Origin of the sequence: Flagellimonas chongwuensis, from assembly GCF_013376415.1 — a bacterium.
Lineage (GTDB): Bacteria > Bacteroidota > Bacteroidia > Flavobacteriales > Flavobacteriaceae > Flagellimonas > Flagellimonas chongwuensis.
Genome location: NZ_WYET01000013.1, coordinates 1 through 57,671, shown reverse-complemented (window position 1 = coordinate 57,671; position 57,671 = coordinate 1). Strand labels below are relative to the sequence as shown.

The following is a 57,671-nucleotide window of genomic DNA, read 5'->3' as shown; positions in this document are numbered from 1 at the left end:
TGCCAAAATCCGTGATGGCGGATACCATGCTGGCGCTATTGTCAAAATCTACATTGATTTCCTCCAAGCGTTCCCGTACGCGGTCTTCATCATTCCCATTGGTTTTAATGTGTACCTCAATCATCACTTTGTTTTGGTTCCAGGAGGTGATGTTCAGGTTTCCATAGCTATTGCTGACCTTCAAAAGGGCATCCGAATTAACGTTAAACTCCTTCTTAATGGTTTTTTCCTTGGTGTACTTTCCGTTCAATTTGTCGTTGTCCATATTGGCACTAACGAATAGGGGAACAAAAGCCAAGGCGAAAAAGATGGATTTAAATTGTAAAGCTTTCATCATTTTGTGTTTTTAAATTCTTAATATTTTCTATTTGGCTCAAAACTTCTTTTAAAAGGTCGATGCGTGTTTGGAAATTGGTGATCATTGCGCTCAAGATGATCTTGCTGTCACCACCATCGACCAAATCCTGCTCAAGGCTTTGGTAGTCTTTGTCCAGCTTGGCCAATTGTGCCAAGGTGTCATCCACCAATTGAGCTGTTTCCGGTGTTTTCTCCTCCTTCATTTCCTCTACCTGTTCCTCTATCAAATTCGCAAAATAGAACTCGGTTTGGGATACCTCCGGTGCTATTTCCACTACCTGTTGTTTAATGCTTGGCTGAGGCCCAAAGGCTTGGTAACCAATTAGTGCGACCAAGGCAATGGAAGCTGCAATGGACAACGGTTTCCACCACGATGTTTTCTTTTTATGTAGGGCAATGGTGCCTTGGCCCTGGTTCAATTTTTCCAAAAACCGCTCTTGGTGCCCGCCTTGGGGCTCCTCTACATCAAACTCGCCGTGGAGTCTCTCGAACAGATGATCTAAATTATCCTTCTTCATAACTAAACATTTACGGTCAACTTTTTTCTAAGGCTATCTTTGGCCCTCGAAATCATGGTTCTACAATTAGCGTAGCTTATATTCATTATTTCGCTTATTTCTTCGTAATCGTACCCTTCAATTAAATGTAAGGTCAAAGAAACTCTGTAATTGTCTTTCAAACTTTTCATGGTTTCCATCACTTTTTGAGCCTTCAGTTCTGTGTAACCATTTTGATCCGAAGCAACTCCATCATTATCTTCGACCTTGTACATTACATCATCCAAATCGTCAGCACGTTTTTTCTGCTGCTTTTTGTAATGATAGATGCTGTTATTGATCACGATCCGCTTTAACCAAGCTCCAAAGGCGACGTCTCCTTTAAAGGTATGTAGTTTGGTGAATGCACTCAGGAACGATTCCTGCATTACATCCTCGGCCTCCGCAGTATGCTTTACAATCCTAAAAGCGGTGTTGTACATCGCCTTGTAGTACCGATTGTAAATTTCTAGCTGCGCGCTTTGTTTGCCCTGCATGCACAACTGGAGCAGTGTGTCAATATGTTCATTTTGTTGGCTCAAAAAATGATTGGTTTGTCTTATAGATGAGCCAATTTACCATTTGTTACACTTTTTTCTTAAAATTTGATTTTTAATGGCACAGGAATTGCCAATTAATGGGTGATAAGAAGCTCAAGGGTCGCTATGAACATTGATTTTTAGGGGTTTGCGAAAGCTTCAATGTAGAATAAAAATGTGGGTTGATTGTTTTTTATGACAAAATGACCGAAAAGTTGATATGGGAGAGATGAAAATAACCAAATTTGACAATATAGATCTGCAAGGGCTTGATGAAGATGCGGAATTGATACCGTTGTTGACGCCCGAAGATGAAGAGCAGATGAACAAAGAGAGCTTACCGGAAACCTTACCGGTATTGCCTCTTAGGAATACAGTGTTGTTCCCTGGTGTAGTAATCCCGATTACGGCGGGCAGGGATAAGTCCATCAATTTGATCAAGGACGCCAATAATGGTTCCAAGACCATCGGAGTCGTGTCCCAAAAAGATGAATCTGTAGAGAATCCCGGACCGGAGGATATCAATACCGTGGGTACCGTAGCGCGTATTTTACGGGTACTCCAAATGCCGGACGGCAACACTACGGTGATCATTCAAGGTAAAAAGAGGTTCAAGATCGATGCGGTACTTACCGAGAAGCCGTATTTAACGGCCCAAGTGAGCGAAGCAGCTGAAGAGCGTCCCGATGAAAAAGGAAGTGAGTTTGAGGCCATAATCGATTCGATAAAAGAATTGGCCTTCAAGATCATCAAGGACAATCCAAATATTCCCAGTGAGGCCACTTTTGCCATCAAGAATATTCAGAGCAATTCGTTCTTGATCAATTTTGTCTCTTCCAATCTTAATCTGGATGTGAAGGACAAGCAGCAGCTTTTGGAAATTGCCAATCTACAGGAAAGAGCATTGGCTACATTGAAATATATGAACATGGAGCTTCAAAAATTGGAGCTTCGCAACGATATCCAGAGCAAGGTCCGCAGCGATATGGACCAACAGCAGCGCGAATATTTCCTTCACCAACAAATGAAGACCATCCAAGAGGAACTTGGTGGATTGTCGTACGAGGAAGAGGTGGATGAAATGGCGGAAAAGGCCAAAAAGAAAAAATGGAGCAAAAAAGTAAAGGAGCATTTTGAGAAAGAACTCTCCAAAATGCAACGCATGAATCCTCAAGTGGCCGAGTATTCCATTCAGCGTAACTATCTGGACCTTTTATTGGATTTGCCATGGAACGAATTCTCTAAGGACAAGTTCGACCTGAAAAGAGCCCAAAAGATTTTGGACAGAGACCATTACGGACTGGAAGATGTAAAGCGCCGGATTATTGAATATTTAGCAGTGTTGAAATTGCGTAACGATATGAAATCGCCTATACTTTGCTTGTACGGACCTCCAGGGGTGGGTAAAACCTCTTTGGGTAAATCCGTAGCTGAAGCACTTGGAAGGGAATACGTGCGTATGTCGTTGGGAGGGCTTCGTGACGAGGCTGAAATCCGTGGTCACCGAAAAACCTATATCGGTGCCATGCCGGGCAGGATTATACAGAGCTTGAAGAAAGCGGGAACATCCAACCCTGTATTTATTCTGGACGAAATTGATAAATTGTCAAACAGCCATCAAGGAGACCCGTCTTCTGCGATGTTGGAGGTATTGGACCCCGAGCAGAACAGCGAGTTCCATGATAATTTCTTGGAAATGGGCTACGACCTGTCAAAAGTCATGTTCATTGCCACAGCGAACAACCTATCAACCATTCAACCTGCATTGCGCGACCGTATGGAAATCATCAACGTAACAGGCTACACCATCGAGGAGAAGGTGGAGATTGCCAAGCGTCACCTATTGCCCAAACAATTGGAGGAGCATGGATTGTCCAAAAAAGATTTAAAAATCGGCAAGCGCCAATTGGAGAAAATCGTTGAGGGCTATACCCGTGAATCTGGAGTGCGTAGCTTGGAAAAACAGATCGCCAAAGTGGTGCGTTATGCAGCCAAATCCATTGCGATGGAGGAGGAATACAACGTTACGTTGACGAACGAGAATATTGAGGACATCTTGGGTCCTGCCCGTTTGGAGCGCGACAAGTACGAGAACAATGATGTTGCCGGTGTTGTAACGGGATTGGCCTGGACCAGTGTTGGCGGTGATATCCTGTTCATAGAATCCATTCTTTCCAAAGGAAAGGGAGCCATGAACATTACGGGTAACTTGGGTAAAGTGATGAAAGAGTCTGCCACCATTGCCATGGAATACATCAAATCCAATGCTGATGCGTATGGTATCGATTCGGGTGTTTTTGATAAGTACAATGTACATATCCACGTTCCCGAAGGCGCTACGCCAAAAGATGGCCCAAGTGCTGGTATTACCATGTTGACCTCTTTAATTTCACTCTTTACGCAACGCAAGGTGAAGAAGAGCTTGGCCATGACCGGCGAGATTACCCTTCGTGGCAAGGTGTTGCCCGTAGGCGGTATCAAAGAGAAAATCTTGGCGGCAAAAAGGGCAAAAATCAAAGAGATTATTTTGTGTGCCGATAATAAAAGGGATATCGAGGAAATTAAAGATGAGTACCTAAAGGGGCTGACGTTTCATTACGTGACCGATATGAGCGAAGTGATAGATATCGCCATTACCAAACAAAAAGTCAAGAACGCCAAGGAACTTTAGATGATACTTGTCATATAATCATCATGATATTTCTGCCTATTTTTGGCGTATGGGAAAAATTACGATAGCAATTGATGGCTATTCTTCTACTGGAAAGAGTACCATCGCCAAACGATTGGCCGCTGCCTTGGGCTATATTTATGTGGATACAGGTGCCATGTACCGTGCCGTTACTCTTTTTGCATTGAACCATGGGTTCGTGAACGAGAAGGGTGAACTCGATTCCGCTGCTTTGATAGATAAACTTCCTGAGGTCAATCTTAAATTTGTGCCCAATACCGAAACCGGTCGTTCCGATATGTTTTTGAATGATGAGAATGTGGAGCAGGAAATCCGTTCCATGCGAGTGTCCGGTTTTGTAAGCCCGGTGGCTGCCATTAAGGAAGTCCGGGAAAAATTGGTGAAGATTCAACAGGAGATGGGCAAGGATAAGGGCATTGTCATGGATGGCCGTGATATTGGTACCGTAGTCTTCCCCGATGCCGAATTAAAACTGTTTATGACAGCTTCACCCGAAACTCGCGCCGCCCGACGCTACAAAGAACTATTGGAAAAAGGGGAGGAGGTTACCTATGCCGAAGTATTGAAAAATGTTGAGGAGCGCGACCGAATCGATTCTACCCGAACTATTTCACCGCTCACCAAGTCCAAGGATGCCATTGAGTTTGATAATAGCGATATGGGACTGGAAGAACAGTTTGAGCGTATCCATGAGTTTGCCAAACGGGTGATTGCGAAGCATGCTTGAGAATTGGGAGTAATTTTAGAGTTGTACTTATCCTGTTGAGTAGTTGGCTTGTAATAATCTTATAATCAATATATCTTATCTCACTACAATACGATTTTAATTACCCCTATATTCCCTTAGAATTTTTTCTTTTAATTGAACAACGTCTTCCCTTAACTCGTTTTCTAACCATTTGAAATCTTCATCACTTAATTTGATCCCTTTATAATTATGAATGTAGCTCGGTATATTATTTCGAAATTGGAAATTCACTATGAACATCCTTTCCTTGTAACTTTTGTTAGTTGCGCCCAATATATTTTTCCAAGAATTATCTTTTAGCTTTAAAAAGGTTTCAGAAAAAGTATTAAAATAATTTTCGGGAGTCGAATGAATTATGGTCTGAAAAAGTTCTTCTTTTTCTTGATGACTCATTTTTTTTAAAATTGGAGCTTTCAAATAAAAATCTAATAGTTTAGCTAAAACAATAGGACTTTCTTCAAGATTAAATCGATTGGTTGCATCAAAAACAGTAGGTTTATACGTTTTGAAGTAATCTAATATATATGGAAGTATGTTATTTTTAAACTGACCTAAGCTCCATTTGTGCCATGGACTAAATTGGGTTCGATTACTTTGACAGTTGAGAAAAAAACGAATGGGGTAAACTTGGTGTATTTTTTCTAAAGTTTCATCTAATTCGTGGTTGAACGCTAAAAGCCTCTTCTTTATATCTGATAAACCTTCCTTTTCAATATCATAAAACTTGTATAGATCATCAGGAAGAATATCAGGAAACTCCTTTTCATCAAATTCAGGATTGTACCGTATGAATTTTTTAAAATCAATACTACCTAAAAAAAACATAAGATGTGGGCCATGCCAGTCCTTGTGCGGATGAAACAAATAGTACAAAGTACTATCTTTTATAAACTCCCTAAAATTTTCTTTTTCGGATGTGTCAAATATTTTTTCAAACCAGATATAAGCATAAAAATTTCCGGTGGGTGAGCCTAAACCATGGCCGAAGTAAGAAAAGGGATAATCCATAATGTGTTTTGTATTTATTATTGTAATGGTTTTTTAAACGTATAGATTTGCAATATTCAAAAATTAAGATGTGCTTCGTTTTAATACTTCCGCTACGCTCATACGTAGTGACTTATATCGACCTGTAAGTGAATATAGAATTTACATGTAAAAAATTCATCCAAAATTGACGAATCCACCTTCTGGGTTTATGGATGCCTGTTTTCAATTGATATGGATACCCCTTCAAACAAAAAAACGCCCAAAGGCGTTCTTTAATGTCAAGAGAAATAAAAATAGGATTGACCCATACGGTCGGGAAAGTGGTTATGGCACTTCCAAAGTAATATGGGTTGGATTAGAGGACGGCTTCCAATTGCTGTAGCGCAGCGGTAAAACCTTCTTTGAAACCCATTTCAATCATTTGTTCCATACGTTCCAACGAATCGTTCACGATAACAATATTCACGGTTGTTTTGCCATTCTGTTCGCTAAAGCTCAAATCCCAATCTGAGCCGGGCAGGTCAGGATTTGCGTCTTTATCTGCAAAAGCGTTCAGATAGGTGAAATTGGATTTAGGGGTTATGGATTTGTACTTTTGAATGGCCCAATGTTCTTGACCTTCGGGTCCCACCATGGCATAGAACCGCATACCGCCTTCGCGAAAATCCATCTGTTTAGTTTTAGACTTGAATGGTTTTGGGGCCCACCATTGGTCAAGTAGTTCTTTTTTGGTAAAAGCATCCCAGACCAACGATAGGTCTGCTGCAAATTCTTTGTCCACAAATACTGTTTTGGTTTTCTTGTCTACCTTAAAATCAAAGAGCAAATTATTTTTCATTTTTTATCCTTTTTTAGATTTGATAATACATTGTCAAGTTGATCGAATCGGGATTCCCATATTTGTCGATATTGTTCAATCCATGCATCTACCTCCTTCAGTTTCTCTATTTTGAGCGAATAATGAATCTCCCTTCCTTGCTGTTCTTGTTTTACCAGGTCGCATTCTGATAGTATTTTCAAATGCTTGGAAATAGATTGGCGTGAGGTATTGAAATTTTCCGCAATGGCATTGGGTGTCATGGCCTGTACCGCAATAAGTGCGATAATTGCTCTTCGTTTGGGGTCTGCAATGGCCTGAAATACATCTCTTCTCATAATCTTAAAACGAAACTGATTGGTTGCAAATATATGCAACTATTTGGTTTCGTAAAATTATTATACAACTTATTCTTTATAAAAGTGAATTTTTGGTTTGTTCTTGAGGTAATGTATTAGTGTGCGGCCCCTTACTGATGGTGTTGTCCAAAAGTCAACAAATTGTTGTCCGGATCCGAAAGTGAAAACTCTTTCTGCCCCCACGGTTTTACTTCTAATTTTCCGTTCGGGTGTATTTTGGTATTGTTTGCCAGCAAGGATTGATAAAGCTCATCAATATTGTTTGTACGTATATAAACTTGGCCGTAGTTTTCCTTCGGGTCAAGGTCCCGAAATTCAAAAAAATGGATTTGGACCTGATCTTTCTCCAACATTAGATAACCATCATAATCGGCGTTTCCAAATATGTTGAAGCCTAGTTGACCGCAATAGAAATCACGTGTCTTTTTTTTATTGCGCATGGGAAGTTTTGGATTAATGTGGGTGAGCATGGGCTATTGTTTTGTGATGGACAACTAAGAAAAGATCGTGCTTTTTAGCCGTTAATCCAACAAAAAGATATTTCCATGAAATCTTTTTCATTCACGCATCCACATGGCGGGCCAATTATATTCCTTGGAAATGGTTCGTACTATTTCATGGACCAAAGGGAAAGCATTGTCTGAGTTTGTCATAATTACCAAACCACGACCCTTATTGGCGAAGGATACTGCATAGCAAACAAATCCTGCATTTCCACCTGTGTGTCTAAAACGAAAAGCTTCCCCTTCACCATCTATTCCTATTCCAATACCACCTGCACCGGGTACCCTGGTCATCATTGTCCTTGCTGATTCTTGACTTAATAAACTATTGTCTTCTCCACGATATGATTTTCCTAGTGCTATCATAAACAGGGCTAAATCGGTTGGATTGGTCCAAAGACCAGCTGCTGCTTTTTCGGGATAGATATGATAACCACCCTCCACGACTTTTCCATTTTCATCGTAACCATTTGCGGTTAAACTATCCAACCTTTCAGGAAGTGGATAAGCAAAGGAACTGTTCTCCATTCCAGTTGGATCAAGAATCAAAGTGTTTAGCAGTTGGGGAAATGCTTCTCCGGTTACATCCTCCATCAACATTTGCAATACTTCCATTCCACCGCCCGAATATAATTCGGACTCCCCGGGTTTTTGGACAACACGCACGGGTTCTGAATTGGTTATGTCACTTCCTTGTACTATTTCCAATAGTGTAGGAATCGAATCTTTTTTGTTGTAGCCTTGAAACCCGGATGTGCTTAAACCAGAAGTATGGCTCATAATTCTACGGGGTGTCACTTTTTCTATTCTAGTAAATTGATTGTCGGGTACTTGCCACCTATCTAATTTTGAGTTTACATTTTCATTGAGGGAAAACCTGTTTTTTTCGATCAATTTAAATGCTGCAACACTGGCAACTGGTTTAGAAATCGAAGCTGCTTGAAAGAGCGTGCTTTTGTTTACATTTTCCCCTGTTTCCTTATTTTTTTTACCATAGCCTTTTGACCAAAGGATTTCATTGTTGTCAAAAACTGTAATACTGACCCCAGGTACATTTAAGGCTTCCATTCTTGATTCAAGGGTAGTGGCTATGGAATCATTTTTGCCATTTTCGTCTATTTTGTAAATGTTGTTTTCAATCCTTGATTGTATCGAGAGTTCTTTCCCTATTGTGGAATCGACAATTTTATTTTTCTTATTGGAATTGCACGCTAATGTCAAAAGGGAAATTACAATGAAGCCAAAATTAATTCTACGCATTATCTGAAGGTTTTAAGAGATTGATTGATTGATTCAAAGACGGCATTTTTTCTTGAGTGTTGCAAACTCTAATGGAAACCGATAGATAAAGCGATATCCAACAATTTAAAAACGATTAGGCAGAGGTAAGGAACTTTGCTCGTTCAAAAAAGCTAGCAGCGTGTGTTCATCTAGATAGTGGGATAGTTTTAGGTGCTTATTGCATGCAAAGACTCGATCCCAATACCAGGGTAAATCCAAATCCATTTTGCTAAAATCCAAGTCGTTTCTACTTGATAGCAAATTCCAGGAAACATATTTAGGGAATTTTTGTAACAATTCAATACTTATCTCTTTGGATTGAGTCAAAACAGTCCAATCGATTGAATCTGCAAATGCTTCGAGAATGTCAAACTCTAAATCTGTCCGGCGGGAGAATGACCACCAGTCAATATCATCTTTATATTTTTTCAAAAACGCTATGGATACAGTAAAAGCTACGTTGCCTGCCAACCTGGAAATTTCGTATTTGGAGCAATAAGGAAGAAACAGACCCTTGTATTTATCCCATGGAAAGTTCATGTTTTCTACAAGGCTTCCTAGGTTATTTTTTAGTTTTTCCTGATGTTTTTCTATGAAATCGTCTGTCCAAAGGTTTTTCGAATACTCACAAATAAGGTTCCAGTCAATGGTCGCAATGTTGTCCTCTTTTTCTTTCTGAAGCAGTAAAGAAAAAAAGTCCACAGACCAATTGTTGCCTTTTGCAAAATAGGTCCAGTAGACCCGTTCGCCTTCCTCACCCACCAAATCAATGGTGTCGTATTCCAGATCTCGATTCCATTCTTCTTCCATTTTTAAAAAGAATGCTTCTACTGACAATTTCATTTTTTGATAAAATTCAGGGGTCCAGAGCAATTGTTCACTATTGATTGCCCCACTAAAAGTACCCTCCCAACTACCAAAATCTATGTTTGGATATGCCCATTGAACCTTATCAGGATATTTTGTTGCCAGTTCAGGTAAAAAATCAATTTTGTCTTCATTTGAAATGGAGTTCCAGTTAATGTGATCTTTAAAGGCATCAATTATTTCAATCGTCCAAGGAATATCATAGCTCATCCAGTTCCAATCCCATTTGTCTTTAAACTGTTTTATGAATTCCAAATTCCAGGGCAAACCTCCATTCCAACTAAGTCGCTTCCAGTCTAACCTATTTTTATGTTTTTCAATAAATTCAACGGTCCAAGGAAACCCTTCCACTCCACTAAAGAGGTCCCAATGCATGTTTTCGATTTTCTCAATAGTTTCAGGGGCCCAGGTTTCGGCATCATCAGCCCATTTAACGTGTTCAAAATATTTGTACATTCCTAAATCTGTATCTGGACTTAGACTTGTTTTCAAATATTGTCTGGCATTCTTATTCCATTCAGGTAAACACAGCGCTAGTAATTCGGGTTCCTGAAAGATTTGTTCCTGACCAATAAAATCATCCCAAGTCCATTTTTTACTGTGTATAAATTTCCGGATTAATTCGGGAGACCATGGCAGTGAAGTATTAAAATTCAAGAACCGCCCCTCTTTCCATAACAATCGGTTTTGATACTTTTCAAGTAAGGTGATGTTCCAGTCTATCAAGTGGTTGTCACTGATTCCTTCCCAATCCCATATCGATTGGTATTTTTTCAATAACTCTTCTGATAACGGATAACATTGAGAGATGGCCTTTATGGCGTTCTCTTTTTTGTTTAGTAACTGATTTGTGGTTAGATGTTTCATTGATTTCAATAGAGAAGGAACCCAGATTTATAATTTATAACTAGCAGGATATGGTTAATTTTAAATATGAAGAAAGCAGATTATTAATAATAATCTAGGGGTAATTGATGGATCTAGGTTTTGGGTTGACAGAACGCCTTTCCCAATTGACCTGTTAAATACCTAAAACCAAAAAGGCGCCCAAAAGGACGCCTTGTGTATTGTCAGTTCGAGCGCAGTCGAGAACCTAATTACATCTCGACTGCGCTCGATGTGACAGTTACTTACAAATTCGGAATCTTCAGCACTTGGTCCGGATGTATAACATCAGGATTCTTTAATTGATCGGTGTTCGATTCGAATATTTTATTGTATTTCATCGGGTCTCCGTAGTAATGTTTGGAAATCTTGCTCAAAGATTCACCACTTTTAACCGTGTGGTAAGCATATACGGATTCATCCTCTACCGTAATGTTTGCCTTAATATCCGATGGACTTTCTCCACCAATTTCTTTGATTTTGTCCCACAGCAAGTTTTTCTCATACTGAGTCTTGGTCATTCCCTTTATTTTTAAAACGTTGCCTTCAACATTTACATCACCGTTTTTCACTTCCAATTTCTCACCTAGGTCCAATACAGGCTGGTACTTTGCTTTTACACTCATAAGGGTACTTTTTTACAGTTAATAATTAGAACTTTCAAGATAGTCAATCTGTCTTTATTTTGCCATTAAATAATTGTAATACTTTTTTTGCGGAAACCTTGCTAGTATGCTTTGTATATCAAGAATTTAATTGTATTTTTGCACCCCTTTTGGCAAGGAGGCAAGAGAAAAAAGGGAATCTAGAAAATCATTTTAAAACCACTTCCGCGGTAATTGTTCAACTCTTGTAAAACGTGGAATACAAATTTTAATCAGCAAAGCATGGCTGAAGAAAAACAAAACGTTGAGGTAGAAGAAACTGCCGCAGCACCAGTAAAAGAAGAAACACAACCCCAACAAGATCCAAAGGAATTTCTTGAAAATTTTGATTGGGACAAGTACGAAGAAGGAATCGAGCGTGTTGACGACAACAAGCTTAAGGAATTTGAAACACTTGTAGAGGAAAACTTTGTGGACACTGCCGATGAGGAAGTAGTGGAAGGAGAAGTTGTTCACATGACAGACCGTGAGGCCATCATTGACATCAATGCCAAGTCCGAAGGTGTAATTTCCTTGAATGAGTTCCGATACAATCCAGACCTAAAAGTTGGAGATAAAGTTGAGGTACTTATCGATATCCGTGAAGACAAGACCGGTCAATTGGTATTGTCCCACAGAAAAGCAAGAACTATTAAAGCCTGGGAGCGTGTCAACAATGCGCACGATAAGGAAGAAATCGTTACAGGTTTCGTTAAATGTCGTACCAAAGGTGGTATGATCGTTGACGTATTCGGTATCGAGGCGTTCTTACCAGGTTCTCAAATCGATGTGAAGCCTATCCGTGATTACGATCAGTACGTAGGTAAGACCATGGAGTTCAAAGTAGTGAAGATCAACCACGAGTTCAAGAACGTAGTGGTATCGCACAAAGCTTTGATCGAAGCGGACATCGAAGAGCAGAAAAAAGAAATCATCGGCCAGTTGGAAAAAGGTCAAGTATTGGAAGGTGTTGTCAAGAACATTACATCTTACGGGGTATTTATCGACCTTGGAGGTGTGGATGGATTGGTACACATTACCGACCTTTCCTGGAGCCGTATCAACCACCCGAACGAGGTTGTGGACCTAGATCAGAAATTGAACGTTGTTATCCTTGATTTCGATGATAACAAGTCAAGAATCCAGTTAGGTCTTAAGCAATTGGAGAAACACCCATGGGATGCCCTAGGTGATGAGATCAAAGTTGGTGACAAAGTAAAAGGTAAGGTAGTTGTAATCGCTGATTACGGTGCGTTTATCGAAGTTGCCGAAGGCGTTGAAGGTTTGATTCACGTTTCAGAAATGTCTTGGAGCACGCACCTTAGATCTGCTCAGGATTTCGTAAACGTTGGTGACGAGGTTGAAGCAGTTGTATTGACCTTGGATAGAGAAGATCGTAAAATGTCACTGGGTATCAAGCAATTGACTCCTGACCCATGGACTGATATTACTTCTAAATATCCTGTTGGATCACGTCACAAAGGAATCGTTAGAAACTTTACCAACTTTGGTGTATTCGTAGAGTTGGAAGAAGGAATCGATGGTTTGATCTATATCTCCGATCTTTCTTGGACCAAGAAAATCAAGCACCCATCCGAGTTTGTTACCGTAGGTGATACTTTGGAAGTAGAGGTATTGGAATTGGATGTGGAAGGACGCAAATTGAGCCTTGGTCACAAGCAGACCACAGAAAATCCATGGGACAAATATTCCGATGAGTTTGCTGAAGGTACAATTCACAAAGCTGCAATCGCAGAGGTTGTTGATAAAGGAGCAACTATCAACTTCAACGAGGACATCGTTGGGTTTGTTCCACAACGTCACATGGAAAAAGAAGACGGCAAGAAACTTCAAAAAGGAGAGGAAGCTGAATTCAAGATCATCGAGTTCAACAAAGATTTCAAGAGAGTTGTGGCCAGCCACACTGCAATCTTTAGAGAGCAAGAGGACAGAAATGTGAAGGCTGCTGCCAAGAAAAGAGCCACGTCTAGCGACGAAGCTGCGCCTACACTTGGAGATGCCAACTCACAGTTGCAAGCATTGAAAGATAAAATGGAAGCTGATTCCAAGAAAAAATAATCAGACTTTTCAATGATACGAAGCCCCGCTGGAAACAGTCGGGGCTTTTTTATGTCCCGAAAATTTTAAAGAATTGCTTACTTTTGTATTCAACCGAGTTGGTCGCACATAGCATATGAGTCAAAAAGTTCTGCTTACTTCAAAGGAAATCAACATCATACTGCACCGGTTGGCCTGTCAGCTTATGGAAAATCATTTGGATTTCAAGGACACCGCTTTGATTGGTATTCAACCTAGAGGTGTTTTTTTGGCAGAAAGATTGGTGAAGATTCTCAAAAAGGAATACAAGATCAAACATATTGATCTTGGTTTCTTGGACATCACATTTTTTAGGGACGATTTTGGAAGGGGGGAAATCCTCAAGGCCAATTCCACACAAATGAACTTTTTGGTGGAAGATAAAAAAGTGGTGTTTATTGATGATGTTCTTTATACAGGAAGAAGTATCAGGTCCGCCCTTACGGCTATCCAATCCTTTGGAAGACCGAGCAACATTGAACTCTTGACATTGATCGATAGACGTTTTAGCAGGCACCTGCCTATACAGCCTACTTATCGTGGTAGGCAAGTTGATGCCATAAACGAAGAAAAAGTAAAGGTGATGTGGGAAGAGAACGACGGTGAAGATAAAGTATATTTAGTAAGCAAATAAAAGGGAATGAGCGAGTTAAGTGTAAACCACTTGTTGGGAATCAAGTATCTGAACAAAAAGGATATATCGCTCATTTTTGAAACGGCAGACCATTTTAAGGAGGTCATCAATCGTTCCATTAAAAAAGTGCCCACCCTTCGGGATATTACCATAGCCAATATCTTTTTTGAGAACAGCACCCGTACCAAGCTCTCTTTTGAACTTGCGGAAAAACGACTTTCTGCGGATGTGGTGAACTTTTCGGCAGGGCAATCCTCTGTAAAAAAAGGGGAGACCCTTATCGATACCGTAAACAATATCCTGTCCATGAAAGTGGACATGGTGGTGATGCGCCACCCCAATCCAGGTGCGGGGATTTTTTTGTCACAGCACGTAAAGGCATCTATTGTAAATGCAGGAGACGGTGCCCACGAGCACCCAACACAGGCATTGCTGGACTCTTTTTCCATTAGGGAGAAGTTAGGTGATGTAGGCGGAAAGAACGTGGTGATTGTTGGGGATATTCTACATTCCCGAGTAGCACTGTCCAATATTTTCGCACTGAAATTACAGGGAGCCAATGTGAAGGTTTGTGGCCCAAAGACCCTAATTCCTAAACATATCGAATCGCTTGGAGTAGAAGTGGAGACCAATTTGAGAAAAGCTTTGGAATGGTGCGACGTGGCCAATATGTTACGCGTACAGAACGAAAGAATGGATATCAGTTATTTTCCTTCCACACGTGAGTACACTCAGCAATTTGGGGTCAATAAGGAAATGCTGAACAGTTTGGACAAGCAAATCGTAATCATGCACCCGGGCCCTATAAATCGAGGTGTAGAAATTACCAGTGATGTGGCCGATTCGGACCAATCCATTATATTGCATCAGGTAGAAAATGGAGTGGCGGTCAGAATGGCCGTACTGTATCTTCTGGCATCAAAAATTAAGTAAAGATGATTATCGACAAGGACGGAACAACGACCATTGTTTTCCAAGAAAAGACCACTTTGAGCGGTTTTTTGGAAAATCTCAATAAAGCATACCCCAAACTTAAACACGACAATATCGTCATCAATCTTTTTTCTTTTGATAAATTGAGCGTCGACAATATTTTGGAATTTTTGGATCTTTCCAATGTCCATAAAGCTGGTGGTCAATCCTTTGTTTTGGTGACCGATAAACTGAGTTATGACGAAGTTCCTGAAGAAATCAGCGTTGTACCTACCCTTCAAGAAGCCAAGGACCTTATCGAAATGGAGGAAATAGAACGCGACCTTGGTATATGAAACTTACCGTACTAGGTTGCTATGCCGCTACACCACGCACATTTACCAATCCGACTTCGCAGGTACTCGAGATAAAAAACCACCTTTTTTTAATTGATTGTGGTGAGGGTACGCAAGTGCAGCTCAGAAAGTACAAGGTCAAGTTTTCCAGAATCAACCATATATTTATATCGCATCTACATGGAGACCACTTTTTTGGTTTGCCTGGACTGATTTCAACTTTTAGGCTGCTGGGTAGAGATAAGGAACTTCATATTTATGGACCAAAAGGAATTAAACAGGCCATCACATTATTTTTAAAATTAGGCGATTCTTGGACCAATTACCCTTTGATATTCCACGAACTGGAATCAAGCGAATCAGAGCTCGTTTTTGAAGATGATAAGGTTACCGTTCGAACCGTTCCTTTGATTCATAGAGTATATACCAATGGCTACTTTTTTGAGGAAAAGGAAGCTCCACGAACATTGGATATTGAGGCGGCCCGAAAATTTGGTGTGGATAGGAGCCAGTTCAACAATATTAAAAAAGGTGTGGATGGTGTTGACGATGTAGGAAGAACCATTCCCAATAAAAAACTCACATTGGCTCCGCCAGCACCAAAAAGCTATGCGTTTTGTAGCGATACCATGTACAACGAAAATATCTTACCTATTATACGGGATGTCACCGTACTGTACCATGAATCAACTTTTTTGGATTCAGAGGAACATCTGTGCCAGAAAACAAAGCACTCTACAGCCAAACAGGCCGCGCTGATTGCACAAAAGGCGAATGCAAAACTTTTGATACTCGGGCACTATTCAACACGCTACAAATCCATTGAACTGTTCAAAAAAGAGGCCCAAGAAATATTTCCAGTTGTGGAATTGGCAGATGATGGTAAGGTGTTCGATTTTGATGTCTGAAAAAATTCCGAAACTTTTACAAATCCGTTACTTTGAGGTGACCCTATTTTTGCCGAACTTCACATTATGCAAAAAGACCTTGGAGATTACAGGAAATCTTATGAAAAAAGTGAACTCACAGAAGCATCGGTGAAGGAAAACCCCATGGAACAATTTCAAAAATGGTTCTATGAGACAGAAGCTTCCGATGGAGTGGATGAGCCAAATGCCATGACAGTTTCCACCATTGGTCTGGATGGCTTCCCAAAAAGCAGGGTGGTTTTGATGAAAAAGTTCACTTTTGAAGGTTTTATCTTTTATACCAATTACCATAGTGAAAAAGGTAGGGCCATTGAAGCAAACCCATCTGTTTGCCTATCCTTTTTTTGGCCCAATATGGAACGGCAAGTCATCATAAAGGGCAAGGCCGAAAAAATTGCACCAAACCTTTCGGACGGTTATTTTGAATCTCGACCGCATGGCAGCCAATTGGGTGCGGTGGTTTCAGATCAAAGCGAGGTGGTCCCGTCCCGCGAATATTTAGAGGGTAAGTTGAATAAACTTGAAAAAAAATACGATGGCAAAGAAGTACCTAGACCTGAATATTGGGGAGGGTATCTCGTAAGACCCATTTCCATCGAGTTTTGGCAGGGTCGCCCCAATAGGTTGCATGATAGAATTAGATATTCTCTACAAGAAGATTTTGATTGGAAAATAGAACGATTGGCACCATAAAAACCCACTACGATGAAACAAATTATATTGATGAGGCACGGAAAGTCCTCCTGGGATTACGATGTCTCCGATAAGGACCGTCCTTTGAAGGAAAGAGGCATTAATGACGCCCACATGGTAGCCAAGACCTTTGGATTACATGCACCTTCGATTGATTTTATATATTCGAGTCCCGCCAACAGGGCCTTGCACACCAGCATGATTTTTGTTAGAAACTTGGAGTTTGATCTATCAAAATTCAACGTCACAAACAAGCTTTACGATTTTTCGGGTAACAGCGTAGAGCAGTTTGTGAAAAAGCTTGACAATAGTTTGGCCACCGTTGCTATATTCGGACACAATTATGCCTTTACCTCACTTGCAAATACTTGGGGAGATCAGTATATTGAGAACGTTCCCACTGCAGGACTTGTCCATATTACATTTGGTGTGGACGATTGGTCAAAAATATCAAAAGGGACCACTAAACAAATGGTCTTTCCAAAACACTTGAAGAAATAAATGATTAAAACAAAGAACGAGTATATAAATAGGGAAATCAGTTGGTTACATTTTAATGCTAGGGTGTTGCAAGAGAGCAAGGACCCTCGGGTCCCACTGATTGACCGACTTCGCTTTTTAGGGATTTTCAGTAATAACCTGGACGAGTTTTTCAAAGTAAGGTACGCAACGGTAAAGCGAATCGTGGACGCCGGAAAAACAGGTAAAAGCGTTTTGGGTGGTGAAAGAGCAAAAGATCTTTTAGAGGAAATCACCAAAATTGTAATCAACCAGCAGACACGTAGCCTTGAGATTTTTAAACAGATAGATAAGGAATTACGGGAAAAAAATATTTTTATCATTAGGGAAACCGAGGTAAATGAAAGTCAGGCCGAGTTTATTCGGGACTACTTTTTCAAAAAGGTGAACCAGGAATTGATGACCATCATACTGAACGACCTTACGGAGTTTCCTCTTCTAAAGGACACAGCAGCCTATTTGGCCGTTAAAGTGGTGATGAAAAACGGAACTGCGAGAAAAAAGCACAACCGATATGCGTTGATCGAGATTCCTAAGGGAATCGACCGTTTTGTTGTATTGCCCAAAGAAGGGGATAAGGACTATGTGATCATGTTGGATGATTTGATTCGTTTTTGTTTAGACAGTGTGTTTACCATGTTCGATTTTGAATCCATTTCCGCCCACATGATCAAAATAACAAGGGATGCTGAGTTGGATATCGATAACGATTTGAGCAAGAGTTTTATCGAGAAAATCTCTTCCAGTGTAGAGCACAGAAAAATAAGTGATCCCGTACGTTTTGTCTACGATAAAAGCATTGATAAGGACACGTTGCAGTTCCTAAAGGAAAAAATGGATATCATGGGCACGGATAGTGTGATTCCCGGCGGCCGTTACCATAACAGAAGAGATTACATGGGTTTCCCTAGCTTGGGGAGACATGACCTAATGTATGATAAAATTGAGCCACTTCCAGTGAAAGGACTCAGCATGAAAGGTAGTTTGTTGGATATGATTGCCCACAAAGATTATATGATCTATGCGCCTTATCATACGTTTAGTTATGTGACCAAGTTTTTACGTGAAGCTGCTTTGGACCCAAAAGTTCGTAGAATACAGATTACAATTTATCGATTGGCAAGCGACAGCCAGATTGCGTCCGCTTTGGTAAATGCCGTAAAGAATGGTAAGCAGGTTACCGTACAGATTGAGTTGCAAGCTCGCTTTGATGAACAGAACAACATTGAGTATGCCAATTACCTGCAAGATGAAGGCGTAAACCTAATTTTTGGCGTGCCCGGTCTCAAAGTGCATAGTAAAATTTGTTTGGTGGAACGGGAAGAAGATGAAGGTATCAAGCGTTATGGATTTATCAGTACCGGTAACTTTAACGAGTCAACGGCGAAAATCTATACCGACTATACCTTGTTTACCGCACATCAAGGCATTCTTAAGGACATGAGCAAGGTGTTTGGATTTTTTGAGACCAACTATAAAATCAACAAGTATAAGCATCTGATTGTTTCCCCGCATTATACAAAGTCGACCTTTACCAAGTTGATCGATAAAGAAATCGCATTGGCGAAGGCCGGGAAAGAGGCTTATATCAAAATAAAGATGAACAGCCTTACCTCCTACAAAATGGTGGATAAGTTGTATGAGGCCAGTAGGGCAGGAGTAAAAATAAAAATGATTGTACGGGGTATTTGCTGTTTGATTCCCGGAGTTGAGGGCATGAGCGAAAATATTGAGGCCATTAGTATAGTAGATAAGTTTCTGGAACACCCAAGACTGTTCATTTTTGGTAATGATGGTGACCCAAAAATCTATATTTCATCAGCGGATTGGATGACGCGTAATCTCGATTTTAGGGTAGAGGTAGGCTGTCCCATTTACGACCCAGATATTAGGCAAGAACTGCTAGATACGTTTGAGATATCGTGGAAAGATAATTCCAAAGCAAGGATATTTTCCGAAAAGCAAGACAACGCTTATAGGAAAAGGTTGAAAGTACAACCTGAATTACGATCTCAATTTGAAATGTATGATTATTATAAGAAGAAATTGGAAAATTAGATGGACTATGACTCGGCTTAACCGTGCATGGTTTCCTTTTTGCCAAGATCCCTCATAAGTTGGGCCTCATATTCCAAAAGGTCATCCCACTTTTTGTCCACTTCGGTCTTATTTCCGTATTTCCGTGCAAATTTTAGGAACATGGTATAGTGGTTGGCTTCACTTACCATTAGGTTTCGGTAAAACTCGGACAGTTCTTCATCGTCTATTTCTTCGGAAAGCAACCTAAAGCGTTCGCAGCTTCGGGCCTCAATCAAGGCGGCATATAAAAGTTTGTGCACCAAGTGTGTGTCCCGGCTTCCACCTTTAGGGAAAAACTTCATCAACTGTATTACATATTCATCCTTGCGTTCGCGGCCCAAGACCCATCCACGCTTCAAAATTTTATCATGGACCATGTTAAAGTGACCCATTTCTTCACGGGCCAGGGCAGTCATTTCTTTGACCAACTCTGATTTTTCAGGAAAACCGATTATCAATGAAATAGCAGTGCTGGCAGCCTTCTGCTCGCAATAGGCATGATCGGTCAAAATTTCCTGAATATTCTTTTCTACAATGTTTACCCATCTTGGGTCCGTTGGAAGCTTTAGGCCTAGCATGAATATGTTTTTTTGATATTATGGGAGCAAAGATAACGGGAAAGTACGGTTTGTTAAAAATCTAGGTCGAACTCCTTGCGCAAGAGTTCGATATTTGGGTTCTTTTCTTTCAATTTCTCATACTTCTCCTCTGGAGTAAAGGCAAACTTTTTGGCAACCTCCTCATTTACGGTTATGTAAAGTGAAATGGAATAGTTGTTCAGTTTTTGTTTAAGGTAGTCCAGCATTAGACTTTGTTCCCGTTCAATCTCTTTTTTCATGGTGCCGTTCGGCAACTCAATCCAAATTACATGGTCATTTTTAAGCTTTGGAACATCTGTTTGAAGGTTACTGGCCAATATTTTCCTTCCCTGTCTTTCCAGTTCATGTACAAAATCATCCCAATGTTGCTGCATTTCTTTTTCTTCAAAAGCATCTTTGGGAAGGTCTTTTTCGTCGATATTCGGGGACTTGGTATTCTCATGCGCCCTTTTCACCTTGATACTGGACAACGATAGCCCTGAAACCCTTTTTTCGGATCCCTTGATTTGTATTTTTTTAGGTTGATAAGGTTCCTTAGGTTCACTGACCAGTTCTTTTTCCATTTCTTCTTGAGGAATTGAAATCTCTTCAGTTGGCGTTGGTTTCGTTGCCAAGGGTATTGTTCCCTTCTTTTCCTCAATCGGAGATATAGTTTGCACGGTTTCTACAGCCTTGTTCTCTGGGGTTTTGGTTCCGTTCGTATTGATGGTTTTTCCTTTAAAAAAGGATGCCGGTATTATGAAACTAGAGTTTTTTTTTTCTCCATCATAAGTGATGGACGCTAATTTCATAAGGGAGAGCTCAACGAGCAGTCGTTGGTTTTTACTGCTTTTGTATTGCAGGTCACAATCATTGGCCATGTCAATAGCTTTCAACAAGAACTGTTTCGAAGTCTTTTTGGCCTGCTCTTGATAGTGTTTTGCCACATCTTCCCCTACCTCTAGCAAGTTTAAGGTATCGGGATGCTGGCATACCATCAAATCCCTGAAATGCGTGGCAAGTCCAGTGATAAAGTGATGGCCATCAAAACCAAGTGATAAGGTTTTGTTGAACAGGATCAAAAGTTCGGGAATGTTGTTCTCAAGAATCAAATCGGTTGCCGAGAAATAAATGTCGTAATCAAGAACGTTGAGGTTTTCCGTTACGGCCTTTCTGGTCAATTCTTTTCCCGAGAAGCTCACTACGCGATCAAAAATGGACAGGGCATCCCGCATAGCGCCATCCGCCTTTTGGGCTATAATGTGCAATGCACTTTCCTCGGCCTGTATGCCTTGCTGTTCGGCTATGTACTTTAGGTATTCCGAGGCATCCTTTACCGTTATTCTCTTAAAGTCGAATATTTGACATCTGGAGAGTATGGTCGGAATAATTTTATGCTTTTCAGTGGTCGCCAAAATAAAAATGGCGTGTTTTGGCGGCTCTTCCAGGGTCTTCAAAAAAGCATTGAAGGCTGATTGAGAGAGCATATGAACCTCGTCGATGATGTAAACCTTATACTTTCCTGTTTGTGGAGGAATACGTACTTGGTCAATCAAACTACGGATATCATCAACAGAGTTATTGGAAGCTGCATCAAGTTCAAAAATATTGAAGGCAAAATCCTCATCTTCCCGTTCCGTACCATCTTGATTTATCTTTTTGGCCAAAATACGTGCGCAGGTAGTTTTCCCGACACCTCGTGGTCCGCAGAATAATAAAGCCTGTGCGAGATGATTGTTCTCGATGGCGTTCAGCAACGTATTGGTAATGGAGGATTGTCCCACGACATCCTTAAATGTTTGGGGCCTATATTTTCTTGCTGATACAATAAAGGGTTCCAATACGCTGAAAAAATAGATTTCATACAAATATAAAAATAGCATTGGCCAAAGTTGAACCCAATATGGGAGTTACCACTTTTTTTATTAACAATTGGATTACCTTTGCGCTCAGCAGGCCACCTTATCGCTGCAAGTTTGGGTAACAAAACTTGAAGAGGAAAGTCCGGACACCATAGTGCGGCATAGCGGGTAACGCCCGTCCGCCGAAAGGCGAGGACAAGTGCAACAGAAAGCAAGTACAGTTCGGCTGTAGTGAAATCAGGTAAACTCTATGCGGTGAAACGTCATGTAAACCAATGTTCGAGGGCTGCACGCTCGAGTTGGAGGGTAGGCGGTTAGAACACTTGGGCAACCATTTGTCTAGATAAATGATAAGGGTATACAGAATCCGGCTTATGGCCTGCTTTTATTCTATTTCAAAAAAACTGAATATACTTCCGCCGTATTTGCGTTGTTCCGAAAATTGATGATGCTCGGAAAGATTGGTTTGGTCCGAATGCTCAATAATAAGTACGCCATCTTCCAATAAAAGCTCTTTATCAAAAACCAAGTCGGCAATTTTTAAAAACTGCTCTGTGCTAAAATCGTAAGGTGGGTCGGCAAAAATTAGGTCAAACTTTTGGGATGAGCCCTCCAAAAATTTAAATACATCCGATTTAACGGGGTCAATGGAAAATTCAAGTTCCTGCGCTGTCTTGGAAATGTATCGGATACATCCGGGAAAGCCATCAACGGCGGTAATGTTTTCGGCTCCACGTGATGCAAATTCATAGCTTATGTTGCCGGTACCGGAAAACAGGTCCAACACTTTTAGTTCGTCAAAATAGAAGCGGTTGTTCAAAATGTTGAACAGGGCTTCTTTGGCCATATCGGTAGTGGGGCGCACGGGCAACTTTTTAGGCGCCGTTAGTCTTTTGCCTTTATATTTTCCTGAAATGATTCGCATTTAAAGTGCGCTTAATATGGAAAAGTCAATGCTTTCGTTTTCCAACTGTTCTAAGGTGAAGGAGGGGTTGCTTGGAATAAAGACGGAAATATTCTTAACATACTGGTAGCACAGCTCATAAATTGGGTCGTCCTCTTCAATGGCGCCGAACAATTTTAACTGTATTTTTTCAAGATCCATGTCCAATTGTTCTAAACTGAACAATAGATAGTAAAGAAAGTCTTCCTTGTTCTTAAATTCAAACTGATTGTAAAAGAGCAATTTTTTTTCGGATACCACTACCATCTCCATCTCCCTTTCTGATACCTGAACATAGCACATAGGTTCCAGTGTAGTTCGGTTTTGGTTCAATAAAGTGTTTATGAGAACAGTGCCGCTATGCTTGAACTCAAACTCACCAAATAGCTCAAAAATGTAGTTGTTGATATTGGTATAGGGAATATAAACATTTACGATATCCTGATTAGGGATTTCATCGTAAGCTATAAGGTCATTAGCCATAATTTTGGCGTTGAACTTAAGATAGTTTGGTAACTCTTCTTTGTTAAAAAGTGGCTTTGGAACTAAACCAAACATATTGTTCTTGTGGATGACCAGCACCTCGGAAAAGTCTTTTCCGATTTGATTTTGATTGCCCAGCTTTTCCTTTAGCTCTTTGAGCATCAGATATGGAGTGAGCTGTGTTTTAAAACTTACCCTCTCAAAAGCAACGATTTTGTTGGTAATGGTGTCCACTACACAAAAAGAAAGTCCATTCAAGCCAGCTTGAATGGACAGTTTTCTATACGTGCTATTTTGTACGTTCTGTGCTATAGCTAGTTTTTCTTTTTTCTATCGTAGATAGGTGGCCAGTTACCGTTGGTGCTAACATCGGTCAATGAACCAACTTTTATTTCAGTACCGTTTACCTCTTCAACACTTTGATAAGACTTTTCTTTTTCAAGAAGGTCTTGTGGCTGGTCATATAGCACAACCTCTTTCTTAACTTTAGCTTCGAAAACAGGTGCTTTATATCCGCTCTTGTCGATGATATCGGCCTTCATTTCAAACTTCTCGTTGTTTTGGGCGAAAGGCACATTCATCATGGTTTTGTAACGATCATCTGCACCAAAAAGTGAATCTTTAACCTTTACAGTACCTAACGTATCGATGATGATTGTATCCTGTTGCATATCAATCTGATAGGCTCTGTCATATCTCATGAAAGAGGAATCACGCTGAGTTGTAATGGTGTAGCTTCCAGTATCAATAAATTGAATCAGGCTTTCAAAATTACCAGCGTATTTCCCGTTAACGGTCTTATAAGCTTCTTGTGAATCCCTGATGTCCTTAAGTTTATTGATGACCTGGGTAAATCTTTCATTTCTTACCTTGTTGAACTCTATGGGGGCGTTGATCGAATCATAGATTTTGTATCCAAGGTAAATGCTCAGAATTCCAAATAGAATTACTAAAACCGGCTTTACTTTTTGAGGTAAAAATCTATCGATCAAGAAAACTAGCCCTACGGTCACAAGGCATATTAAAACAACAATAAGAATTAAATTTAACATATCTGATACTGTCTTTCAAAGTTAATTTAGTGGTTACAGACAAATCTACAATATTTTTTTTATTGCGAAACTTTTTGCTTTAAAAAAGACCACTATATTTAGCGCTCATGAAGGATTTTAACGCACCTGGATTTTTAAAGATTTTAACCGAAAAATTTCCCCATACACCTACCTTAAAACAGGGAGAAGCACTTAATAGACTGGCTAACTTTGTTTTAGAAGGGAAAAAGGACGATGTGTTCCTGTTAAAGGGGTTTGCTGGAACTGGAAAAACTACCTTGGTGGCCACTTTGGTGAGCAGTCTCTGGAAAGTAAAAATGAGTTCTGTTTTAATGGCACCCACGGGTAGGGCAGCCAAAGTTATGTCAGTTTATTCCGGTAACAAGGCATTTACCATCCACAAAAAGATCTATTTTCCAAAGAAACAATCCGGTGGGGGCATACAGTTTGTTTTGGCCCCTAACAAACATCGCAACACTGTTTTTATCGTGGACGAAGCCTCCATGATCCCGGATACACCTGCCGATTCCAAGTTATTTGAAAACGGTTCCTTGTTGGACGATTTAATGTTTTATGTGCACTCTGGCCATAACTGTAAATTGATATTGATCGGGGATACCGCACAGTTGCCTCCCGTAAAGCTGGAATTGAGCCCTGCTTTGGATGAAGGAAGACTGTCCTTAAATTATGATAAAGAGGTGGAATGTTTGGAATTGGACGAGGTAATGCGACAATCGGACGATTCTGGAATACTGCATAACGCTACCAATCTCCGCGAACAGTTACAGTCCGAATTCTTTGAGGATTTTAAATTTGAGCTCCATCATTATAAGGATATTGTCCGTTTGATTGATGGGAACGAAATACAGGAAGCCATTGATTCCTCATACAGTCAAAACGGAAAGGAGCAGACGGCCATTATCGTTCGCTCCAATAAAAGGGCCAATCTCTACAATCAAAATATAAGGGAGCGCATTCTGTTCTTGGATAATGAAATTTCGGTGGGCGATTTTATGATGGTAGTGAAGAACAATTATTTCTGGCTAAAACCCAATTCAGAAGCCGGCTTTATTGCCAATGGTGATATTATAGAGGTGCTGGAGCTTTTTGCCATTAAAGAATTATACGGTTTCAAATTTGCGGAGGTAAAGGTAAAAATGGTGGATTATCCCAACCAGAAACCTTTTGAAACCGTTCTTCTCTTGGATACCATATCGGCGGAGACCCCTTCACTTTCTTATGATGATGGAAACAGATTATACCAAGAGGTGATGAAAGATTATGCCCACGAGAAATCCAAATACAGAAAGTTCTTGGGCGTAAAAAACAATAAGTTCTTTAATGCACTCCAAGTAAAATTTTCCTATGCCATTACATGTCATAAATCCCAAGGGGGACAGTGGAACACCGTTTTTGTGGAACAGCCGTATTTGCCCAATGGTGTTGATAAAGATTATCTGAGATGGTTGTATACTGCCGTGACAAGGGCGGAGCGGCAACTCTATCTGATAGGTTTTAAGGATGATTTTTTTCTTGACTAGGAAAAACCTATTTTAGACTACAACATGAATATTGAACCAGATACTATAATAAGTTTGTTCCTCGGAATCGGATTGGCGGCCTCCGTAGGTTTTCGGGTTTTTCTTCCTCTTTTTGCGCTTAGTTTTGCGGCATACATGGGGGTCTGGGAATTGAACGATAGCTGGCAATGGATAGGAAGTCTTACCGCACTCATAACGTTGGGGGTGGCAACAATTGTTGAGATTTTCGCCTATTTTATCCCATGGGTGGACAATGTTTTGGACAGTATTGCCATACCCTTGGCGGGAATTGCAGGTACCGCAGTGGTGGTATCCACAGCGGCCAATTTAGATCCAGTGGTAACCTGGTCATTGGCTATAATTGCAGGAGGGGGGACCGCAACGGCAATTAAAGGCGCCAATGCAACCGGTAGATTGGCATCTACGGGAACCACCGGAGGTCTTGCCAATCCACTGGTATCGACCGTGGAAACCGGTGCGGCCGTAGCGGTGAGCACGGCATCCATATTGGTGCCGCCCATTGCGGCAATTCTGGTCATCATCATATTGGTGGTCATCTTCAGGATATATAGAAAAATAAGACCTAAGTCAAAATAGAAATCATTCAACCAAAAAGAATAAAGTGAATATAATTTCCATGATTCCCGCTCGCTACCAAGCCTCACGGTTCCCTGCCAAACTAATGCAGGACCTTGGCGGGAAACCCGTAATCGTAAGAACCTACGAAGCGGCTGTAAAAACCGGACTTTTTAATGAGGTCTATGTGGTTACCGATAGCCCAGTAATTGCCGATGTAATTGAGGGCATTGGCGGCAAGGTGATCATGAGCAAAAAAACACACGAAAGCGGAAGCGATAGAATTGCCGAAGCTGTCGAAGATATGGATGTGGATGTGGTGATCAATGTTCAGGGAGATGAGCCTTTTATCGATTCCGAAAGTTTGGAAAAAATAATCAAGGTCTTTAAGAACGATACGGAGAAAGAAATTGACCTAGGCTCCTTAATGACCCCGATTACCGATTGGGGAGAAATAGCCAATCCCAATACCGTAAAAGTAATTGTCGACAATCAGGATTTTGCCCTTTATTTTTCAAGGTCACCGATTCCTTACCCCAGAGACGAGAAAGTAGATGTAACATATTACAAGCACAAGGGAGTATATGTGTTTAGAAAGCGGGCATTGATGGATTTTCAAAAATTGCCCATGCTGCCCTTGGAGGCAAAGGAGAAAATTGAAGCCATCCGATTTTTGGAATATGGCAAAAAAATAAAAATGGTCGAAACCCATGTCACCGGTATCGAAATCGATACGCCGGAAGACCTAGAACGTGCAAGAAAAGTATGGAAGTAGATTTTTCCAACATAAAAACCATTGGCTTTGATGCGGACGATACCCTTTGGATAAACGAAACTTATTTTAGGGATACCGAGGAAAAGTTTGCTGAGCTATTGGAAGGTTACGAGACCAAGAACAAAATAGACCAAGAGCTTTTTAAAATGGAAATGGCCAATTTGGACATTTATGGGTATGGCATAAAAGGATTTATGCTTTCCATGATAGAATCTGCCTTGGACCTATCCAATAATAAAGTATCCCAAGAAACTATCGCACAAATATTGGAACTGGGCAAGGATATGATCTCACATCCCGTAGAGTTACTCGATGGTGTGGAGGAAGTACTTTCGAAGTTGATGGGCAAGTATAGATTGATCGTGCTCACCAAGGGTGACCTTTTGGACCAAGAAAGGAAATTGGAAAAATCGGGATTGTCCCAATATTTTCATCATGTGGAAGTATTGAGCGATAAAAAAGAAAGCAATTACAAGAATTTGCTGGAACATTTAAATATAGATGTCAGCGAATTTTTGATGATAGGAAATTCCTTAAAGTCGGATGTATTGCCTATCTTGAATATTGGTGCGCAAGCGGTACATGTACCGTTTCATACCACATGGGCCCACGAGATGGTGTCGGAAGATGAAATGCAGAACAATCACCTTAAATTGAACGGCCTAAAAGATATTTTGAAGTATTTGGACAACTAATGAAGACAGACAATAATTTGAAGAAACAAGAAGTAGCAGCCTCAACGCATAAAACCGCTTACAAGAACTTTCCCATGGTACCAAGGGTAATATTTGGGTCGGGATGTTTTTCTCAGTTGGGAGATATTTTATTGCCCCAACGTAAAAGTTCTGAGGCACCCTTTATCTTTTTGGTGGACGATTTCTTTGAAAATGAAGAGTTCATGGCAAAAGTTCCTCTCATGTTCAATGATGAAATTATATTTATTTCTGCAGATGAGGAGCCTAAAACGGCCCAAGTGGATGCCTTAGTGGCCCAAATAAGGGAAAAGTATGCCGAACTTCCCTCCGGAATTATCGGAATAGGAGGGGGCACCTTGCTCGATTTGGCGAAGGCTGTTTCCATATTATTGAACAACAAAGGGTTGGCCAAGGACTATCAGGGATGGGATTTGGTGCACAAGCCAGCACTTTATCATGTTGGTGTGCCCACCATCAGCGGAACTGGTGCCGAAGTATCCCGGACCACAGTACTGCTCGGTCCGGAAAAGAAGTTGGGTATCAACTCAGACTTTACTCCTTTTGACCAAGTTCTTTTGGACCCGGATTTCAGCAAAACTGTTCCTAAAGAGCAATGGTTCTACACGGGAATGGATTGTTTTATTCATTGTGTGGAATCGCTAACGGGTACATATTTGAATGCGTTCAGTCAGAGTTATGGCGAAAAATCCATGGAACTGTGCAAGGAAGTATTTCTTGAGGATATCCCTGACGAGGAGTCTCGTGATAAATTGATGATGGCTTCTTGGCATGGGGGTATGAGCATTGCCTATTCCCAAGTTGGGGTGGCACATGCGATGAGCTATGGCCTTTCTTATCTATTGGGAGTCAAGCACGGTATTGGGAACTGCTTGGTGTTCCAACATTTGGAAGAGTTTTATCCTGAAGGAGTTTCACTCTTTAATAAAATGCTGAAAAAGAATGATATTGTTTTGCCAAAAGGCATCTGTGCCGACCTTACCCAAAACGATTTTGACGTTATGGTGAGTATTTCCTTGGGATTGGAGCCGCTTTGGGAGAATGCCTTGGGCAAGGATTGGAAAAGTATCATGACACCTGAACGTCTTCAAGCATTATACCAGAAAATATAAGATGTGTTCTTTATAGAACAGACACAACATAATGCAATCGCTGTCCAAATTTCTCTACTACAAAATAATGGGATGGAAGCTCAAGGGGGACTTTCCTGATTTGGACAAATGTGTATTGATTGTGGTTCCCCATACGCACTGGCTCGACTTTTTTTTAGGACTTTTAATTCGAAAAGTCCTCAACGAGGAAATCAATTATATTGGAAAGAAGAGTCTTTTCAAACCTCCATTTGGTTGGTTTTTTAGATGGACAGGTGGTGCTCCCGTGGATCGTTTCAAGACGTCCAACACCGTGGACAATATTGTTCAGATTTTCAATTCCAGAAAAATATTCCGCTTGGCTTTGGCCCCGGAAGGTACCCGAAAAAAAGTGGAACAGCTTCGTACAGGATTTTATCATATTGCCCAAAAAGCCAACGTGCCCATTGTGATGGTCGCTTTTGATTTTGATAAAAAGGAAATCAAGATAGCAGAGCCTTTTTATGCTATAGGTAGTATAGAAGACGACTTTAAGAAAATCAATAAATTTTACAGCGGGGTAAAAGGAAGAATACCCGAATATAGTTTTAAAGCATAGTTTTTTCAGTAAAACCAAACCCTCCCACACATGTTTCCGTAAGTATGGCAAAGTACTAATCAAAAATTGTCATATGAAACACGCATTAACAACCTCAATTTTTAAAGTGGGATTACTCTCCATGCTTATGGTTATGGTATCCTGTAATGAAGACGACAACTCTATGATGCCCGATGATATGGGTGGCAACGATGATGATGATGAAATGGTGGAAGGCAGACGTGCAGAGCTGTACGTGACAAACAACGACAATGGAGATATCACTAAATTTGATATCACCAATGACACTCAACTTACTATTGGAACTTCGTCCACGGCTGCCGAAGGTATTTATTACGATGCATCCGAGGATTTGGTAATACAGGCATTAAGATCGAGCAATTGGCTGGAATCTTTTGATGTAACCGACCTTTTGGACGTAGACCTAAGCTTGGATATTTCCTTCAACGGTGATGCGGATTTGGAAAGCCCCCGTGAATTGGCCGTCTACGGTGATTATTATGTGGTTGCGGATAACGGTTCCAATAAGTTTTTTGTATATCAAAAAACAGGAACAATGTTTTCCTTACAAACTACAGTGGATGTTCCGTTTCCAGTTTGGGGAATAACCTTTAAAGGAGGCGACTTGTACGCCGTGGTTGATATTTCCAGTGATTTGGCCGTTTATTACAACTTTTTGGACAAAGCTATGGACGGTACTATGTACCCGGACAAACGAGTTACTATCGAGGGAATAGTTAGAACCCACGGACTAACGTATAGTGGTTCCGATGATGTAATGGTCATGACGGATATTGGCGATGCCGCTAATACCGATGATGATGGAGGTTTTCACATCATCAATGATTTTTCTCTAAAGTTTGATGCCCTTTCCGATGGTGATGTGCTTACTACCGATAATCAAATCAGGGTAGCTGGGGCGTCGACTTTAATGGGCAATCCCATTGATGTGGCCTATGACTCGGAAACTGATATTGTCTATGTTTCGGATATCGGAACCAGCAAAGTACTTGGTTTTTCATCCATAGGTAGCGGCGGTAATATTGCGCCAACGTTCAATGTGGATTTGACCGCGGCCTCCTCCATTTATTTTTCCAGTGACGAGACCGATGGCGATATGGGCGATTCCAGTGAAATGGGGATGACCCAACTTTACACAACAAGTACGGCCAATGGCAATGTAGTTGTATACGACCTGATGAATGGCACCTCAAAAACAATAATCACAGGTTCGGCTACTTCCGAAGGAATATACTACTCTGGCTTAAACGATTACCTGATTCAAGCCTCAAGATCTAATCTTGCCTTGGAATATTACGGAGGCTTTGGATTTAGTAGTGACGGTGTAACGTTGGATATTGATTTTTCCAGTTCAACTGATTTAATGAGTCCAAGGGAAATAGCCGTCTACGGAAACAAAGTAGTGGTTTCCGATAACATGAACCATACATTTTATGTGTATGCCCACAATGGTTCCTCATTTACTTTGATGAATACTTTTGATATTGATTTTGATGTCTGGGGAATCACCTTTATGGGGGACGATCTTTTGGCCGTGGTGGATAATTCCAGTGACTTGGCGATATTCGCTGACTTTTTTGCAAATACCGAAGATTCCATGTTGTCAGCCTCAAAAAGAGTGACCATTGAAGGTATAGTAAGAACCCACGGTATTACGTATAGCGTTTCTGATGATGTATTGGTGATGACGGATATAGGGGATGCTGCAAATACAACAGACGATGGAGGCATCCATACTATGGTAAACTTTAGTGGGCTAATAAGTAATACGGAGAATGGAGGAACTATTGCGCTCTCCAGTCAAAAGCGAATTGCAGGATCTTACACAGAGTTGGGCAACCCAATCGATGTAGCCTACGATGCCAAAACAAAGACCGTTTACATATCCGAAATAGGAAATGGAAAAGTCCTTGGTTTTGAGAACAGCTTGGAATCGGAAGGTAATGTATATCCATCATGGAGTATGGATTTAGCAGGGTCTTCCTCTATGTATTTGTATAACAACTAAAAACTATTAAAATATTAAGCTAGGGAAAGTGAATTAGATGTTATGGGGGTCCACATTTTGTGGACCCTTTTTTTTATTTCAAAAAAAAAATTAAAAAACCAAACCACCCCTAAACTTTCTTCGTAAGTATAGGAAATTACGTACAAAAAGAGTGGTTTGATAAATTAAGATAAAGTTTTAGGTTGGGTTATTTTGGTGACTGAGGGGTCTGCATTCTTGTAGGCCCCTTGGCTTTTTTAAAAGTTAGCTGAGTATTTATAATTTATGCAAAAGCGTTAAATTGAAATATTATTAATTAACAAACAACATATGAAACCTTCAACCAAACTATTAATGGAGAAACTTCTTTTTTCTTGCTTTTTATCTTTTTGTTTTGCTTTTATTTCAACTGCCCAAGAATCCAAAAAAAGATTGTCAATAATCGATGTGCATGTGCATGCCATGGGAGGGAACCCGAATGGCTCTCCCATGTGTCCATGGTTTTTAAAGGATATGCCAGGGGGCGACCCAAATCAAGACCCACCCGTTTTTATGGACACTGATTGCATCAATCCATTGCAACCCGCCAGAAGTGACGCCGAAATGGACGCTGCAATTCTTAGGGCCAATGAGGAGTTAAACATTACAATGGTGGTAAGTGGAGATGCTAAAGTGATTCATAGATGGCATAAGGCCGCTCCTGATAAAATCATTCCATCGTTGGCTATCAGTAATGCTGACCAAATGACGGTGGAGGCATTTCGTGATTCGTTGTCCACAGGATTTTACAAAGTTATGGGGGAGGTGGCCCCTCAATATCAAGGAATGTCCCCTAGCGATATGTCCTTGGATGAGTACTTCGGCGTAGCTGAAGAATTAGGGATTCCTGTTGGAATCCACATGGGAACGGGGGGCAACGGTACCATTAATATTACCAGACCGGCATATAGAGCCTCATTGGGACAACCATTTTTATTGGAAGATATGTTGGCCAGACACCCAAAGTTGAAAATTTGGGTAATGCATGCGGGATATCCCATGGCCGACCAAATGATTGCACTGATGGGCGCCAATGCCTATGTGTATGTAGATTTGGCCGGATTTATCTGGTCATATCCCTTAGAAGAGATTCATGATTACCTAAAACGATTGGTGCAGGCCGGTTTTGGAAAACGGATTTTATATGGAACCGATTTTATGATGTGGCCAGAACTATTTGAAACTTCTATTCAGGTTATTGAGAGCGCCAATTATCTGTCCGAAGAGCAAAAACGGGATATCTTCTTCAATAATGCTGTACGTTTTTTCAATTTGGATGCATCTAAATTTGAATAGGGCCTATTGGGAAGAATAAAAAGGGCTTGCCGTTCGGCAAGCCCTTTTTTATGTTATGTTCTTTAAATTTTCCTTAGATATTGACCTCTAATAAAGTTCGGGGAAATTGTACTGTTCTATTGATTGGAAATGAACCTAAAACTTACCAAGGCGGGCTCAGGAGTTCCATCGTCGTCAAAATCATATTCCAATGGACCTCCATCAATTTCAAGAATATTATCCGTATGATGGACTTCAAAATAAGATCTATCGGAAGGGGAGTAATCAAAAACAATGGTGAGCAAGTCGTCATTTATACTCATTTGACCTGTTATGCTCTCTGAGTTTTGCCCTAGTACAAATTGAATGGAGAAGCTTCCATTTTCTTCAACATTAAGATTTATGGAACCCCCTTCAGCTATAAAATCGGCTGTTTCGGTCAAATCTTCAAATTCAATATCAAATACCGCTTTTTCTGCCGACCATTCTCCGGTAAACTCAATAGGTTCACCTGTTGGGATGACATCAGGTGAGTTTTCTCCATCAGAACTACTACAGGAAAATAGAATAAGGAATAATGCGAATAAACCAAATGCCTTTATGGAGTTCTTCATTGGGGGAACAAATTAAAGTTTAGAATAAAAGTACTTAACTTTTGGTCCAAAATGCAACTAAAGTAGATGAAGTGATTACTTTTTGAGATGTAGGTACAACCTTACTCTTTCATGCTGTGAAATACGTTCTGAACATCGTCGTCTTCCTCTATTTTTTCCAGCAATTTCTCTACATCGGCAACCTCTTCCTCGTTCAATTCTTTGGTCACTTGTGGAATTCTGTCAAAGCCTGAAGAAATGATTTCAATCTCTCTGGACTCCAACTTTTTTTGAATGGCCCCAAAGTTTTCAAAAGGCGCATAAATATGTATGCCGTCTTCATCAACAAAAACCTCTTCGGCACCAAAGTCGATAAGTTCCAGTTCCAGTTCTTCAGGGTCCAATCCTTCGCCATTTATGGTAAAACTACAGGTGTGGTCGAACATAAACTCAACCGAGCCCGATGTTCCCAAACTACCATTACATTTATTAAAATAACTACGGATGTTGGCCACGGTACGCGTATTGTTGTCGGTGGCGGTCTCGATCAAAATAGCGATGCCATGAGGAGCATAACCTTCAAACAACACTTCTTTGTAATCTCCTTGATTTTTATCGGAAGCCCGTTTAATGGCACGTTCAATATTATCCTTGGGCATGTTTACTGCCTTGGCATTCTGGATTACGGCACGTAGCTTGGAATTGGCGTCTGGGTCCGCCCCACCTTCCTTAACGGCCATAACAATATCCTTTCCAATTCTAGTAAACGCTTTGGACATCGCGGCCCAACGTTTCATTTTCCGTGCTTTTCTAAATTCGAACGCTCTTCCCATATATTCTTAAATTCTGGATGCTGGCAAATTTAGCAAAAAATGCCCCGTTGTCAAGTTGATTATTTTCAAGCTAGCCAATAATTTTTTCGATGGAGGTAGCAAGGTCAATGTCTTTTTGGGTAACTCCGTCAGCATCGTGCGTACTCAGTTTTATGGTGAGATTGTTGTACACATTTTCCCATTCTGGATGGTGGTTTTGTTTTTCACACTCAAAGGCAATATGAGTCATTTTGGAAAACGCCTCCTTAAAATCCTTAAAAGTGAAAGACTTAACGATCATGTCATCTTTTAGGGACCAGCCGGATATTGATTCAAGCGCTTTTTCAATTTCTGTGGTGTTCATCTTCTTCATAAGTATGTTTTTTCAGAAGATAGCCAATTAAACATTGAAAAGAAAACTACACGGGCAAATGATGGTCGATAATCTCTTGACAGCTGATGCGAAGATTCTTCGGAAGTAGATTGTCCTTGGGCAGAGCAGCTAAATATCGGTCCTCATTGGTGGTGTATACGCGTTTGTAAATGGGATGATAATTTCCAAGATGTTCGATGACCTCCTTGATGAATTCCTCATGTTGGATAAGGTCGCTGCTGCCCAAATGAAAAATACCGGTTTTGTTCCGGTTGATGAGGTAATGAATCTGTTGGGTAAGCCTGTCATCATTGGTGACGTTAATAATCAGGTTCGGAAACACTTCGATGGGTTCTTTGTTCTCGATACTTTCCTTGATTTCCTTGATTCTGGGCGACGAGTTGCCAAAAACCATGGGAATTCTAAGGATTGCGGTCTTTTCCTTGGGCAACCGCATCATCATGTTCTCAATTTTGATTTTTAGACGACCATAAACGCTTAACGACAATGTTTTGTCCTGCTCATACGATGGAAACTTGCTGTAGGCATCGAATACATTGGCCGATGAGATAAAGTATAGTCGAGTTTCATTTCTCATCAGGTACTCCATTAAGTGCTGATGCGCTTGTATCTGCGCTGGAAAATTCCCTCGAAGCGAGGAAATAATCACGTCTGGCCTGACCTGTTCGAGTACTTGGAAAATATCATCCTCCTCCAAGTCGTACCTTATAAATTGTTTGTTCTTGGCGAAAGAGCGATTGGAGTAATATGTGCCGTAGGTATCAAAATAGGAGCAGAGTTCTTTGTATATGGCATTGCCCACAAATCCACTCGCACCTAATATCAATATCTTTTTTTTATCCAAAGGCTACCTAGGTATTTTTATAGAATGGCAATTTTACAACGGTTGCTGGAACTTTGTTGATACGGATTTGAATAAAAATGGGAGTATCCACTTTGGAGTGAGCTGTAGTCACATATCCCAAACCAATTCCTTTTGAAAGCGAGGGCGACATCGTGCCCGAGGTCACTTTTCCGATTTCCTTGCCTTCGGCATTGAGGATAGGGTAGCCCGCTCTGGGAATTCCACGTTCCTCCATTTGGAAGGCGACCAATTTTCTTTTTGAACCTGTCGCTTTTTCCTTGGAAAGGTTCTCGCTGTTCACAAAATCCTTGGTGAACTTGGTAATCCAGCCCAGACCTGCCTCAAAAGGTGAGGTGGTATCGTCAATATCGTTTCCGTAAAGGCAATAGCCCATTTCCAGACGCAAGGTGTCACGAGCGGCCAAACCAATAGGTTTAATGCCAAATTCGGCACCAGCTTCCAAAACCTTGTCCCACACCTGTTGTACTTCTGGGTTCTTACAGTAGATTTCAAAACCCCCAGAACCTGTGTATCCAGTGGCAGAAATAATAACGTAATCTATCCCTGCAAAATCCCCTACTACAAAGTTGTAGAATTTGATGGATGACAAATCCACAGAAGTCAAAGATTGCATGGCCTCGACTGCTTTTGGTCCTTGGATGGCAAGTAGTGAATAATCATCGGAGAGGTTGCGCATATCGGCCCCTATACTCTCGTTGTACTTGGAAATGTGTTCCCAGTCCTTGTCGATGTTGGATGCATTTACCACCAAAAGATAGGTTTCGTCCTTGATCATATAAATAATCAAATCGTCTACGATACCCCCCGTTTCATTGGTCATACAACTATACTGCGCTTTGCCTATCGCCAATTTGGAGGCATCATTGGTAGATACTTTTTGAATCAGTTCCAAAGCCTTTGGTCCCTCGATCAAAAACTCCCCCATGTGGGACACATCGAACACACCCACGGCCTTGCGAACCGTCTCGTGCTCAATATTAACACCCTCATAGGAAACAGGCATATTATAACCTGCAAAAGGTACCATTTTGGCTCCCAAGGCCTCATGCGTTTTTGTAAGTGCAGTATTTTTCATTGACTCCATTTTTAAGATTTGCAAATTTATGGAATTAATTAAGGATACCATTGTGTTGAGGTATTATGATTTTGCTAAAACTGAATCAACCCACACGGAATTATATGTCCAAAATTTGTATTTTGAACAAAAATAGAAGCATGTCAAAATTAACTTTGAGCCTTTTGTCTGTAATGCTAGTTGCTGCCACTACCTTTTCACAGGATTTACCAACTGATTATTTGCCGGCCGATTTCCATAAGGAAAGAAGGGACGCCGTTAGGGAGAAATTACCGCCCAACACGGCTGTGGTCCTTTTTGCCAATGCAGAACGTAATCGGGCCAACGATGTTGATTACATATATCATCAGGATCCCAATTTTTATTACTTGACAGGATACAAAGAGCCCAATGCGGTCTTGGTCATTTTTTCCGAAGAGCAGACCGATGCTTCTGGAAATTCCTTTGACGAGATTTTTTACGTGCAGGAAAGAAATGCCAGAGCGGAGCAATGGACAGGTAAACGCTTGGGAGTAGAAGGAGTGAAAAATCAACTTGGGTTTACTATGGTGTACAATGGAAGCGAGTTTGAAAAGTTTCCATTGGATTTTACTTCCTTCGACCATGTTTCATTTGTCGACTTTCAAAATGACTATCGAGATAAGCCAGGTTCGGCAGATTTGTTCGATTTGGTAAAGACCTTCAAGGTTAAGGCAAACTATCCTGCAGACTATAACCCTGTACGCAATGATTTGTATCAGAGGATGGCCACTACCACCCCGGATAAGGCCGATGAATTATCCGAGATGGTGGAACGCGCTATGGAACGCTATCCAGAACTTCAGGATGATGAACTCCTGAACGATTTTGTGGAGGCCAATAACCAAGAAATTAGGGACGAGATCAAAAATAAAATTTTGGTGGTGCAACGTTCATCCAATTTGGATTCCAGTATTTTACCGAAGGTAATGGCCGAACTGCGTCAGGATAAAACCCCGGAAGAAATGAAGCTGCTTAAAAAGGCAATCGAAATTTCAGCTGTGGGTCAGATTGAGGTGATGAAGGCCATGCATCCCAATATGTCCGAGACCGAGATTCAGGGTGTACACGAATATGTATATAAAAGATATGGAGCCGAGTACGAAGGCTATCCCTCAATTGTTGGTGGGGGTCATAATGGTTGTATACTTCACTATATCGAGAACAACAAGACCAAGGTCGGGGACGATTTGGTATTGATGGATTTGGGGGCCGAATACCATGGTTATACCGCGGATGTGACCCGTACCATCCCGGCCAATGGCAAATTCTCTCCAGAGCAAAAGGCCATTTACGATATTGTTTATAATGCGCAGGAAGCGGGCATTGCCGCTAGTGTGGTAGGTGCTTCTTTCCGGGACCCGCATCAAGCTTCTTTGGAAGTGGTGACCAAGGGATTGATGGACCTCGGCATTATTAAAGATGCCAAGGAAGCAAGGGTTTACTTTCCGCATGGAACCTCCCATTATTTAGGGTTGGACGTGCACGATGCAGGTACCTATCAAGCCCTTAAAGCCAATCAAGTGATTACCGTTGAGCCTGGAATCTATATTCCAGAAAACAGTGATTGCGATGAAAAATGGTGGGGCATTGCCGTTCGAATCGAAGACGATATTTTAATTACCGAAAATGGACCTGTCAACTTATCGGGCATGGCACCGAGAAAAGCAGAGGAAATTGAAGAAGTAATGAAACAACCCAGTCCCTTGGACAGTTTTCAACTGCCCAAGTTGGATTGATCGGATTAGGTAGTGATTAGATACTGCTTCAGTTCTTCGTAGGATGATATTTTATGGGATTTTTTCTCTTTGTCCATCACTTTTATGATTTGCGATGGAATTTCTGGGCTTAAGCCCAGAGTTTCTTCAACAACATCTAAAAATTTAACCGGATGCGCGGTTTCCAAGAAAATACCATAGGTATTTGGATGTGATTTTTGGTATTCCCTAACACCCAAATAACCAACGGCACCGTGTGGGTCCAGCATATAGCCTGTTTGGGAATAAACCTCCTTCATAATCTTTTTGGTGTCGTTATCCGTGAAGGAATAAGAAGATAAATGCTGCTGCAACGTCTTTAAATCATCTTGGTGCAAATGACGGATTCGGACAAAATTACTCGGGTCGCCCACGTCCATGGCATTGGAAATGGTGGCAACGGATGACATGGGCTCGTAAACCCCGTTTGCCATAAATTTAGGTACCACATCGTTGACATTGGTTGAGGCCACAAAATGCTTTGCGGGCATTCCCAGTTTTTGGGCTACCATTCCGGCACAAATGTTTCCAAAATTCCCTGATGGCACAGAAAAAACAATTTCTTTACCTTTTGATTTTGCCTGTTTGTATGCAAATAGGAAGTAGAACAGTTGGGGCAGCCATCGGGCCACATTGATACTGTTCGCAGAAGTCAATTTTTTATGGTCTGTTATTTCGTTGTCCAAGAAAGCTGTTTTCACCATACGCTGGCAATCATCAAAAACGCCTTTCACTTCCATGGCTTCGATGTTCTGACCTAATGTAGTTAATTGCTTTTCTTGGATTTCGCTTACTTTTCCGCTAGGGTAGAGGATAACAACTTTTACACCATCGACCCCTAAAAAGCCATTGGCAACAGCGCCGCCCGTGTCTCCGGAGGTGGCGACGAGAACCGTTACATCCTGTTTTTCCCCTTGGGAGAAGTAGCCGAGACAGTTTGCCATAAAACGAGCTCCGACATCTTTAAAAGCCATGGTAGGACCATGAAAAAGTTCCAATGTCGCTATGTTTTCTTCGATTTCGACTACGGGAAAATCAAAATCCAAGGTGTTTGCTATAATATCTTTTAGAGCTTCATCCGGAATGTCCTCGTTCACAAATTGATGAATTGCCTTGAAAGCTATTTCGTGGTTGGATAGTTTCTCAATATTCTCGAAAAAATCAGCAGGAAGCGGCGTGATACTTTCTGGAAAATAAAGTCCTTTATCGGGAGCTATTCCTGCAATGACTGCCTCTTTGAACGAAGCTTGGATGTTATGGTTGTTTAGACTGTAGAATTTCATGGATTTAGGCAATTTTCTTTACACCTTGGCTATTTACTTTGGAAACGTGGATGTCAAAATCCACACCAATGTTTTGATACGTTATTTTCATGGAATCGGCTACTTTTTGGGCAATTTCTTCACCTTTGCTTAAGGCAAAAATAGATGGGCCCGACCCAGAGATTCCACTTCCCAGAGCTCCTGCTTTTACAGCATTTGTTTTGATGTCATCAAAAGAAGGAATCAACATGGAACGGATGGGCTCGACGATATGGTCGTGCAGCGAACGTCCAATCAAATCGTAGTCGTTTTGAAATAACCCTGCGACCAGACCGCCCAAATTTCCCCACTGCCGGATACCTTGTTGCATGGAAATGGTGGTCTTTAAAATCTTTCGGGAATCGGAGGTTTTAACCTCTATCTGTGGATGGATTACGGTAGCGTACAGTTCCGATGGCGTTGGTATCGGGATAATGTCCAGCGGTTCGTAACTCCTAACCAAAGTAAAGCCCCCATAAATGGCTGGGGCAACATTGTCGGCATGGGCCACATCGCTGGCCAATTTTTCCCCTTTCATGGCAAACTGTACCAATTCCAAATTGGAAAAAGGTCTGCCCAACAATTCGTTCATGGCCCAAACGGCCCCTGTGGAACTTGCAGCGCTGCTGCCGATGCCACTTCCCGGTTTGATGCGCTTATCGATTTCTATTTCAAAACCACCATCGTAGTTGCTTTTGGCCAATAAGGCCATGCCTGCCACTCCTGCCACATTGTTTTCGGTTTCAAGAGGTAGGTTCTGTCCTAATATTTTTGTGATGCGAATACCTTTTTCGGCAGTTTTTCTAATGGTCATTTCGTCACCTACGGAATCAAGGGCCAGGCCTAAAACATCGAACCCACAGGACACATTGGCAATGGTCGCTGGGCAAAATACTTTTATTTCTTCCATTCTTTAGAAATTTCCAATTCGAACTATATCAGCAAAGATACCCGATGCGGTTACATCCGCACCTGCTCCGGCTCCTTTTATAATTAACGGCTGATTCACATATCTATCGGTGAAGAACAGCACAATGTTGTCGCTTCCTTCCAGATTATAAAAATCATGTCCTTTTGGTATTTGTTGCAGTCCTACCTTGGCCTTTCCATCTTCAAACTGGGCCACATATTTTAGCTTGCTATCCGAAGCGGCAGCATCCTTGTACAATTTTTGAAAATCGGCTTCATATTTCTTCAAACTTTCAAAAAATGCTTCGTTGGAGCTGGTCTCTAAACTTTCCTTGGGTAAAAAGGCTTCATTTTCAATATCATCAATATTCAATTGATGGCCGCTTTCTCTGGCTAAAATCAATATTTTGCGCATCACGTCAACACCACTTAGGTCGATGGTCGGGTCGGGCTCGGTATAGCCTTGTTCTTGGGCCTGCTTTACCACGTCGTGGAAGGTAGTACCGTCATTAAATGTATTGAATACAAAGTTCAAGCTTCCCGAAAGCACAGCCTGAATCTTCCTGATTTTGTCTCCGGAGGCAATCAGGTGTTTTAAGGTGTCCAATATGGGCAAACCAGCGCCGACATTCGTTTCAAATAGATAGGGTGCGTTGTATTGTTTGGCCAATTGCTTTAGTTCCTTGTAATAGGCATAATCCGAAGAGGATGCAATTTTATTACAAGTGACCACTGATATACTGTTTTTTAGATAGCTGGAATAGCTTTTGGAAACCTCGGCATTGGCCGTATTGTCCACAAAAATGCTATTACGGTAGTTCAGAGCTATTATGCGGTCAAAAAATGCTTCTTTGTTCGCAGCTTCTCCTTGGTCCAGAATATTTTCCCAGTCTTTCAAGGAAATGCCACTTTCATCAAAGGCCATCTTTCTGGAATTGCTGATACCGATGACACGAACGTTGAGTTTTAGTTCTTCCTTTAAATACTTTTTTTGTTGACGAATTTGTTGTAAAAATTTAGAACCAACGTTTCCGACACCCATCACGAACAGGTTGAGCTGTTTGATGTTTTCTTCGAAAAATGTCTCGTGCAGGGAGTTGAGGGCTTTTTTTACGTCTTCTTTTTTGATGACTGCTGAAATGTTCCGCTCCGACGCCCCCTGTGCAATGGCGCGGATATTTACGTTGTTTTTGCCCAAAGTGCTGAACATTTTACCGCTCAAACCTTGATGACTTTTCATATTGTCACCGACCAGGGCAATGATGGTCAAATCCTTTTCAACGATGACAGGCTTAATTTTTTTGGTTGATATCTCGAATTCAAAGGTTTCGTTCACCGCTTCTGCAGCCAAATCCACATCTTCATCCGCAATACCAACGCAAATCGAGTGTTCGGAAGATGCTTGGGTGATAAGTACGATACTGATGTTCTTTACCGAAAGCGTTTCAAAAAACCGTTTGGATATGCCGGGGATGCCTATCATCCCGGGGCCTTCCAAAGAAAGCAAGCTAATGTTGCCCACATGGCTTATGCCACGCACTGTTTTTCCGTTTCCATTATTGTTTTTGGCAATTAATGTACCTGGTTCTTCAGGTGCGAACGTATTTTTTATGGCAATGGGAATCTCCTTGCCCAGCACGGGTTGGATAGTTGGCGGATAAAGCACCTTGGCGCCAAAATGGGATAACTCCATGGCTTCTTGATAGCTAATATTGGCTACGCATTTGGCCTGTTTTACTAGTTTTGGGTTTGCAGTGTACATACCGCTCACATCGGTCCAAATTTCCAGAATATCAGCATGCACTGCAGCAGCGATAATAGCTGCGGTATAGTCGGAACCTCCTCTACCAAGAGTGGTCAGGTCACCACTTTTACTGGAGGCCACAAAGCCCGGTAGTATGGTAATTTGGTTCTTGTTAGCGGCAAAAAAATCTTGGCATAGTGTGTTGGTCAATGTAAAGTCCACATTGGCTCTACCAAAATTGCTGTCTGTTTTAATGAGTTCCCGGCTATCCTTGAACGCAACGTCCAAGCCTTCCGATTTAAGGAATTCGCTTATGATAAAGGAAGAAAGCAATTCGCCGTAACTCACAATTTTGTCGGATAGCTTTGGTGTAAGCTCGCCGATTAAAAAGGCTCCTTCCAACAGGGTTTCCAGAATATTGAGTTCACTCTTTACTTTGCTCAAGGCTGCACTTTGCGACTTTACGGGAATCAATTCACGTATGGCTGAAATATGCCTGTCCTCGATTTCCTTAAGACTTTCTGTATAGCTGATATCTTGTTGGGATGCGGAACGTGAAGCTTTGAGCAGTAGGTCGGTTATGCCTCCAAATGCTGAAACCACAACGGCGATTTGACCTTCACTTTGATTGCTTAGGATGGATTTGACCTTATTTATATTCTCTGGATTGGCAACGGAAGTGCCTCCAAATTTTAAGACTTTCATAATGAAATATTGTTGTGAAAAATTGAAAATAGATTAAAAAAACGGACGAAATTATATATAGCAGATTACCCCAAAGGGGTGGTAGTAGTAATAGTGAAGGTAGATGAAAAAGGATTCATCAAATTAAAGTTAATATCCGTTTGTTTTAACTGCATTGCTCTGTAATGAGATGATAAAAGTAGTACTTTTGTGTGCTTCATCAAATCATCGGTGTTGTTTTTTGCGAAATCCTTAAGAATAAACAATTTTTTTTATTGAATGAAAATATTTTCTGCCCATCAAATCTATCAAGCTGATAAATCCACAATACAAAAAGAACAGATAAAGAGTGAAGAACTCATGGAAAGGGCGGCAGCCCAGTTGTTCGAATGGCTTCATTCACGTTTAAGGGGTACCCAAGTCAATATTCAATTGTTCTGCGGCATCGGGAATAATGGTGGAGATGGCATGGCATTGGCCAGAATGTTGCACGAACATGGTTATTCCATCAAGGTATACGTAGTAAATTATAGCGATAAACGTTCGGAAGATTTTCTGTTGAACTTGGAACGGTTGAAGGATCTTAAGGTGTGGCCTGACTTTATAAATGAGGAGAGCGATTTGCCGGAGCTTTCCCCCAACGATATTGTGGTAGATGCCATTTTTGGTATTGGACTCAACCGTGCTCCCGATGATTGGGTGGGAAAATTGATTGGACATATCAATGACTCTCGTGCATTTGCACTTTCTGTGGATGTTCCTTCTGGTCTGCCGGTAGATAAGGCACCTTGGAATGCATCCTATGTGATACAAGCGAGTTATGTTTTGAGTTTTCAATTGCCCAAACTGATTTTCTTTTTGCCGGAGACAGGGGTTTACGTTAACCAATGGGAAGTACTTGATATTGGGTTGAACCCCGAATTTATTGCCAATACTGAAGCGGATTTTGAACTAATCGGGCGACCCGAGGTATTGCCCATGTATCGCCCCAGGCTAAAGTTCTCCCACAAGGGAACCTACGGACATTCGGTAATAGTTGGAGGAAGCTATGGTAAGATTGGTGCCGTACAATTGGCGAGCAATTCCTGTTTGAGTGTGGGAAGTGGTTTGGTCACAGCTTTTGTTCCCAAATGCGGATATGACCCTTTGCAAACTGCAGTACCCGAAGTGATGGTGCTGACAGGTTCACGGGACAAAAATATTTCGAGAATAGAGATTCCTTTTGAGCCTACCGTGGTCGGAATAGGAGTTGGTATTGGACAGGATGATGATACGGTTGATGCTTTTTCCTCATTTTTGAGAAACATTAAATCACCTATGGTCATCGATGCGGACGGGTTGAATATTTTATCGAAGAACCCAGAACTGTTGAAAGATGTTCCTCAATTATCTGTGCTGACGCCCCACCCAAAGGAGCTGGAACGGTTGATTGGCCATTGGGAATCCGATTTTGAAAAGTTGGAAAAGACCAAGTCATTTGCAAAGCAGCATAATTTTGTTGTCGTAATCAAAGGGGCGCATACGATTACCATATATAATGATAAAGGTTATGTGAACACAACCGGAAACCCAGGAATGGCGACGGCGGGAAGCGGAGATGTCTTAACTGGTATGATAACGGGGCTTATGGCTCAAGGGTATCCGTCCGTTGAAGCTGCTATATTCGGTGTGTACTTACACGGGTTGGCTGGCGATTTGGGAGCTTCAACCAAAGGGTATGAAGCCCTGAAGGCTTCAATTTTAGTGGATAATATTGGGAATGCATATGCCGACCTCCTCCGACAACCGGAAATGGAACAGAAAGAGAATAGTAATTAAGATTTCTTTTCTCCAGTAAAGGTCTTAAGTCTTTTTTGTATCCATGTCAAGGCATTGTCAAACTCGATAAAGAATTCCATGGGCTTTTTATAGAACATTTTTTCAATATTGAAATTGTGCATGTCTATTTCCTTTTTGGAAACAATAGCGAACGCCTTCAAATTGTCCAGTCCTCTTAGGTAGTTGTATACGGTGGGGTCGATTGCGTAGGAGTTTTTTCTTAAGCTGATATAGCCAAAATCACGGTCTCTAAAATGGATTTCAGATATTCCGATGATTTGATATGTTCTTTCCAATGTAATTGTGGCGCCCTCGTTGAAGGAAGCAACCATGTAGTTTTGATAAACCTGTACGGTTCCTACTTCCAGCTGGTACTCGCGTACCACCACGGTCTTCTTTTTAGAAGTTATTTTCATCCCCAAATGTAATTATAGTGTCTCGTCTACGAAATTAGAGGGGAAGGAAGGCTGGTGGAAAAATAATAGATTAAACGCTAAAATATCTTATGTATGGTAATCCCGAGTCGTAAAACAGGATTAAGTATAACTCCTAGGTGTTTTAAAACGATACTATCCTTTACCTGATTTTACATCTGGACAAGGAGATATATCCACCCTAAAGATTGTTGGGAGGATTTGTGATCAAGAATTTTGTCCTTTCCCAGAATAATTTTGCGGTAAGATGCTTTGGTACGGTAAAATCAGCTAAAAGCAATAAGTTTCTCTTGAACTGTTCAAACTCACTTTTGTTCGTTGTGTTGGCATCAATAGGGTAGTACGCCATACCCCAATTAGGAAAGCTTCTTTCTACATTGTCATCTTCAGAAAACATATGTACGTTCTTGTGGCGTTCGTCCAACTTAATTTTCTCGTAAAGGTCAAGGACTTTTGCCTTGTCACCTTCCAGAACTTGGATAAATCCACCCATATAATAAATAAGGCAACCTGTTATATTGTCGCGTTTATTGTTGCTTCTGGATTGTTCCAATAAGAGACCCATTTCATGGCTGTCCATTGGTTCTACGATTTCCGATTCGTAGGTTAGTGTATAGGTCATCGGTTGTGGTTAAATAAACCTCAAACTTAATTTTTTAAAGGGCAATGGACAAGCTGTTTGATTAAATTGTGATTTTTTTGGCTAAGTGGTCCGGTCCTTTATGTTAGGTCTCATATCAAATCAAATTAAGAGATAGTGGATTTCTGGAACAAAAAAAAGCTGGCAATCGCCAGCTTTTCATTTTGCATTATCTGTGCAATTACTTTTCAGCTTCAGGGGATTTTTCAGCTTTTTCTATTTTGATGGTGAGCTCTTCTTTTTTCTCATCCAAGTCCATAAAAATACTGTCTCCTTCCTCCAACTTGGAGTTTACGATTTCCTCGGCCAAGGTATCCTCAATATATTTTTGGATGGCTCTTTTAAGAGGTCTCGCGCCATATTGCTTATCAAAACCTTTATCGGCAATGTAATCCTTGGCTTTGTCGGAAAGCGTCAAATCATAACCGATTTCCTTGATTCTTTTATAGAGCTTGTTCAGTTCTATATCAATGATTTTGTGGATATCCTCTCTTTCCAAGGCATTGAAAACGACTACATCGTCTATCCTGTTCAAGAATTCAGGAGCAAATGCTTTTTTCAAAGCATTTTCGATAACGCTTTTCTGGTGGTCGTCGGCCTGCGCCTTTTTTGCAGCGGTACCAAAACCAACTCCCTGTCCAAAATCCTTCAATTGTCTTGCGCCGATATTGGAAGTCATGATTATAATAGTGTTCCTAAAATCAATTTTGCGTCCAAGACTATCGGTTAGGAAACCATCATCCAACACTTGCAGCAACATATTGAATACATCGGGGTGGGCTTTCTCCACTTCATCCAATAAAATCACTGAGTAAGGCTTACGTCGAACTTTTTCGGTCAACTGTCCGCCTTCTTCGTAACCGACATATCCCGGAGGTGCTCCTACCAATCTTGAAATGGCGAATTTTTCCATGTATTCGCTCATATCAATTCGTATCAAGGCATCTTCGGAATCGAATAGCTCCTTGGCCAAAATTTTGGCCAATTGAGTTTTACCAACACCTGTCTGTCCCAAGAAAATGAACGAGCCAATAGGTTTGTTCGGGTCTTTAAGCCCGGCACGGTTCCGTTGGATTGCCCTTGCTACCTTGGATACAGCTTCATCTTGACCGATTACAAATCCTTTGATAAGATTGGGCAGTTCGGCCAATTTGTTGCTTTCGGTCTGTGCTATCCTGTTAACGGGGATGCCACTCATCATAGAAACCACATCGGCAACATTGTCCTCGGATACGGTTTCCCTATGAAGTTTGCTTTCTTCTTCCCAGCGTTCTTGAGCGGTTGCCAAATCTTTTTCCAAACGTTTTTCATCGTCCCTTAGCTTGGCAGCCTCCTCGTATTTCTGTTTTTTAACAACGCTATTTTTGAGTTCACGAACATCTTCGAGCTGGCTTTCCAGTTCCAAGATTTGTTTGGGAACGTCCATGTTTACGATGTGTACCCTTGACCCTGCTTCGTCCAGCGCATCGATTGCTTTGTCCGGTAAAAAGCGGTCCGTCATATAACGGTTGGTCAATTTTACACACGCCATAATGGCTTCGTCCGTATAATTTACATTGTGGTGTTCTTCGTACTTGCCTTTGATGTTCATCAAAATTTCGATGGTTTCCTCCACGGATGTGGGCTCTACCATTACCTTTTGAAAACGACGTTCCAAAGCACCGTCTTTTTCTATGTATTGTCTGTACTCATCCAGCGTGGTGGCTCCTATACACTGAATTTCACCTCTTGCCAATGCGGGTTTGAACATATTGGATGCATCCAAGCTTCCGGTTGCTCCACCTGCGCCAACAATAGTGTGTATCTCATCAATGAACAAGATGATATCATCGTTCTTTTCCAGCTCGTTCATTACAGCTTTCATGCGCTCCTCGAACTGGCCACGATATTTTGTGCCGGCCACCAAAGAGGCAAGATCCAGAGTCACCACTCGTTTATTGTAAAGTATTCGGGAAACCTTTTTGTTGATAATACGCAATGCCAGACCTTCGGCAATGGCGCTTTTACCAACTCCTGGCTCACCAATAAGCAGTGGATTGTTCTTTTTACGTCTGCTCAATATTTGGGAAACGCGCTCAATTTCCTTTTCTCTTCCCACAACGGGGTCCAATTTGTTCTCTTCGGCCAAACGGGTAAGGTCGCGTCCAAAATTGTCTAGAACAGGGGTCTTGGATTTTTTGTTTCCTTTTTGTGCAGCGCTTCCGGAACCGAAAGAACCTTCTTTACTATCTCCCATATCATCTGTGTCCCCTGGAAAAGATTCCGCTTGTGGGGTGTCTATGTAGTCATCGTCACTGGTGATCATGGATTTGAACTGTTCCTTGACATTGTCGTAGTCCACTTTCAGTTTGTGCAACAACTTGGTTGTTGGATCATTCTCGTTTCTTAGGATGCAAAGCAACAGGTGTGCGGTGTTTATAGAAGAACTCTGGAATAGTTTCGCTTCCAAAAAGGTTGTCTTCAACGCTCTTTCCGCTTGGCGGGTCAAGTGAAGATTCTTCTTGTCCTTCTGCATCGTTCCTGTATTTGGATTCGCTGGGCTAAGGATTTCCACCTTTCTGCGCAGGTGGTCCAAATCCACATCGAGTGCATCCAATATATTTATGGCTTTGCCATTTCCGTCTCTTAAAAGACCTAGCATAAGGTGCTCCGTGCCAATAAAATCATGGCCCAGTCTAAGGGCTTCTTCCTTGCTGTATGCTATAACGTCCTTTACGCGGGGGGAAAAATTGTCGTCCATACGTTTCTTTTTCAGCAATTAAAATTAATAAAAGTATTGTTATGGTGGTCAAATACCGTACCCTAATTCGATAAAGTAGTGGTAAATGTCGGAATAATTCATGTTTTCGAGGTATTTAACAAAGCTTTATTATCGCATTGTTGATAATACCTGTAATGTTGATAATTTTTTTAATAAAGTATTCGCAAAGGGTTATAAAGGCTGCTATTTTCTGTATATTGCCATGATAATTTAACCACAAAAAATCTATAATAAATAAGCATGGCGGAAGGAGAAAAGTTAATTCCCATTAATATTGAGGATGAGATGAAATCTGCCTACATTGATTATTCAATGTCGGTCATTGTGTCACGTGCCCTGCCAGATGTTCGTGATGGTTTAAAACCTGTTCACCGAAGAGTGCTCTACGGAATGCATGATTTGGGTGTTAGGTCCAATAGTTCGCATAAAAAGTCCGCCCGTATTGTGGGTGAGGTTTTAGGTAAGTATCATCCACATGGTGATTCTTCCGTATATGATACCATGGTGCGTATGGCCCAAGAATGGAGCCTTAGGTATATGTTGGTGGATGGTCAAGGTAACTTTGGTTCCGTGGATGGCGACAGCCCGGCGGCCATGCGTTATACCGAGGCCAAAATGCGCAAGATCGCAGAGGAGATGTTGGCCGATATCGATAAGGATACGGTGGACCATCAACTCAATTTTGACGATACCATACAAGAACCTACCGTATTGCCGACCCGTATTCCCAATTTATTGGTGAACGGAGCCTCGGGTATTGCTGTGGGTATGGCAACCAATATGCCTCCGCACAACCTTCGTGAGGTGGTAGATGGTACCGTAGCTTATATCGATAACAATGATATAGAAATAGATGAGCTCATTACGCACATTAAAGCTCCTGATTTTCCTACCGGGGGAATCATTTATGGATATGATGGCGTAAAAGAAGCTTTTCATACAGGACGAGGCCGTGTTGTGATGCGTGCCAAGGCAACCATAGAGGAAGTTCAGGGGAAGGAAAGTATCGTTGTTACCGAAATCCCTTATCAAGTGAACAAGGCGGACATGATCAAGAAGACCGCCGACCTTGTGAACGAAAAGAAAATAGAAGGCATATCCACTATTAGGGATGAGTCTGATAGAAACGGAATGCGTATCGTATATATTTTGAAGCGTGACGCCATTCCGAACATTGTGCTTAACATGTTGTACAAGTACACCGCACTTCAATCCTCTTTTAGTGTCAACAATATTGCGCTGGTCAATGGCAGGCCGGAATTGTTGAACCTTAAGGATATTATCCACCATTTTGTGGAGCACAGGCACGAAGTCGTGGTTCGCAGAACCAAGTTCGAGCTCAAAAAAGCGGAAGATCGTGCCCATATCTTGGAAGGACTTATCATAGCTTCCGACAATATCGATGAGGTAATCGCAATCATCAGAGGTTCTTCCAATGTAGAGGAGGCGCGTACCAAATTGATGGAGCGTTTCAAATTGACGGAGGTCCAAGCCAAGGCCATCGTAGAAATGCGTTTGCGACAGCTTACCGGACTGGAGCAGGACAAGTTGCGCGAAGAGCATGCCGAACTTTTGAAGACTATCGAAGATTTGAAGGATATTCTTGAAAAGAAAGAACGTAGAATGCAGATCATCAAAGATGAGCTTCTTGAAGTAAAGGAGAAGTATGGTGATGACAGAAGGTCCGAAATCAACTACGCGGGAGGTGATTTGAGTATCGAGGATATGATTCCGGATGAACAAGTGGTCATCACGATTTCGCATGCCGGCTATATCAAAAGGACATCGCTTACCGAATATAAGACCCAAAATAGGGGAGGTGTTGGTCAAAAAGCATCCTCTACCCGAAATGAGGATTTCTTGGAGCACCTGTTCGTGGGTACCAACCACCAATACATGCTGTTCTTTACCCAAAAAGGAAAATGTTTTTGGATGCGTGTTTTTGAAATACCCGAAGGAAGTAGAACATCCAAAGGTAGAGCCATTCAAAACTTGATCAATATAGAGCAGGATGACAAGGTCAAGGCATTTATCTGTACGCAAGATCTCAAAGATGAGGATTATGTGAACAGTCACTATGTCATTATGGCAACCAAAAAGGGAACAGTCAAGAAAACTTCTTTGGAGCAATATTCCCGACCACGTCAAAACGGTATCAACGCGATAACCATACGTGATGAGGATGAGCTGTTAGAAGCAAAATTGACTACGGGAACCAGTCAAATATTCCTTGGTCTTAAATCAGGGAAAGCTATTCGTTTTGAAGAATCCAAAACCAGACCGATGGGAAGAAATGCATCTGGTGTTAGAGGAGTGACTTTGGCTGATGATAACGATGAAGTGGTAGGAATGGTTTCTGTCCATAATTTCGAGGATGATATTCTTGTGGTGTCTGAAAGAGGTTATGGTAAGCGTTCCAATATTGAAGACTACAGGATTACCAACAGGGGAGGGAAAGGTGTGAAGACCATTTCCATCACCGAGAAAACAGGAGGTCTTGTGGCCATCAAGAACGTTACCGATACGGATGACCTGATGATTATCAATAAATCGGGTATCGCCATCCGAATGGGTGTGGAAAATCTTAGGGTTATGGGAAGAGCCACGCAAGGGGTTCGCCTGATCAATCTTAAGGACAATGATTCTATTGCAGCTGTTGCCAAAGTGATGAAAGAGGATGACCCAGTCGACGAAGATGATATCTTGGATATCGAAGTCAAAGGGGAAGATGGCACGGCTATTGATGATAATACGGACGAAAAAGAATAATTAATAATCGATAAACACTAAATAATTTCAATTTTAAACATGAGAACAAGAATATTAATGCTATTGGCCGTAGGGGTATCTGCAATAGGATTTGCCCAGAAGGATGAGATGAAGACGGCAGAAAAAGCTCTTAAGGATGGTGATGCTGCCGCTGCAAAAGCTGCTTTGGTAAGCGCTTCCTCTACAATCGGTTCGGCCAAGGAGAAAGATCAGGCCGAGTATTATGCCCTATTGGGAAATGCAAACTACGAGTTGGCCAAAAAGGGTGAGGTTTCTGCATTTCAAGAAGCTGTTGACGCCTATAACAAAGTCATCGAGATAGAAGAAGCGGATGGTAAATCCAAATATACTTCAGTGGCCCAAGAAAAAATGGGCCAAATGACTGCTGATTTGGTAAACTCTGCCGTTGAGGACAACAATAACAAAAAGTTCGGTGATGCAGCGGAGAAATTATATATGGGCTACAAATTAAGCCCTAAGGATACCGTATATCTTTATTATGCCGCCAGCAGTGCGGTAAACGGTCAGGATTACGAAGATGCCTTGAAATATTACAAGGAACTTAAGGACTTGGGTTACAATGGTGAATCTACAACTTATACTGCCGTAAACGTCGAATCCGGTGAAACCGAAAGCATGGACAAGGCAACTCGTGACCTTTATGTAAAAGCGGGAACCCACAAAGATCCCAAAGAGGAGATAAGCCCTTCCAAAAAACCTGAGATCGTTAAGAACATTGCGTTGATTTATCAACAAATGGGTGAGAACGAAAAAGCTATTGAAGCTTACGCGGATGCACGAGCTGAAAATCCAGAAGATGTAAACTTGGTATTGGGTGAAGCCAACCTATACTATGCCATTGGGGATAAAGAGAAGTTCAAGGAATTGATGGGACAAGCATCTGCTATGGCTCCTGACAATGCCGATTTGCTATACAATATCGGTGTAATCAATATGGAGCAAGGAAACTTGCAAGACGCAAGGGATGCCTACAAAAAAGCCTTGGCCATTGATCCAGGTTATATCAATGCGCTATTGAACCTTTCCACCACCTATGTGAACGAAGGTAATGGTCTTATTGATGAAATGAACGCACTGGGAACCTCCAAAGCCGATATCGCCAAGTACGATGAGCTTAAGGAGAAAAAGGACAGCTTGTTCAAAGAAGGAGCTGCTGTATTGGAAGATGCATTACAGTCAAACCCGGATAACGAAAGTATCTTGACCCAGTTGAAAAACATTTATGGGGCTTTGGGTGACAATGAGAACTTCATGAGAATCAAAAAGCTTTTGGGAGAGTAATTATATATATGTATTAACTTCCTGTAAAAAATGAGCCTCGATAATTCGGGGCTTTTTTTATATCACTTTTTTGATGACCCGTAATTGATGGGTGTACAATTTTTCTTCGGAGTTGAATATGCCCGTATGGTCTATCCGGTCAATTCTAACGTGTCCGTTTACGTGGATAATGTAATTGTCCTTCAAAATAATGCCGACATGGTCTATAATACCCTCGTTATCATCAAAAAATGCCAAGTCGCCCGGTTCGCTTTCTTCAATAAAACTCAAAGCTTCCCCCTGCTTTGACTGACCGGCAGCTGTACGTTCCAACGAGTAGCCATTTATTTTGTATACCATCTGTGTAAAACCGGAACAGTCGATACCGAACGGCGTTTTTCCACCGGCCAAGTAAGGTGCCTTTAAATACATGATAGCAATATCCACCAGGCTTTCCTTTGGATTTTTGTCCATGTAAACATTACCCTCAAACGTGTGGTTGAGCAGGGCAGAAGAATTTATCATAGAGCCCAAAAGGATGGGCAACAGCATACCATCCTTGGTGCAAATGTGAGAAATGATGTCGGAAGATATCTTTTGTGGAACCTTATTATCAATTTCGTTGTAGACCTCCTCGGAGATAAATCGAAATTGATTATTGGGAATCCAACCTTCAAACTTGTCATAAGCGGACCTGATCTTGCTCCATTTTTTCCTACTCTCCAAAACTTTAAAATGCTCCCCGTATAATAACTGGGAAGACATTTCGGCACAATCGTCCGGATTTGTTCTAATGGGAACAATACTTAGAGGACAAATTCCATATTGCATTTACTGTACAGATTGAATCACTAATTTCTTTCCAAAACAATGGATGATGCTCCACCACCGCCATTACAAATGGCCGCGGCTCCTAATTTGGCATTGTTTTGCTCCAATATATTCAATAGGGTGATGGTAATCCTGGCTCCAGAACAGCCCAATGGGTGTCCCAAAGATACCGCACCACCATTCACATTTACATTTGAATCGTTGAGGCCAAGGATTTTCATATTGGCCAGACCCACTACCGAAAACGCTTCGTTGAACTCAAAATAATCAATATCCTCGATGGATACTCCTGCGCGGTCCAATGCTTTTGGAAGTGCTTTTGCCGGAGCGGTCGTGAACCATTCTGGCTCATGGGCTGCATCGGCATAACCTCTAATGGTCGCCAATGGTGTTAAACCAAGTTCTTTGGCTTTCTCCTCGCTCATTAAGATAACTGCGGCAGCACCATCATTAATGGTTGAGGCATTTGCAGCGGTTACCGTGCCATCTTTTGAAAATGCGGGACGCAATGACGCTACCTTTTCCAGCTTAACATTTTTATACTCTTCGTCTTCGCTAACGATTATGGGTTCACCTCTTCGCTGAGGTACTTCTACAAGAACAACTTCATTATCAAATTTTCCACTTTTCCATGCCTCTGCAGATCTTTTGTAAGATTGGATTGCGTAGGCATCCTGGTCTTCCCTGCTAAATTTATATTCGGTTGCACATGCATCGGCGCAAACTCCCATGGCATTTTGGTCATATGCATCCACAAGACCATCTTTCTGCATACCATCCACCAAAGTGGCGGGACCGAACTTGGTTCCGCTTCTCATGTATGCATAATGAGGAATAAGGCTCATGTTTTCCATACCTCCGGCAACAACAATCGAATTTTCGCCCAAAGCGATGGATTGTGCTCCTTGCATAATCGTTTTCATTCCAGAAGAACAAACCTTGTTTACTGTGGTGCAAGGAACGGTATTGGGTATTCCGGCAAATATTGCAGCCTGTCTGGCCGGTGCTTGCCCGGTGCCTGCTTGTACCACGTTGCCCATTAAAACCTCTTCCACAAGTTCGGGCTTAAGGCCTATCTTGTCCAATGCTCCCTTTATGGCAACGGCACCTAATTTGGGTGCTGGCACCGAGGATAAAGCTCCCATAAAACTACCTATTGGCGTTCTTGCGGCTGAAACGATTACTACTTTCTTCATATGTGCATTTTTACTCCTGCGAAAATACTAAATTTAAATGCAAACGGATAAGAGGCCGGTGGAACAATACCTCATACCAGCAAGAGATATATCCACATCATTTTCCCAAGGGTAGTTGAATGGGAATTAAAGAACTTGGATTGCCCGAGGTGATTATAGATTGAAGAGGAAGCTTTGGTTCAATAAAATTGATATCAGGGGTGGAAAGCCTTATGACTGTATTTAATTAACGCTAAAAATAAGCAAGGCACAATTATTTAAGGTGGTACTTTTTTGATCTAACTTCTTCATAGATGGTTTTAACTTAATCTTTTTGATAAATTTAGCTCTACCAAAGTCAAAGACAAGATCAAACTATCTAACACCACCGATATTGAATTGTTCAATGAGCCAATAAACACCGTTTGCCCACATTGCGTATGTTCTACCAATTTGATTCTCGCTTCCCTGGTGCATTATCCAACTTTGAAGAGATTTCGACCAAAAAAACAGGAATGTCTTTTTTTGTGCGCTGGTTGTGATGAGCCAATTTTTTTAAAGTTTATAATCCTAGGTATTGAATCGAGTTCAGTAAATATAAATGACGATTACGAACTAATAGAAAGGCCAAAAGTAAAGTTCAACATCAAATTAATGATTTGAAAGAAATGGCTGATATTGATGATGAAACCTTTGATGTGCTTAAACAGATAATTATTGATGGCCATGATGGTTCGCATCCTCATTTGCCAAATCTTGGTCCGGATAGGGCAGAAATTCTACTGGAATTGATAAAAGACGTAATGTATCAGCCATTTGTAAGGAAGGGCAAACTCAAAAAAGCTTCAGAACTTAGAAAGATTCAAATACAATCAAACTCATTAAAATTTAAGTCTGATTAACTTCTTTAAATCTTTTTTTATACAAAAACAAAAAAGAGTTACATGAATTCACATGTAACTCTTTGATAATAAAGTCGGGGTGGCAGAAACCACCTCCTATTTATAAATATTTAAATATCAATGCTTTGACACCTTAATCTTAAGGGCATTCCCGTTAAGAACACGGAAAGCAAAAAACAACTTTTGAACACAATTTTCATGTGCTGAGCTATCAATAAAAATAGTAATAATATTTAAGCTAATAGTTTTCAACTTTAAAAGTTATTAATTAATCCTCAAAATCAATCTTTAGTTCAATGTTTTAAACCCCTTTTATTGAAAAGTGAAACTGATAAACAACAATATATCAAAAACGTTTGTAGCTTAATTACGCCTACAACTAAATGAATCAAAATCAATAGTATCGGCAATCCATTTGTAAACAAGAATAATGTTTATATTGCATGTTACACAAAAAAAACACTAAAATATACTGAGCAATAATTTATAAAACTTGGGCATAGCAACCCAAATTAAGGGTATATGTTCAACAAAGTTCCGTATATAAGTAAGTTGTACGCAAGCCGAGAAACGAACTCTGAAATTTAAAAATTGATAAAATAATGAATAAAAAGGAAATAGCAAGGCAATATATAAGCCACCTTGAAAATGGAAATGTTGGACAAGTAGTTGCTTTATTCAATCAAAATGGAATGGTTGATTCACCACTATACGGAATAAAAAAAGCAGATGAATTTTATCGTGAATTAAATAACGATACTTCAAATTCTGAACTTCATTTAAAAGGAATTTTTGAAGATAATGAATCAAATGATTTAGCTATTTACTTCACCTATAAATGAACTTTAAAGAATAATCAAAAAGTGGAATTTGATGTAGTAGACATTATTGAATTCGATAATCAAAACAAGATTAGTAAACTAAAAATTATATATGATACGGTTACTTCTAGGAAACTAGTGGAGCAATTATAAAAAAAGCCTGCGTACAACACAGTATAAAAATAATTGCGGTTTTAGGCTAAAACAAAGGTAGTTGCGGGTTTGCTTCATCTGATTTTCCTGCGGAAAAACTCGCTCGCAAACCCGCAACTATTCTTATACAAACACGTTGTGCCACATTTGAAAATCGAAATGCATAAATGAATATTGATGATAAAATAGAATTAAGATTTTATCAAGTTTTAAAACATCAAATGAGCATTCAAGATTTTGAAACTTGGGTGTATAATTCTAAAGAACTTGAACAAAACCTACCTGAAGATTTATATCTTGATTTAATTTCACTAAACTATAAATCAAAGTATGCACTCAATGATTTAACTAAATTAATTGAACAATATGTTGACTATGGGAAATTTGAAATTAAAAAAATACAAGAAATCTTAGAATCAATAATTCAGAGGGATGAAAAATGTGCTGAATCGATAGAAATGACGTATGATTTATATTGTAAAGGATATATTTTTTTGCAAAAGCTTGGACTGAATTATGGTTTGTTGGTTTCTTGTCCACCAGCAGGAAATTATCAAAAAAATTGGAATGAAATTTCAGATAAAGAACAAAAGGAACTATTAGATAAACTCTACCCCAATATTATTATTGATGCAAAAAATGCACTCAAATGGTTTGAAAAAAGGAAAATTATAATAAAAAATACCGTTGATGAGTTGGGGAATTATGAGTATGATGATTTTAGAACAGAGCAAGAAAAAAAGCAAGGAGAAATTGAAATTATTAATCTTGATATAGAGAATGAAAATAATGCACAAGGGTTTTGGTCTAAATTGATGAATAGATTTAAATAATAAACGTGGCACAACAAAGAACTGAGTTAAAAAGCAAGTCTTTTTAAGCCAATCTCGATATATGGTTCTCATCGTAAGGTATTCCGGATTTTGCAATGGCAAATGCCTGTTTCAACAGTTTGTTCGATAC

52 protein-coding genes, 1 other RNA gene and 1 pseudogene (1 of these 54 running past the window's edge) are annotated in these 57,671 nt (G+C 40.8%); 26 read left to right on the top strand and 28 right to left on the bottom strand.

Annotated elements, in window-relative coordinates; all coding sequences use genetic code 11:
• The 3 genes in view from GUA46_RS16455 to GUA46_RS16445 are tightly spaced (at most 2 nt apart) and all read right to left on the bottom strand, a layout consistent with a single transcriptional unit that may run on beyond the window.
• On the bottom strand, window positions 1-334 hold the 5' end (the start) of the coding sequence (locus GUA46_RS16455; RefSeq protein ID WP_176621446.1) for a DUF4097 family beta strand repeat-containing protein. Its footprint begins 764 nt before the window's first position; the window shows 334 of its 1,098 coding nt (coding positions 1-334); the start codon lies at window positions 332-334; its stop codon lies off the left edge, out of view.
• The gene (locus GUA46_RS16450) at window positions 315-875 is read right to left on the bottom strand and encodes a hypothetical protein (protein WP_176621389.1); all 561 of its coding nucleotides are present in this window, start codon (window positions 873-875) and stop codon (window positions 315-317) included. The genes GUA46_RS16455 and GUA46_RS16450 overlap by 20 nt, the downstream gene beginning before the upstream one ends.
• Window positions 876-877: 2 nt before the next feature.
• The gene (locus GUA46_RS16445; RefSeq protein WP_108245011.1) at window positions 878-1,435 is read right to left on the bottom strand and encodes an RNA polymerase sigma factor; all 558 of its coding nucleotides are present in this window, start codon (window positions 1,433-1,435) and stop codon (window positions 878-880) included.
• 217 nt (window positions 1,436-1,652) lie between these two features.
• Between GUA46_RS16445 and lon the strand changes: the two genes are divergently transcribed.
• Window positions 1,653-4,103: an endopeptidase La gene (lon, locus tag GUA46_RS16440; RefSeq protein WP_176621388.1), complete on the top strand. Its 2,451-nt coding sequence runs from the start codon at window positions 1,653-1,655 to the stop codon at window positions 4,101-4,103.
• 49 nt (window positions 4,104-4,152) lie between these two features.
• Window positions 4,153-4,851: a (d)CMP kinase gene (cmk, locus tag GUA46_RS16435; RefSeq protein WP_176621387.1), complete on the top strand. Its 699-nt coding sequence runs from the start codon at window positions 4,153-4,155 to the stop codon at window positions 4,849-4,851.
• Between the two features lie 96 nt (window positions 4,852-4,947).
• Here the strand turns inward: cmk and GUA46_RS16430 are convergent, their stop codons facing one another.
• The 7 genes from GUA46_RS16430 to GUA46_RS16400 form a co-directional block, all read right to left on the bottom strand.
• Window positions 4,948-5,880: a hypothetical protein gene (locus GUA46_RS16430; protein ID WP_176621386.1), complete on the bottom strand. Its 933-nt coding sequence runs from the start codon at window positions 5,878-5,880 to the stop codon at window positions 4,948-4,950.
• A gap of 337 nt (window positions 5,881-6,217) precedes the next feature.
• Window positions 6,218-6,700 (bottom strand): SRPBCC family protein, encoded by a 483-nt coding sequence (locus GUA46_RS16425; RefSeq protein WP_176621385.1) that lies wholly within the window; start codon window positions 6,698-6,700, stop codon window positions 6,218-6,220.
• Window positions 6,697-7,017, bottom strand: coding sequence for an ArsR/SmtB family transcription factor (locus GUA46_RS16420; RefSeq protein ID WP_108245016.1), 321 nt, complete (start codon window positions 7,015-7,017; stop codon window positions 6,697-6,699). Before GUA46_RS16420 ends, GUA46_RS16425 begins: the two co-directional genes overlap by 4 nt.
• A gap of 131 nt (window positions 7,018-7,148) precedes the next feature.
• Window positions 7,149-7,508 (bottom strand): bleomycin resistance protein, encoded by a 360-nt coding sequence (locus GUA46_RS16415; protein ID WP_176621384.1) that lies wholly within the window; start codon window positions 7,506-7,508, stop codon window positions 7,149-7,151.
• An 87-nt stretch (window positions 7,509-7,595) separates the two neighbouring features.
• Entirely contained in the window at window positions 7,596-8,801 is a 1,206-nt protein-coding gene (locus GUA46_RS16410; protein ID WP_176621383.1) for a serine hydrolase domain-containing protein, read from the bottom strand.
• Between the two features lie 105 nt (window positions 8,802-8,906).
• On the bottom strand, window positions 8,907-10,556 hold the full coding sequence (locus GUA46_RS16405; protein ID WP_176621382.1) for a hypothetical protein: 1,650 nt from the start codon (window positions 10,554-10,556) through the stop codon (window positions 8,907-8,909).
• Between the two features lie 263 nt (window positions 10,557-10,819).
• Window positions 10,820-11,200: a LysM peptidoglycan-binding domain-containing protein gene (locus GUA46_RS16400; RefSeq protein WP_108245021.1), complete on the bottom strand. Its 381-nt coding sequence runs from the start codon at window positions 11,198-11,200 to the stop codon at window positions 10,820-10,822.
• Between the two features lie 261 nt (window positions 11,201-11,461).
• Here GUA46_RS16400 and rpsA point away from each other — a divergent pair, with 261 nt between their 5' ends.
• From rpsA to ppk1, 8 genes are all read left to right on the top strand, one after another.
• Window positions 11,462-13,297, top strand: a complete 1,836-nt coding sequence (rpsA, locus tag GUA46_RS16395; protein ID WP_176621381.1) for a 30S ribosomal protein S1 — start codon at window positions 11,462-11,464, stop codon at window positions 13,295-13,297.
• Window positions 13,298-13,412: 115 nt separating this feature from the next.
• A complete protein-coding gene (pyrR, locus tag GUA46_RS16390; RefSeq protein ID WP_108245023.1) occupies window positions 13,413-13,949 on the top strand; it encodes a bifunctional pyr operon transcriptional regulator/uracil phosphoribosyltransferase PyrR in 537 nt (178 codons plus the stop codon).
• A 6-nt stretch (window positions 13,950-13,955) separates the two neighbouring features.
• On the top strand, window positions 13,956-14,882 hold the full coding sequence (locus tag GUA46_RS16385) for an aspartate carbamoyltransferase catalytic subunit (protein WP_176621380.1): 927 nt from the start codon (window positions 13,956-13,958) through the stop codon (window positions 14,880-14,882).
• A 2-nt stretch (window positions 14,883-14,884) separates the two neighbouring features.
• Window positions 14,885-15,217 (top strand): ribonuclease Z, encoded by a 333-nt coding sequence (locus GUA46_RS16380; protein WP_176621379.1) that lies wholly within the window; start codon window positions 14,885-14,887, stop codon window positions 15,215-15,217.
• Complete coding sequence (locus GUA46_RS16375; RefSeq protein ID WP_176621378.1) at window positions 15,214-16,125, top strand: ribonuclease Z; 912 nt, start codon at window positions 15,214-15,216, stop codon at window positions 16,123-16,125. Before GUA46_RS16380 ends, GUA46_RS16375 begins: the two co-directional genes overlap by 4 nt.
• 66 nt (window positions 16,126-16,191) lie before the next feature.
• Complete coding sequence (pdxH, locus tag GUA46_RS16370) at window positions 16,192-16,839, top strand: pyridoxamine 5'-phosphate oxidase (RefSeq protein WP_176621377.1); 648 nt, start codon at window positions 16,192-16,194, stop codon at window positions 16,837-16,839.
• A 12-nt stretch (window positions 16,840-16,851) separates the two neighbouring features.
• Window positions 16,852-17,340: a SixA phosphatase family protein gene (locus GUA46_RS16365; protein ID WP_108245028.1), complete on the top strand. Its 489-nt coding sequence runs from the start codon at window positions 16,852-16,854 to the stop codon at window positions 17,338-17,340.
• A complete protein-coding gene (gene ppk1, locus GUA46_RS16360; RefSeq protein ID WP_176621376.1) occupies window positions 17,341-19,416 on the top strand; it encodes a polyphosphate kinase 1 in 2,076 nt (691 codons plus the stop codon).
• A gap of 17 nt (window positions 19,417-19,433) precedes the next feature.
• On the opposite strand, the gene GUA46_RS16355 is transcribed toward ppk1, so the two are convergent.
• Window positions 19,434-20,015 (bottom strand): MiaE family protein, encoded by a 582-nt coding sequence (locus tag GUA46_RS16355; RefSeq protein WP_108245030.1) that lies wholly within the window; start codon window positions 20,013-20,015, stop codon window positions 19,434-19,436.
• A gap of 53 nt (window positions 20,016-20,068) precedes the next feature.
• Window positions 20,069-21,898: a DNA polymerase III subunit gamma/tau gene (locus GUA46_RS16350; protein ID WP_229418544.1), complete on the bottom strand. Its 1,830-nt coding sequence runs from the start codon at window positions 21,896-21,898 to the stop codon at window positions 20,069-20,071.
• A 66-nt stretch (window positions 21,899-21,964) separates the two neighbouring features.
• Between GUA46_RS16350 and rnpB the strand changes: the two genes are divergently transcribed.
• An RNA gene (gene rnpB / locus GUA46_RS16345) (RNase P RNA component class A) lies at window positions 21,965-22,267 on the top strand.
• Here the strand turns inward: rnpB and GUA46_RS16340 are convergent.
• Genes GUA46_RS16340 through GUA46_RS16330 form a run of 3 tightly spaced genes read right to left on the bottom strand, consistent with a single transcriptional unit; the run spans window position 22,263 to window position 24,355 of the window.
• Complete coding sequence (locus tag GUA46_RS16340; RefSeq protein WP_176621375.1) at window positions 22,263-22,802, bottom strand: RsmD family RNA methyltransferase; 540 nt, start codon at window positions 22,800-22,802, stop codon at window positions 22,263-22,265. The two genes, rnpB and GUA46_RS16340, sit on opposite strands and share 5 nt — an antisense overlap.
• Window positions 22,803-23,561 (bottom strand): DUF3822 family protein, encoded by a 759-nt coding sequence (locus GUA46_RS16335; RefSeq protein ID WP_229418543.1) that lies wholly within the window; start codon window positions 23,559-23,561, stop codon window positions 22,803-22,805.
• Between the two features lie 56 nt (window positions 23,562-23,617).
• Window positions 23,618-24,355, bottom strand: coding sequence for a hypothetical protein (locus GUA46_RS16330; RefSeq protein WP_108245033.1), 738 nt, complete (start codon window positions 24,353-24,355; stop codon window positions 23,618-23,620).
• A gap of 107 nt (window positions 24,356-24,462) precedes the next feature.
• On the opposite strand from GUA46_RS16330, the gene GUA46_RS16325 reads away from it, so the two are divergent.
• The 8 genes from GUA46_RS16325 to GUA46_RS16290 all read left to right on the top strand — a co-directional run bounded on the left by GUA46_RS16325 (window position 24,463) and on the right by GUA46_RS16290 (window position 32,992).
• Window positions 24,463-25,896: an ATP-dependent DNA helicase gene (locus tag GUA46_RS16325; RefSeq protein ID WP_176621374.1), complete on the top strand. Its 1,434-nt coding sequence runs from the start codon at window positions 24,463-24,465 to the stop codon at window positions 25,894-25,896.
• Window positions 25,897-25,920: 24 nt separating this feature from the next.
• Window positions 25,921-26,493 carry a DUF4126 domain-containing protein gene (locus GUA46_RS16320; RefSeq protein WP_218109583.1) on the top strand — a complete coding sequence of 191 codons (573 nt, stop codon included), beginning with the start codon at window positions 25,921-25,923 and terminating at the stop codon, window positions 26,491-26,493.
• Window positions 26,494-26,533: 40 nt separating this feature from the next.
• Window positions 26,534-27,247, top strand: a complete 714-nt coding sequence (gene kdsB, locus GUA46_RS16315) for a 3-deoxy-manno-octulosonate cytidylyltransferase (protein ID WP_176621442.1) — start codon at window positions 26,534-26,536, stop codon at window positions 27,245-27,247.
• A complete protein-coding gene (locus tag GUA46_RS16310) occupies window positions 27,238-27,942 on the top strand; it encodes an HAD family hydrolase (RefSeq protein WP_176621373.1) in 705 nt (234 codons plus the stop codon). The genes kdsB and GUA46_RS16310 overlap by 10 nt, the downstream gene beginning before the upstream one ends.
• Entirely contained in the window at window positions 27,942-29,072 is a 1,131-nt protein-coding gene (locus GUA46_RS16305; RefSeq protein WP_176621372.1) for an iron-containing alcohol dehydrogenase family protein, read from the top strand. Before GUA46_RS16310 ends, GUA46_RS16305 begins: the two co-directional genes overlap by 1 nt.
• 31 nt (window positions 29,073-29,103) lie before the next feature.
• Window positions 29,104-29,649 carry a 1-acyl-sn-glycerol-3-phosphate acyltransferase gene (locus GUA46_RS16300; protein WP_176621371.1) on the top strand — a complete coding sequence of 182 codons (546 nt, stop codon included), beginning with the start codon at window positions 29,104-29,106 and terminating at the stop codon, window positions 29,647-29,649.
• A gap of 73 nt (window positions 29,650-29,722) precedes the next feature.
• Window positions 29,723-31,678, top strand: coding sequence for an autotransporter outer membrane beta-barrel domain-containing protein (locus GUA46_RS16295; protein ID WP_176621370.1), 1,956 nt, complete (start codon window positions 29,723-29,725; stop codon window positions 31,676-31,678).
• 333 nt (window positions 31,679-32,011) lie between these two features.
• Window positions 32,012-32,992 carry an amidohydrolase family protein gene (locus GUA46_RS16290; protein WP_229418542.1) on the top strand — a complete coding sequence of 327 codons (981 nt, stop codon included), beginning with the start codon at window positions 32,012-32,014 and terminating at the stop codon, window positions 32,990-32,992.
• Between the two features lie 116 nt (window positions 32,993-33,108).
• On the opposite strand, the gene GUA46_RS16285 is transcribed toward GUA46_RS16290, so the two are convergent.
• The 5 genes from GUA46_RS16285 to gcvT all read right to left on the bottom strand — a co-directional run bounded on the left by GUA46_RS16285 (window position 33,109) and on the right by gcvT (window position 36,710).
• Complete coding sequence (locus GUA46_RS16285) at window positions 33,109-33,585, bottom strand: hypothetical protein (RefSeq protein ID WP_176621368.1); 477 nt, start codon at window positions 33,583-33,585, stop codon at window positions 33,109-33,111.
• 101 nt (window positions 33,586-33,686) lie between these two features.
• Complete coding sequence (locus tag GUA46_RS16280; protein ID WP_176621367.1) at window positions 33,687-34,397, bottom strand: YebC/PmpR family DNA-binding transcriptional regulator; 711 nt, start codon at window positions 34,395-34,397, stop codon at window positions 33,687-33,689.
• Between the two features lie 70 nt (window positions 34,398-34,467).
• Window positions 34,468-34,749, bottom strand: a complete 282-nt coding sequence (locus tag GUA46_RS16275; RefSeq protein WP_176621366.1) for a 4a-hydroxytetrahydrobiopterin dehydratase — start codon at window positions 34,747-34,749, stop codon at window positions 34,468-34,470.
• A gap of 46 nt (window positions 34,750-34,795) precedes the next feature.
• Window positions 34,796-35,614, bottom strand: a complete 819-nt coding sequence (locus GUA46_RS16270; RefSeq protein ID WP_176621365.1) for a sugar nucleotide-binding protein — start codon at window positions 35,612-35,614, stop codon at window positions 34,796-34,798.
• A gap of 7 nt (window positions 35,615-35,621) precedes the next feature.
• Window positions 35,622-36,710, bottom strand: coding sequence for a glycine cleavage system aminomethyltransferase GcvT (gene gcvT / locus GUA46_RS16265; RefSeq protein WP_176621364.1), 1,089 nt, complete (start codon window positions 36,708-36,710; stop codon window positions 35,622-35,624).
• Between the two features lie 140 nt (window positions 36,711-36,850).
• Between gcvT and GUA46_RS16260 the strand changes: the two genes are divergently transcribed.
• Complete coding sequence (locus GUA46_RS16260) at window positions 36,851-38,467, top strand: aminopeptidase P family protein (protein WP_176621363.1); 1,617 nt, start codon at window positions 36,851-36,853, stop codon at window positions 38,465-38,467.
• Window positions 38,468-38,472: 5 nt separating this feature from the next.
• Here the strand turns inward: GUA46_RS16260 and thrC are convergent, their stop codons facing one another.
• From thrC to thrA, 3 genes are read right to left on the bottom strand one after another with little or no spacing between them, the layout of a single operon-like run.
• Window positions 38,473-39,768, bottom strand: coding sequence for a threonine synthase (thrC, locus tag GUA46_RS16255; protein WP_176621362.1), 1,296 nt, complete (start codon window positions 39,766-39,768; stop codon window positions 38,473-38,475).
• 4 nt (window positions 39,769-39,772) lie between these two features.
• The gene (locus GUA46_RS16250; RefSeq protein WP_176621361.1) at window positions 39,773-40,696 is read right to left on the bottom strand and encodes a homoserine kinase; all 924 of its coding nucleotides are present in this window, start codon (window positions 40,694-40,696) and stop codon (window positions 39,773-39,775) included.
• Between the two features lie 3 nt (window positions 40,697-40,699).
• Complete coding sequence (gene thrA, locus GUA46_RS16245) at window positions 40,700-43,144, bottom strand: bifunctional aspartate kinase/homoserine dehydrogenase I (RefSeq protein WP_176621360.1); 2,445 nt, start codon at window positions 43,142-43,144, stop codon at window positions 40,700-40,702.
• A gap of 258 nt (window positions 43,145-43,402) precedes the next feature.
• Here thrA and GUA46_RS16240 point away from each other — a divergent pair, with 258 nt between their 5' ends.
• Window positions 43,403-44,941, top strand: coding sequence for an NAD(P)H-hydrate dehydratase (locus tag GUA46_RS16240; RefSeq protein ID WP_176621359.1), 1,539 nt, complete (start codon window positions 43,403-43,405; stop codon window positions 44,939-44,941).
• Here the strand turns inward: GUA46_RS16240 and GUA46_RS16235 are convergent.
• From GUA46_RS16235 to GUA46_RS16225, 3 genes are all read right to left on the bottom strand, one after another.
• Window positions 44,938-45,357 carry an STAS/SEC14 domain-containing protein gene (locus GUA46_RS16235; protein WP_176621358.1) on the bottom strand — a complete coding sequence of 140 codons (420 nt, stop codon included), beginning with the start codon at window positions 45,355-45,357 and terminating at the stop codon, window positions 44,938-44,940. The two genes, GUA46_RS16240 and GUA46_RS16235, sit on opposite strands and share 4 nt — an antisense overlap.
• Window positions 45,358-45,556: 199 nt before the next feature.
• The gene (locus GUA46_RS16230; protein WP_108245050.1) at window positions 45,557-45,997 is read right to left on the bottom strand and encodes a BLUF domain-containing protein; all 441 of its coding nucleotides are present in this window, start codon (window positions 45,995-45,997) and stop codon (window positions 45,557-45,559) included.
• A 199-nt stretch (window positions 45,998-46,196) separates the two neighbouring features.
• Entirely contained in the window at window positions 46,197-48,755 is a 2,559-nt protein-coding gene (locus GUA46_RS16225; protein ID WP_108245051.1) for an ATP-dependent Clp protease ATP-binding subunit, read from the bottom strand.
• Between the two features lie 261 nt (window positions 48,756-49,016).
• Here GUA46_RS16225 and gyrA point away from each other — a divergent pair, with 261 nt between their 5' ends.
• The gene (gyrA, locus tag GUA46_RS16220) at window positions 49,017-51,545 is read left to right on the top strand and encodes a DNA gyrase subunit A (RefSeq protein ID WP_176621357.1); all 2,529 of its coding nucleotides are present in this window, start codon (window positions 49,017-49,019) and stop codon (window positions 51,543-51,545) included.
• Window positions 51,546-51,584: 39 nt separating this feature from the next.
• Window positions 51,585-52,847: a tetratricopeptide repeat protein gene (locus tag GUA46_RS16215; protein WP_176621356.1), complete on the top strand. Its 1,263-nt coding sequence runs from the start codon at window positions 51,585-51,587 to the stop codon at window positions 52,845-52,847.
• Window positions 52,848-52,904: 57 nt separating this feature from the next.
• Here GUA46_RS16215 and GUA46_RS16210 read toward each other — a convergent pair whose 3' ends face one another.
• On the bottom strand, window positions 52,905-53,657 hold the full coding sequence (locus GUA46_RS16210) for a C40 family peptidase (protein WP_176621355.1): 753 nt from the start codon (window positions 53,655-53,657) through the stop codon (window positions 52,905-52,907).
• Between the two features lie 20 nt (window positions 53,658-53,677).
• Window positions 53,678-54,853, bottom strand: coding sequence for an acetyl-CoA C-acyltransferase (locus GUA46_RS16205; RefSeq protein WP_176621354.1), 1,176 nt, complete (start codon window positions 54,851-54,853; stop codon window positions 53,678-53,680).
• A 620-nt stretch (window positions 54,854-55,473) separates the two neighbouring features.
• On the opposite strand from GUA46_RS16205, the pseudogene GUA46_RS16200 reads away from it, so the two are divergent.
• From GUA46_RS16200 to GUA46_RS16190, 3 genes and pseudogenes are all read left to right on the top strand, one after another.
• Window positions 55,474-55,734, top strand: a pseudogene (locus GUA46_RS16200) (DUF4145 domain-containing protein); the annotation flags it as partial.
• 602 nt (window positions 55,735-56,336) lie between these two features.
• Entirely contained in the window at window positions 56,337-56,576 is a 240-nt protein-coding gene (locus GUA46_RS16885; RefSeq protein ID WP_229418541.1) for a hypothetical protein, read from the top strand.
• A 299-nt stretch (window positions 56,577-56,875) separates the two neighbouring features.
• On the top strand, window positions 56,876-57,541 hold the full coding sequence (locus GUA46_RS16190) for a hypothetical protein (protein WP_176621352.1): 666 nt from the start codon (window positions 56,876-56,878) through the stop codon (window positions 57,539-57,541).
• The last annotated feature ends 130 nt before the right edge of the window (window positions 57,542-57,671 follow it).

Excerpts from the sequence above, each read along its gene's own strand:
- GUA46_RS16450 (WP_176621389.1), bottom strand. The coding sequence starts at position 875 with ATGAAGAAGGATAATTTAGATCATCTGTTCGAGAGACTCCACGGCGAG.
- lon (WP_176621388.1), top strand. The coding sequence starts at position 1,653 with ATGGGAGAGATGAAAATAACCAAATTTGACAATATAGATCTGCAAGGG.
- cmk (WP_176621387.1), top strand. The coding sequence starts at position 4,153 with ATGGGAAAAATTACGATAGCAATTGATGGCTATTCTTCTACTGGAAAG.
- GUA46_RS16430 (WP_176621386.1), bottom strand. The coding sequence starts at position 5,880 with ATGGATTATCCCTTTTCTTACTTCGGCCATGGTTTAGGCTCACCCACC.
- GUA46_RS16425 (WP_176621385.1), bottom strand. The coding sequence starts at position 6,700 with ATGAAAAATAATTTGCTCTTTGATTTTAAGGTAGACAAGAAAACCAAA.
- GUA46_RS16420 (WP_108245016.1), bottom strand. The coding sequence starts at position 7,017 with ATGAGAAGAGATGTATTTCAGGCCATTGCAGACCCCAAACGAAGAGCA.
- GUA46_RS16415 (WP_176621384.1), bottom strand. The coding sequence starts at position 7,508 with ATGCTCACCCACATTAATCCAAAACTTCCCATGCGCAATAAAAAAAAG.
- GUA46_RS16410 (WP_176621383.1), bottom strand. The coding sequence starts at position 8,801 with ATGCGTAGAATTAATTTTGGCTTCATTGTAATTTCCCTTTTGACATTA.
- GUA46_RS16405 (WP_176621382.1), bottom strand. The coding sequence starts at position 10,556 with ATGAAACATCTAACCACAAATCAGTTACTAAACAAAAAAGAGAACGCC.
- GUA46_RS16400 (WP_108245021.1), bottom strand. The coding sequence starts at position 11,200 with ATGAGTGTAAAAGCAAAGTACCAGCCTGTATTGGACCTAGGTGAGAAA.
- rpsA (WP_176621381.1), top strand. The coding sequence starts at position 11,462 with ATGGCTGAAGAAAAACAAAACGTTGAGGTAGAAGAAACTGCCGCAGCA.
- pyrR (WP_108245023.1), top strand. The coding sequence starts at position 13,413 with ATGAGTCAAAAAGTTCTGCTTACTTCAAAGGAAATCAACATCATACTG.
- GUA46_RS16385 (WP_176621380.1), top strand. The coding sequence starts at position 13,956 with ATGAGCGAGTTAAGTGTAAACCACTTGTTGGGAATCAAGTATCTGAAC.
- GUA46_RS16380 (WP_176621379.1), top strand. The coding sequence starts at position 14,885 with ATGATTATCGACAAGGACGGAACAACGACCATTGTTTTCCAAGAAAAG.
- GUA46_RS16375 (WP_176621378.1), top strand. The coding sequence starts at position 15,214 with ATGAAACTTACCGTACTAGGTTGCTATGCCGCTACACCACGCACATTT.
- pdxH (WP_176621377.1), top strand. The coding sequence starts at position 16,192 with ATGCAAAAAGACCTTGGAGATTACAGGAAATCTTATGAAAAAAGTGAA.
- GUA46_RS16365 (WP_108245028.1), top strand. The coding sequence starts at position 16,852 with ATGAAACAAATTATATTGATGAGGCACGGAAAGTCCTCCTGGGATTAC.
- ppk1 (WP_176621376.1), top strand. The coding sequence starts at position 17,341 with ATGATTAAAACAAAGAACGAGTATATAAATAGGGAAATCAGTTGGTTA.
- GUA46_RS16355 (WP_108245030.1), bottom strand. The coding sequence starts at position 20,015 with ATGCTAGGCCTAAAGCTTCCAACGGACCCAAGATGGGTAAACATTGTA.
- GUA46_RS16350 (WP_229418544.1), bottom strand. The coding sequence starts at position 21,898 with ATGCTATTTTTATATTTGTATGAAATCTATTTTTTCAGCGTATTGGAA.
- GUA46_RS16340 (WP_176621375.1), bottom strand. The coding sequence starts at position 22,802 with ATGCGAATCATTTCAGGAAAATATAAAGGCAAAAGACTAACGGCGCCT.
- GUA46_RS16330 (WP_108245033.1), bottom strand. The coding sequence starts at position 24,355 with ATGTTAAATTTAATTCTTATTGTTGTTTTAATATGCCTTGTGACCGTA.
- GUA46_RS16325 (WP_176621374.1), top strand. The coding sequence starts at position 24,463 with ATGAAGGATTTTAACGCACCTGGATTTTTAAAGATTTTAACCGAAAAA.
- GUA46_RS16320 (WP_218109583.1), top strand. The coding sequence starts at position 25,921 with ATGAATATTGAACCAGATACTATAATAAGTTTGTTCCTCGGAATCGGA.
- kdsB (WP_176621442.1), top strand. The coding sequence starts at position 26,534 with ATGATTCCCGCTCGCTACCAAGCCTCACGGTTCCCTGCCAAACTAATG.
- GUA46_RS16310 (WP_176621373.1), top strand. The coding sequence starts at position 27,238 with ATGGAAGTAGATTTTTCCAACATAAAAACCATTGGCTTTGATGCGGAC.
- GUA46_RS16305 (WP_176621372.1), top strand. The coding sequence starts at position 27,942 with ATGAAGACAGACAATAATTTGAAGAAACAAGAAGTAGCAGCCTCAACG.
- GUA46_RS16300 (WP_176621371.1), top strand. The coding sequence starts at position 29,104 with ATGCAATCGCTGTCCAAATTTCTCTACTACAAAATAATGGGATGGAAG.
- GUA46_RS16295 (WP_176621370.1), top strand. The coding sequence starts at position 29,723 with ATGAAACACGCATTAACAACCTCAATTTTTAAAGTGGGATTACTCTCC.
- GUA46_RS16290 (WP_229418542.1), top strand. The coding sequence starts at position 32,012 with ATGGAGAAACTTCTTTTTTCTTGCTTTTTATCTTTTTGTTTTGCTTTT.
- GUA46_RS16285 (WP_176621368.1), bottom strand. The coding sequence starts at position 33,585 with ATGAAGAACTCCATAAAGGCATTTGGTTTATTCGCATTATTCCTTATT.
- GUA46_RS16280 (WP_176621367.1), bottom strand. The coding sequence starts at position 34,397 with ATGGGAAGAGCGTTCGAATTTAGAAAAGCACGGAAAATGAAACGTTGG.
- GUA46_RS16275 (WP_176621366.1), bottom strand. The coding sequence starts at position 34,749 with ATGAAGAAGATGAACACCACAGAAATTGAAAAAGCGCTTGAATCAATA.
- gcvT (WP_176621364.1), bottom strand. The coding sequence starts at position 36,710 with ATGAAAAATACTGCACTTACAAAAACGCATGAGGCCTTGGGAGCCAAA.
- GUA46_RS16260 (WP_176621363.1), top strand. The coding sequence starts at position 36,851 with ATGTCAAAATTAACTTTGAGCCTTTTGTCTGTAATGCTAGTTGCTGCC.
- thrC (WP_176621362.1), bottom strand. The coding sequence starts at position 39,768 with ATGAAATTCTACAGTCTAAACAACCATAACATCCAAGCTTCGTTCAAA.
- GUA46_RS16250 (WP_176621361.1), bottom strand. The coding sequence starts at position 40,696 with ATGGAAGAAATAAAAGTATTTTGCCCAGCGACCATTGCCAATGTGTCC.
- thrA (WP_176621360.1), bottom strand. The coding sequence starts at position 43,144 with ATGAAAGTCTTAAAATTTGGAGGCACTTCCGTTGCCAATCCAGAGAAT.
- GUA46_RS16240 (WP_176621359.1), top strand. The coding sequence starts at position 43,403 with ATGAAAATATTTTCTGCCCATCAAATCTATCAAGCTGATAAATCCACA.
- GUA46_RS16235 (WP_176621358.1), bottom strand. The coding sequence starts at position 45,357 with ATGAAAATAACTTCTAAAAAGAAGACCGTGGTGGTACGCGAGTACCAG.
- GUA46_RS16230 (WP_108245050.1), bottom strand. The coding sequence starts at position 45,997 with ATGACCTATACACTAACCTACGAATCGGAAATCGTAGAACCAATGGAC.
- GUA46_RS16225 (WP_108245051.1), bottom strand. The coding sequence starts at position 48,755 with ATGGACGACAATTTTTCCCCCCGCGTAAAGGACGTTATAGCATACAGC.
- gyrA (WP_176621357.1), top strand. The coding sequence starts at position 49,017 with ATGGCGGAAGGAGAAAAGTTAATTCCCATTAATATTGAGGATGAGATG.
- GUA46_RS16215 (WP_176621356.1), top strand. The coding sequence starts at position 51,585 with ATGAGAACAAGAATATTAATGCTATTGGCCGTAGGGGTATCTGCAATA.
- GUA46_RS16210 (WP_176621355.1), bottom strand. The coding sequence starts at position 53,657 with ATGCAATATGGAATTTGTCCTCTAAGTATTGTTCCCATTAGAACAAAT.
- GUA46_RS16205 (WP_176621354.1), bottom strand. The coding sequence starts at position 54,853 with ATGAAGAAAGTAGTAATCGTTTCAGCCGCAAGAACGCCAATAGGTAGT.
- GUA46_RS16885 (WP_229418541.1), top strand. The coding sequence starts at position 56,337 with ATGAATAAAAAGGAAATAGCAAGGCAATATATAAGCCACCTTGAAAAT.
- GUA46_RS16190 (WP_176621352.1), top strand. The coding sequence starts at position 56,876 with ATGAATATTGATGATAAAATAGAATTAAGATTTTATCAAGTTTTAAAA.